This window comes from Streptomyces sp. NBC_00344 (assembly GCF_036088315.1).
Classification (GTDB): Bacteria; Actinomycetota; Actinomycetes; order Streptomycetales; family Streptomycetaceae; genus Streptomyces.
In genome coordinates this window covers 5,575,001-5,632,671 of record NZ_CP107996.1, presented here as the reverse complement: position 1 = coordinate 5,632,671, position 57,671 = coordinate 5,575,001, and the positions used below count along the sequence as shown (strand labels likewise).

At 69.8% G+C, this 57,671-nt stretch carries 49 protein-coding genes, 2 rRNA genes and 2 pseudogenes (1 of these 53 cut by a window edge); 9 read left to right on the top strand and 44 right to left on the bottom strand.

All coding sequences use genetic code 11. The annotated features are described in order from the left end of the window. From OHS16_RS25460 to OHS16_RS25445, 4 genes and pseudogenes are all read right to left on the bottom strand, one after another. Positions 1-477 carry the 5' portion of an NtaA/DmoA family FMN-dependent monooxygenase gene (locus tag OHS16_RS25460; protein ID WP_328539571.1) on the bottom strand. It extends 831 nt beyond the left edge of the window, so 477 of the gene's 1,308 nt are visible here — the first part of the coding sequence; the start codon lies at positions 475-477; its stop codon lies beyond the left edge, outside the window. Beyond that, positions 474-1,487: an LLM class flavin-dependent oxidoreductase gene (locus tag OHS16_RS25455; protein WP_328539570.1), complete on the bottom strand. Its 1,014-nt coding sequence runs from the start codon at positions 1,485-1,487 to the stop codon at positions 474-476. Before OHS16_RS25455 ends, OHS16_RS25460 begins: the two co-directional genes overlap by 4 nt. A gap of 125 nt (positions 1,488-1,612) precedes the next feature. Next, positions 1,613-2,478, bottom strand: a pseudogene (locus tag OHS16_RS25450) (FAD/NAD(P)-binding protein); the annotation flags it as partial. A 504-nt stretch (positions 2,479-2,982) separates the two neighbouring features. After that, positions 2,983-4,143 (bottom strand): DUF5685 family protein, encoded by a 1,161-nt coding sequence (locus OHS16_RS25445; RefSeq protein ID WP_328539569.1) that lies wholly within the window; start codon positions 4,141-4,143, stop codon positions 2,983-2,985. A 297-nt stretch (positions 4,144-4,440) separates the two neighbouring features. Here OHS16_RS25445 and OHS16_RS25440 point away from each other — a divergent pair, with 297 nt between their 5' ends. Then, a complete protein-coding gene (locus tag OHS16_RS25440; RefSeq protein ID WP_328539568.1) occupies positions 4,441-4,890 on the top strand; it encodes a cell division protein SepF in 450 nt (149 codons plus the stop codon). Between the two features lie 27 nt (positions 4,891-4,917). Here the strand turns inward: OHS16_RS25440 and OHS16_RS25435 are convergent, their stop codons facing one another. Together OHS16_RS25435 and OHS16_RS25430 are read right to left on the bottom strand one after the other, a co-directional pair. Continuing rightward, positions 4,918-6,108 carry an acyl-CoA dehydrogenase family protein gene (locus OHS16_RS25435; RefSeq protein ID WP_328539567.1) on the bottom strand — a complete coding sequence of 397 codons (1,191 nt, stop codon included), beginning with the start codon at positions 6,106-6,108 and terminating at the stop codon, positions 4,918-4,920. A 71-nt stretch (positions 6,109-6,179) separates the two neighbouring features. Then, a complete protein-coding gene (locus tag OHS16_RS25430) occupies positions 6,180-7,856 on the bottom strand; it encodes an MFS transporter (protein WP_328539566.1) in 1,677 nt (558 codons plus the stop codon). Between the two features lie 434 nt (positions 7,857-8,290). On the opposite strand from OHS16_RS25430, the gene OHS16_RS25425 reads away from it, so the two are divergent. Next, positions 8,291-9,331, top strand: a complete 1,041-nt coding sequence (locus tag OHS16_RS25425; protein ID WP_328539565.1) for a phosphatase PAP2 family protein — start codon at positions 8,291-8,293, stop codon at positions 9,329-9,331. A 166-nt stretch (positions 9,332-9,497) separates the two neighbouring features. Here the strand turns inward: OHS16_RS25425 and OHS16_RS25420 are convergent, their stop codons facing one another. From OHS16_RS25420 to OHS16_RS25400, 5 genes are all read right to left on the bottom strand, one after another. After that, positions 9,498-9,713, bottom strand: a complete 216-nt coding sequence (locus tag OHS16_RS25420; protein ID WP_328539564.1) for an I78 family peptidase inhibitor — start codon at positions 9,711-9,713, stop codon at positions 9,498-9,500. A 446-nt stretch (positions 9,714-10,159) separates the two neighbouring features. Beyond that, a complete protein-coding gene (locus tag OHS16_RS25415) occupies positions 10,160-11,119 on the bottom strand; it encodes a helix-turn-helix transcriptional regulator (protein ID WP_328539563.1) in 960 nt (319 codons plus the stop codon). A 61-nt stretch (positions 11,120-11,180) separates the two neighbouring features. Beyond that, positions 11,181-11,996 (bottom strand): transferase, encoded by an 816-nt coding sequence (locus tag OHS16_RS25410; RefSeq protein WP_328539562.1) that lies wholly within the window; start codon positions 11,994-11,996, stop codon positions 11,181-11,183. After that, positions 11,993-13,276: a glycosyltransferase family 4 protein gene (locus tag OHS16_RS25405; protein WP_328539561.1), complete on the bottom strand. Its 1,284-nt coding sequence runs from the start codon at positions 13,274-13,276 to the stop codon at positions 11,993-11,995. Before OHS16_RS25405 ends, OHS16_RS25410 begins: the two co-directional genes overlap by 4 nt. An 84-nt stretch (positions 13,277-13,360) precedes the next feature. Next, a complete protein-coding gene (locus OHS16_RS25400; protein WP_328539560.1) occupies positions 13,361-13,939 on the bottom strand; it encodes a LysM peptidoglycan-binding domain-containing protein in 579 nt (192 codons plus the stop codon). A gap of 238 nt (positions 13,940-14,177) precedes the next feature. Between OHS16_RS25400 and OHS16_RS25395 the strand changes: the two genes are divergently transcribed. Both OHS16_RS25395 and OHS16_RS25390 read left to right on the top strand, forming a co-directional pair. Beyond that, a complete protein-coding gene (locus tag OHS16_RS25395) occupies positions 14,178-14,972 on the top strand; it encodes a hypothetical protein (protein ID WP_328539559.1) in 795 nt (264 codons plus the stop codon). Between the two features lie 172 nt (positions 14,973-15,144). Further along, positions 15,145-15,459 carry a hypothetical protein gene (locus OHS16_RS25390; RefSeq protein WP_328539558.1) on the top strand — a complete coding sequence of 105 codons (315 nt, stop codon included), beginning with the start codon at positions 15,145-15,147 and terminating at the stop codon, positions 15,457-15,459. Between the two features lies 1 nt (position 15,460). Here OHS16_RS25390 and der read toward each other — a convergent pair whose 3' ends face one another. From der to aroH, 5 genes are all read right to left on the bottom strand, one after another. After that, positions 15,461-16,909, bottom strand: coding sequence for a ribosome biogenesis GTPase Der (der, locus tag OHS16_RS25385; RefSeq protein WP_328539557.1), 1,449 nt, complete (start codon positions 16,907-16,909; stop codon positions 15,461-15,463). Positions 16,910-16,972: 63 nt separating this feature from the next. Further along, on the bottom strand, positions 16,973-17,680 hold the full coding sequence (locus tag OHS16_RS25380; protein WP_328539556.1) for a lysophospholipid acyltransferase family protein: 708 nt from the start codon (positions 17,678-17,680) through the stop codon (positions 16,973-16,975). After that, positions 17,638-18,354 (bottom strand): (d)CMP kinase, encoded by a 717-nt coding sequence (gene cmk / locus OHS16_RS25375; RefSeq protein WP_328539555.1) that lies wholly within the window; start codon positions 18,352-18,354, stop codon positions 17,638-17,640. Before cmk ends, OHS16_RS25380 begins: the two co-directional genes overlap by 43 nt. A 122-nt stretch (positions 18,355-18,476) precedes the next feature. Further along, positions 18,477-19,562: a prephenate dehydrogenase gene (locus tag OHS16_RS25370; protein WP_328539554.1), complete on the bottom strand. Its 1,086-nt coding sequence runs from the start codon at positions 19,560-19,562 to the stop codon at positions 18,477-18,479. Next, positions 19,559-19,921, bottom strand: coding sequence for a chorismate mutase (gene aroH, locus OHS16_RS25365; RefSeq protein WP_328539553.1), 363 nt, complete (start codon positions 19,919-19,921; stop codon positions 19,559-19,561). Before aroH ends, OHS16_RS25370 begins: the two co-directional genes overlap by 4 nt. 145 nt (positions 19,922-20,066) lie before the next feature. Here aroH and OHS16_RS25360 point away from each other — a divergent pair, with 145 nt between their 5' ends. Then, positions 20,067-20,795: a nucleotidyltransferase domain-containing protein gene (locus OHS16_RS25360; RefSeq protein ID WP_328539552.1), complete on the top strand. Its 729-nt coding sequence runs from the start codon at positions 20,067-20,069 to the stop codon at positions 20,793-20,795. On the opposite strand, the gene OHS16_RS25355 is transcribed toward OHS16_RS25360, so the two are convergent. From OHS16_RS25355 to OHS16_RS25290, 14 genes are all read right to left on the bottom strand, one after another. Beyond that, positions 20,742-21,509, bottom strand: a complete 768-nt coding sequence (locus tag OHS16_RS25355; protein WP_328539551.1) for a nucleotidyltransferase domain-containing protein — start codon at positions 21,507-21,509, stop codon at positions 20,742-20,744. The two genes, OHS16_RS25360 and OHS16_RS25355, sit on opposite strands and share 54 nt — an antisense overlap. A 3-nt stretch (positions 21,510-21,512) precedes the next feature. Continuing rightward, positions 21,513-22,535 carry an ADP-ribosylglycohydrolase family protein gene (locus tag OHS16_RS25350; RefSeq protein ID WP_328540982.1) on the bottom strand — a complete coding sequence of 341 codons (1,023 nt, stop codon included), beginning with the start codon at positions 22,533-22,535 and terminating at the stop codon, positions 21,513-21,515. A gap of 5 nt (positions 22,536-22,540) precedes the next feature. Continuing rightward, positions 22,541-23,275, bottom strand: a complete 735-nt coding sequence (locus tag OHS16_RS25345) for an NUDIX hydrolase (RefSeq protein ID WP_328539550.1) — start codon at positions 23,273-23,275, stop codon at positions 22,541-22,543. Then, positions 23,272-24,351 carry an AAA family ATPase gene (locus OHS16_RS25340; protein ID WP_328539549.1) on the bottom strand — a complete coding sequence of 360 codons (1,080 nt, stop codon included), beginning with the start codon at positions 24,349-24,351 and terminating at the stop codon, positions 23,272-23,274. The genes OHS16_RS25345 and OHS16_RS25340 overlap by 4 nt, the downstream gene beginning before the upstream one ends. Continuing rightward, positions 24,348-24,998 (bottom strand): nicotinamide riboside transporter PnuC, encoded by a 651-nt coding sequence (pnuC, locus tag OHS16_RS25335; protein WP_328539548.1) that lies wholly within the window; start codon positions 24,996-24,998, stop codon positions 24,348-24,350. The genes OHS16_RS25340 and pnuC overlap by 4 nt, the downstream gene beginning before the upstream one ends. A gap of 130 nt (positions 24,999-25,128) precedes the next feature. Further along, the gene (locus tag OHS16_RS25330) at positions 25,129-26,250 is read right to left on the bottom strand and encodes a pseudouridine synthase (protein ID WP_328539547.1); all 1,122 of its coding nucleotides are present in this window, start codon (positions 26,248-26,250) and stop codon (positions 25,129-25,131) included. Beyond that, complete coding sequence (gene scpB, locus OHS16_RS25325) at positions 26,250-26,825, bottom strand: SMC-Scp complex subunit ScpB (protein ID WP_443042792.1); 576 nt, start codon at positions 26,823-26,825, stop codon at positions 26,250-26,252. The genes OHS16_RS25330 and scpB overlap by 1 nt, the downstream gene beginning before the upstream one ends. 32 nt (positions 26,826-26,857) lie before the next feature. Beyond that, entirely contained in the window at positions 26,858-28,093 is a 1,236-nt protein-coding gene (locus OHS16_RS25320; protein WP_328539546.1) for a segregation and condensation protein A, read from the bottom strand. 54 nt (positions 28,094-28,147) lie between these two features. After that, entirely contained in the window at positions 28,148-28,696 is a 549-nt protein-coding gene (locus OHS16_RS25315) for a hypothetical protein (RefSeq protein WP_328540980.1), read from the bottom strand. Then, positions 28,693-29,811 (bottom strand): ParA family protein, encoded by a 1,119-nt coding sequence (locus OHS16_RS25310; protein WP_328539545.1) that lies wholly within the window; start codon positions 29,809-29,811, stop codon positions 28,693-28,695. Before OHS16_RS25310 ends, OHS16_RS25315 begins: the two co-directional genes overlap by 4 nt. 370 nt (positions 29,812-30,181) lie before the next feature. Next, on the bottom strand, positions 30,182-31,297 hold the full coding sequence (gene ald, locus OHS16_RS25305; RefSeq protein WP_328540979.1) for an alanine dehydrogenase: 1,116 nt from the start codon (positions 31,295-31,297) through the stop codon (positions 30,182-30,184). A 144-nt stretch (positions 31,298-31,441) separates the two neighbouring features. After that, positions 31,442-33,484 carry a tetratricopeptide repeat protein gene (locus OHS16_RS25300; protein WP_443042695.1) on the bottom strand — a complete coding sequence of 681 codons (2,043 nt, stop codon included), beginning with the start codon at positions 33,482-33,484 and terminating at the stop codon, positions 31,442-31,444. 157 nt (positions 33,485-33,641) lie between these two features. After that, positions 33,642-34,268 (bottom strand): NUDIX hydrolase, encoded by a 627-nt coding sequence (locus tag OHS16_RS25295; RefSeq protein ID WP_328539544.1) that lies wholly within the window; start codon positions 34,266-34,268, stop codon positions 33,642-33,644. An 85-nt stretch (positions 34,269-34,353) separates the two neighbouring features. After that, entirely contained in the window at positions 34,354-36,003 is a 1,650-nt protein-coding gene (locus OHS16_RS25290; RefSeq protein ID WP_328539543.1) for a CTP synthase, read from the bottom strand. Positions 36,004-36,411: 408 nt separating this feature from the next. On the opposite strand from OHS16_RS25290, the gene OHS16_RS25285 reads away from it, so the two are divergent. Beyond that, complete coding sequence (locus OHS16_RS25285) at positions 36,412-38,214, top strand: glycoside hydrolase family 15 protein (protein WP_328539542.1); 1,803 nt, start codon at positions 36,412-36,414, stop codon at positions 38,212-38,214. A gap of 52 nt (positions 38,215-38,266) precedes the next feature. Next, positions 38,267-39,856, top strand: a complete 1,590-nt coding sequence (locus tag OHS16_RS25280) for a PucR family transcriptional regulator (protein WP_328539541.1) — start codon at positions 38,267-38,269, stop codon at positions 39,854-39,856. A 46-nt stretch (positions 39,857-39,902) separates the two neighbouring features. Here OHS16_RS25280 and OHS16_RS25275 read toward each other — a convergent pair whose 3' ends face one another. The 6 genes from OHS16_RS25275 to OHS16_RS25250 form a co-directional block, all read right to left on the bottom strand. After that, entirely contained in the window at positions 39,903-41,021 is a 1,119-nt protein-coding gene (locus tag OHS16_RS25275; RefSeq protein WP_328539540.1) for a glycosyltransferase family 4 protein, read from the bottom strand. 164 nt (positions 41,022-41,185) lie between these two features. Next, positions 41,186-41,950, bottom strand: a complete 765-nt coding sequence (locus OHS16_RS25270; RefSeq protein ID WP_328539539.1) for a hypothetical protein — start codon at positions 41,948-41,950, stop codon at positions 41,186-41,188. 55 nt (positions 41,951-42,005) lie between these two features. After that, complete coding sequence (gene recN, locus OHS16_RS25265; protein ID WP_328539538.1) at positions 42,006-43,742, bottom strand: DNA repair protein RecN; 1,737 nt, start codon at positions 43,740-43,742, stop codon at positions 42,006-42,008. A gap of 143 nt (positions 43,743-43,885) precedes the next feature. Further along, entirely contained in the window at positions 43,886-44,815 is a 930-nt protein-coding gene (locus OHS16_RS25260) for an NAD kinase (protein ID WP_328539537.1), read from the bottom strand. Next, on the bottom strand, positions 44,812-45,627 hold the full coding sequence (locus OHS16_RS25255; protein ID WP_328539536.1) for a TlyA family RNA methyltransferase: 816 nt from the start codon (positions 45,625-45,627) through the stop codon (positions 44,812-44,814). The genes OHS16_RS25260 and OHS16_RS25255 overlap by 4 nt, the downstream gene beginning before the upstream one ends. Positions 45,628-45,634: 7 nt before the next feature. Continuing rightward, complete coding sequence (locus OHS16_RS25250; protein WP_328539535.1) at positions 45,635-45,928, bottom strand: hypothetical protein; 294 nt, start codon at positions 45,926-45,928, stop codon at positions 45,635-45,637. Positions 45,929-45,970: 42 nt separating this feature from the next. Between OHS16_RS25250 and OHS16_RS25245 the strand changes: the two genes are divergently transcribed. Next, complete coding sequence (locus OHS16_RS25245; protein WP_328539534.1) at positions 45,971-46,318, top strand: SCP2 sterol-binding domain-containing protein; 348 nt, start codon at positions 45,971-45,973, stop codon at positions 46,316-46,318. Here the strand turns inward: OHS16_RS25245 and OHS16_RS25240 are convergent. From OHS16_RS25240 to OHS16_RS25225, 4 genes are all read right to left on the bottom strand, one after another. After that, positions 46,302-47,120, bottom strand: a complete 819-nt coding sequence (locus OHS16_RS25240; RefSeq protein WP_328539533.1) for an ABC transporter ATP-binding protein — start codon at positions 47,118-47,120, stop codon at positions 46,302-46,304. The genes OHS16_RS25245 and OHS16_RS25240 overlap by 17 nt on opposite strands. A gap of 20 nt (positions 47,121-47,140) precedes the next feature. Next, a complete protein-coding gene (locus OHS16_RS25235) occupies positions 47,141-48,169 on the bottom strand; it encodes a FecCD family ABC transporter permease (protein ID WP_328540977.1) in 1,029 nt (342 codons plus the stop codon). A gap of 5 nt (positions 48,170-48,174) precedes the next feature. Then, positions 48,175-49,218 carry a FecCD family ABC transporter permease gene (locus OHS16_RS25230; RefSeq protein WP_443042791.1) on the bottom strand — a complete coding sequence of 348 codons (1,044 nt, stop codon included), beginning with the start codon at positions 49,216-49,218 and terminating at the stop codon, positions 48,175-48,177. A gap of 66 nt (positions 49,219-49,284) precedes the next feature. Then, complete coding sequence (locus OHS16_RS25225) at positions 49,285-50,313, bottom strand: HAD-IIA family hydrolase (RefSeq protein WP_328539532.1); 1,029 nt, start codon at positions 50,311-50,313, stop codon at positions 49,285-49,287. Positions 50,314-50,380: 67 nt separating this feature from the next. On the opposite strand from OHS16_RS25225, the gene OHS16_RS25220 reads away from it, so the two are divergent. After that, positions 50,381-51,733: a DUF1015 domain-containing protein gene (locus OHS16_RS25220; protein ID WP_328539531.1), complete on the top strand. Its 1,353-nt coding sequence runs from the start codon at positions 50,381-50,383 to the stop codon at positions 51,731-51,733. A gap of 94 nt (positions 51,734-51,827) precedes the next feature. Here OHS16_RS25220 and OHS16_RS25215 read toward each other — a convergent pair whose 3' ends face one another. The 4 genes and pseudogenes from OHS16_RS25215 to OHS16_RS25200 all read right to left on the bottom strand — a co-directional run bounded on the left by OHS16_RS25215 (position 51,828) and on the right by OHS16_RS25200 (position 57,534). Beyond that, positions 51,828-52,637 carry a hypothetical protein gene (locus tag OHS16_RS25215; protein WP_328540975.1) on the bottom strand — a complete coding sequence of 270 codons (810 nt, stop codon included), beginning with the start codon at positions 52,635-52,637 and terminating at the stop codon, positions 51,828-51,830. Between the two features lie 354 nt (positions 52,638-52,991). Further along, positions 52,992-53,588 (bottom strand): annotated as a pseudogene (locus OHS16_RS32170) (tetratricopeptide repeat protein); the annotation flags it as partial. Between the two features lie 587 nt (positions 53,589-54,175). After that, positions 54,176-54,292, bottom strand: a 5S ribosomal RNA gene (gene rrf, locus OHS16_RS25205). A gap of 118 nt (positions 54,293-54,410) precedes the next feature. Continuing rightward, positions 54,411-57,534: ribosomal RNA gene (locus OHS16_RS25200) — 23S ribosomal RNA — on the bottom strand. Between the last annotated feature and the right edge of the window lie 137 nt (positions 57,535-57,671).

Sequence of the window (57,671 nt, the reverse complement as noted above, 5' to 3'; positions counted from 1 at the left end):
GAACTCGGCGGCACGGGTGTAGCGCTCGGCCCGGTCGAGGTAGCCGCCGCGCCGGAAGTTCTCCCCGGTGAAGGCGTCGGAAGAGGTGACGACGTTCCAGGCGGCCCGGCCGTCGCTGAGATGGTCGAGCGTGGCCAGCCTGCGCGCCAGTTCGTAGGGCTCGTTGAAGGTGGCGTTCACCGTGGCGGCCAGGCCCAGCCAGTCGGTCACCCCCGCCAGCGCGTTGAGCAGGGTGATCGACTCGGGCCTGCCGACCACGTCCAGTTCGTGGATCCGCCCCTGGTACTCACGCAGTCGCAGCCCCTCGGCGAGGAAGAAGAAGTCGAACCTGCCCCGTTCGGCGGTACGCGCGAGGTGCTCGAAGGACGCGAAGTCGATCTGGCTCCCGGAGCGCGGGTCGGTCCAGACCGTGGTGTTGTTGACACCGGGGAAGTGAGCGGCCAGATGGATCTGTTTCTTCTTCTTCACTTCGGTCACGGCCGTCCCCCTGTGAGTGCGGTGCTGCGTGCGTACTGGTTGACGGGCCTGGCGAGTCCCAGATGCTCGCGGAGTGTGGCGCCCGGGTAGAACCGCCGCAGCAGGCAGCGGTGCTGGAGCAGCGGAACGGTGCCGTCGACGATCAGGGCGAGATCGCGCTCCACGTCGTCGGGCCGCAGATGGAAGCCGTCGACCGCCCCGTCCGCGTACCACTCGCCGAGCAGACCCGCGAGGTCCACCGCGTCCGCGGTGGTGTGCAGCTCCACAGCCAGCGAGACCAGTACCCGCAGCCGGCCCGCGTCCCGGCCCAGCGCACGTGCCCGGTCCCTGATCTCCTGTCCGGCGGCGCGGGCGGTGAGCGGATCGCCGGAGGTGACCAGGGCGACGTCCGCGTGCCCGGCCGCCGCCGCGCGGGCAGCGGGGTCCGTGGCGTCGATCACCGTGACGGGATGGCCCTGCGGAGGCCTGGGGACGATGGCCGGGCCTCGGACGGAGAACGTACGCCCCTCGAAGTCGGTGTAGTGCAGCTTGTCGCGGTCGATGAAGCGTCCGGTCGGGATGTCGCGGATCTCCGCGTGGTCCTCCCAGCTGTCCCACAGCTTCGCTGCCACATCGGCGACCTCGCCCGCCTCGTGCCACAGTTCGTGGCCGGGCGCCGCCCTGCGGCGGCCGAAGAGCGCGGCCTCCGCGTCGGTTTCCGACACACCGACACTCCAGCCCGCCCGGCCCCGGCTCACCCAGTCCAGGGTGGCCACGGCGCCGGAGACGTGGAAGGGCTCGGTGTGAGTGGTCGTCACCGTCGGTACCAGGCCGATCCGCTGAGTGCTCGGCGCGACGCGGGAGAGCACGGCGAGCGCGTCGAGTCCCGGCCCCGTGAAGGAGTCGCCGAGGGTGACGAAATCGAGAGTGCCGCGTTCCGCCAGTCGGGCGAGCGCGACGTAGTGGCCGGCCTCGTAGTGCGGCGGGCCGCCGATCTCGGCGGAGAGATGCAGGGGACGGGTGGCTGGCATGGCCGGAGTCCTTTCACAGGACCGTGACGAGGAGAGCACGGATGAGGAGGGCAGAGGTCGGGAGAGCGCCGGTGCATCGGGCTCCGGCCGGGCCGAAGACGCGGCGGCGTGCGCGCGGCCCGCTCCGGCGGGCGCGGCAGCGCGTCGGCCTCGGCAGGCCCGAAGAAGCGTGGCAGCGGCGGGAGTTCGCCCTGCCAGTCGTACCCGATCTTGGAGTGGTGGGGGACACCGCGCCGGGACCGACGTGCAGCAGCGGTTCCCGGCCGGATGGCTGGTATGCGCCGGATGGGCCGTAACGGCCGCCACGGCCCTTCGTCAGCAGCACCATCAGATCGACGAAGGCCAGTCCGAAGCCCCGGACTATGACCGGTTCACCCGCCCGGAGCGGGGACAGATCGGCGTCCGCGGTGAATTCCGGCGGCAGACGCACCAGCCCGTGACGCTTGGCGAAACCGGTCAACTCCGGCTGCTCCCAGCCTGGTTCGGCGTCGAGATGGCCGATGGTCAGTACGACCGCATCGGCCACCAGCGGTTCGCCGCGCCCTTCGAGGAACACCTGCTGGTGGCCGTCCGCCGAACCGCTGATGCGCAGTGCCCGCGTCCGGTGCTCCCGCACGGTGGCGCCCGGCGGCAGCGCCGCCACCGCCTCCCGGCAGACCGAGCCCAGATACGCTCCCAGGGCCGGTCTGCTGGGAAAGGACCGCGGGTCCGCTCCGGCCCACTCGGCGAAAGCCGGGCCGGGCCGCACCGGACCGTCCAGCGGCGCCGCGGACTCGTCGGTGAACATCGTGACGTCCTCCGCCATGGAGTTCATCCACAGCAGCGGGGACTGCTCCTGACGCCAGATGCGGCCGCCGCCCGGAGGGAACGGGTCCACCAGGTGGACGTCCAACGGCCGGTCCCCGTACAGCGAAGGGGCGTTGGCCACCAGCCGTTCCAGGAAACCGGTGCCCCGCGGACCGGCGCCGACGACCACCACGGTGGCGTTCACCGGGCGCTCGGCACTGCGTGGACCGCTGCGCGCCCGGCGGGCACTGCGGTTGGTCTCGGGCGGGTACTCGGCTGAGAGGACATGGGAAGGCTCCGTGGATGCACAGATCGAACACGGTGTTGCCTTCACGGGAGTACAGCGCGGACTCAGCCCCTCAGCACGGTCCGCTTCCGAGACTACGGCGCCCGTTCCGCGGAATGTCAAACGTGTCCACACTGTGGGCGTTGTGGACGGCGGCAGTTGACGGGGTAACGGATGCCTGTTCCACTTGCGCCATGCATCCGCAGCAGTGGCTGGTCACACGCTCCCACATCGACTTCGGTCGAGTGTGGTCCTCATCCTGTTGAGCTGACCCGCCGCGCGTTCTCGACACGCGTCCTCCCGGTGCCTTCCGGCGCCCGCGCTTCTCGCGCTTCCGCGCCTTCACCCGTACAGCACCACACCCCTCCCCTCATGGCCCGTTCCATCCGGTTCATCCTGTCCAGTGCAGCTTCACGTCACCTGTCAGCAGCCGTCGCAGGGGCAGCAGCAGTCGCAGTCGCATCCCCCGCAGTCGCACCCACCGCAGTCGGAACAGTCGCACCCGTCGCAGTTGGTGCAGCAGCCCTCGCGCTTCCTGCGTGACCAGGGGCCCTCGAACTCGGAGGAACAGCAGAGCTGGCAGGTGCAGCAGAGTCCGGTGGCGACCGCGCAGCCGGCGAGGAACCCACGCTTCGCGGGCCGGCCGTGGTCGTCGGACCGGCCCCGTTCGTCATGCCCCGGCGGCACCGGGTCGACGCCCGGGAGCGGCCCCGGGGCACCGTGCGCGCAGCTCGCGCCGAAGGCCCGCTCCACCGAGCGCTCGAGTTCATGGGCGAGCAGCACATGCACCAGCCTGCGGTCATTGAACTCGGCATCCCGCAGCGCCAGTCGGATGCCGTGCAGCGCGTCGTCGCACAGCCGGCGCGCCTCGGTGCCGGGTGTGCCGGTGGCTGTCAGGGGGTTCCAGGCCCCTGCCGCGGCGTCGGCTTCCTGGTCCTCCACCGCGTCCAGCAGATGCGCGAGCCTGCCGAAGAGCCGGCCCGCCTCGGTGAGCGGTGCCACGTTCCGCGGCCGGCCGGCGAGGACGGCGGTGTGCGCGAACGCCGCGGCCGTCGCGGTCTCGGTGGGCTCGGTGACGGCGAGCAGCGGTGTACCCGGACCGGCCAGCGCCTCGATTCCCGCCTGCCGGTCCACGGACTCGACCAGGAGCGCGGTGTCGAACCCCAGTTCGGCGCCGGTGCGTGCACCGGCCCGGTCCCAGCGCGCGGCGATCCTGCGGGCCGCTGCCGCCACCGGCCTGCGGGCGAGCAGGCCGTCCCGGTCGGCGACATGGTCACGCATCTTTGCCGAGGCGAGCACCAGGGAGACTGCGGCGGCGAGACGTGCTCCCTCCCCACGGGCCACCGGCGCGGTGCGCATCGCGCGCAGCGGGCAGGGACCGGCAGTGCGTCTGAGGTCCGGGGAGTGCGGGGCCTGAGCGTCCGTCAGGACCGAGACGATCAGGCCGTCGTAGTTGGTGACGACGCGGGCGAACTGGCCGTGCTCGGTGCGCAGCGCCAGGCAGAGGCCGCAGAGATGGGCCATCCAGTCCATCCTCAGCCCGTCGGAGAGCCGGTGCGTACAGGGCCTGATGATTCCGAACACGGCGCTCCCCCGAGCCTCGTCCAGCGATGCCCGGCCGATGGGGCGACCGGGTGCCACGCATCGTATCGAGGGCCCTTTCACCCGGACGACCCCTCCCTCACCCATACGGCCCGAGAAATCTTATTTTCATCCTGTCAGCAGTCGTCCGTAGGAAGATTCCTGACGAATCGCCACAAGTTCTGCACCAGTAGCGTCACGAATCCCCTACGCGCCGACTATCCACTTGGCGCACGATCCGCTTCATGGACGACCATAGGGAGGCGGAACGCAGACGAACCGCGGCGAAAGGAGGCGTCCATGGGATCGGTACGCAAGGCGAGTGCCTGGCTGGGACTTGTCGAGGACAACGACGACGACCGCTACTACGACGACGAGTACGCGGAGGGGGCGGGGGCGCCTGCCCCCTCCGAGGCATGGGTGACCGACCCGCGGGTCCGCGTGGCGGCCGAGGCGGCGCAGGAACAGAGCCGCCGGATCGCCACGATCACACCCGACAGCTTCCGGGACGCCCGCGGCATCGGTGAGATGTTCCGCGACGGGGTCCCGGTGATCGTGAACCTCACCGCCATGGAGCCGGCCGACGCCAAGCGGGTGGTGGACTTCGCCGCCGGGCTGATCTTCGGCCTGCGCGGTTCCATCGACCGCGTGGCGACCCGGGTCTTTCTGCTGACCCCCTCCGACACTCAGATCGTCAGCGGCGAGGCCGCCGGCCGCCCGAACGAGGGCGGCTTCTTCAACCAGAGCTGAGCAGGGCGCTCGCCGGTCGGCCCCGGCCTACCGGAACGCATCGAGACCGGTGAGCGCCTTGCCCAGCACCAGCTGGTGCATCTCGACCGTGCCCTCATAGGTGAGCACGGACTCCAGGTTGGTGGCGTGCCGCATCACCGGGTACTCCAGCGAGATCCCGTTCGCGCCGAGGATCGTGCGGGACGTACGGCAGATCTCGATCGCCTCCCGTACGTTGTTCAGCTTCCCGAAGCTGACCTGCTCGGGCCTGAGCCTTCCCGCATCGAGCCGGCGCCCGAGATGGTGCGCGAGCAGGATGCCCTTGTGGAGTTCCACCGCCATGTCGGCGAGCTTGGCCTGGGTGAGCTGGAAGCCGCCGATCGGCCTGCCGAACTGTTCACGCGTCTTCGAGTACTCGACGGCGGCCTCGAAGCTGGAGCGCGCGGCACCCATCGCTCCCCAGACGATCCCGTAGCGGGCATGGCTCAGACAGCTGAGGGGGCCCTTGAGCCCGGTGACATCGGGCAGTACCGCATCGCCGGGCAGCCGCACCTCGTCGAGGATCAGCTCACTGGTCACCGAGGCGCGCAACGACCACTTGTGCTTGATCTCCGGGGCCGAGAAGCCCGGGGTGTCGGTGGGCACGACGAAACCGCGGATGCCGTCGTCGGTCTGTGCCCAGACAACGGCGACACCCGACACCGAGCCATTGGTGATCCACATCTTGCGACCGTTGAGCACCCAGTCGTCACCGCTGCGCTTGGCATGCGTCCGCATGCCCGCGGGGTCGGAACCGTGGTCGGGCTCGGTGAGACCGAAGCAGCCGATGATCTCGCCTGCCGCCATACCGGGCAGCCACCGCTGCTTCTGCTCCTCGGAACCGAAGCGGTGGATCGCGTACATCGCGAGGGATCCCTGTACGGAGACCAGTGAGCGGATACCGGAGTCGGCGGCCTCGAGCTCCAGGCAGGCGAGCCCGTACTGGACCGAGCTGGCGCCCGCGCAGCCGTAGCCCTGGAGTGACATGCCGAGGGCGCCGAGCGCGCCCAGTTCCCTGGCGAGCTCACGGATGCCCGGCAGCTCGCCCTTCTCGTACCACTCGGCGATGTGCGGCAGGACGCGGTCAGCCGCCCAGGAGCGGACGGTGCCGCGGATCGCGAGATCGTCGTCACCGAGGAGGTCGTCCAGACCGAGGGGATCGGCGGGATCGAAGGACGGCAGCTTCGAGGATGAGGACATGAGGGGGGCCTCCGGCGGCTCGCACGGATAAAACTAGCAGTGTTAGTTACGCGTGCCGGAGACGTTACGGCTCAGCGTCGCGCGCGTCCAGACCCGGCCGCCTCGGCGGGCTCTCGCCGCATCAGGGGGGGTACCGGCTGCGCCTGTGCCTGGTGCGGAACGCTCGCCTTGACCGGCTCTTCGCCGGCCGGCTCCGCGGAGGAGGCGCCGCAGTCCATCACACGCGGCAGCCGCAGCGCGGCCAGCGCGCCGAGCAGCAGCAGCCCCGCGCTGACCAGAAGCGTCACATGCAGCCCGTGCACAAACGCCCCGCGGGCCGCGTCGCGCAACGCCTCCCCGGCGGGACCGCCGAGACGGGCGGCCACCTGATACGCCTCGCCCAGCGAGTTCGACGCCTTGCCGCTCGCCGATGCGGGAACACCCGGCACCGAGGCGAGGGCCGGCCCGTAGGCCGCGTTCATGACGCTGCCGAGCAGGGCGATACCCATGCCGGCACCGAGCTGGTAGGAGGTTTCACCTATCGCCGCCGCTCCGCCCGCCCGGTCGGCCGGTGCGTCGCTGAGCATGGACTCGTACGCCCCGAAGAGGGTGGCCTGCAGGCCGAAACCGAGCAGCACGAAGGCGACGGTGAGCAGCAAGGGGCTGTCCTGGTCACCCATCCTCACCAGGCAGAGCACGGCGGCCGCGGTGAGTGCGAAACCATGACTGACCATCCGGCGCGGGCCGATCCGGCGCAGGGTGCAGGACCCGGTGACACCGGCGGTTATGGCGGCGAAGGTGAGCGGAAGCAGCCGCAGGCCGGTCGCGAGCGGGCTGAGATTCAGCACCAGTTGGAGATACTGGACCGCGATCAGCTCCAGGCCGACCAGTGCCAGCATCGCCAGGACGATGCAGCCGACAGCCGTGGTGAAAGTGGGCCTGGAGAACATCCGCATGTCGATGAGCGGATTGGCCCGGCTCTGCTGCCGTCGCACGAACAGCACCAGCAGCAGAACACCCGCCAGCAGAGGGACCAGCGTCCCTGGACCGAGCAGGGCCCCCCCACCGCCGATCCGCTTCACACCGAACACCACACCGAGGACCCCGGCCGCCGCCATCAGCGCTCCGAGGACGTCCCACGGGCCTTCGGCGCCGCCCTTCGACTCGGGCAGCAGCCAGCGGGCCAGCGGCAGCAGCAGGGCCACCAGCGGAACGTTGATCAGGAAGACCGAACCCCACCAGAAGTTCTCGACCAGGAACCCGCCGAGCACGGGCCCGATGGCGGCGCCGACGGCGGCCACCGCCGTCCAGACACCTATGGCCACCGCTCGCTCACGGCGGTCGGGAAAGACCGCCCGGAGTATCGACAGGGTGGCAGGCATGATCATCGCTCCGCCGATGCCGAGCAGCGCACGGGCGCCGATCAGTATCTCCGGGCCCGCCGCGAAGGCGGCGGCGGCCGACGCGAGACCGAAGAGTGCGTAACCGATGAGCAGGATGCGGCGGCGCCCCACCCGGTCGCCCAGGGTGCCGAAGAGGATCAGCAGCGAGGCGCAGACCAGTGGGTAGGCATCGACGATCCAGAGCAGCTGGACGGCTCCGGGGCGCAGATCCTCGGTGACCGCGGGAACAGCCACATGCAGCACGGTCGCGTCCAGCGCGACCAGCAGGAGACTGACGCAGAGGACGACGAGGACGACCCAGCGGTTGGCACCGCCGGCGACAACGGCGCGTGAGCGCCGGCCGGTCATGGACGTCGTCCCTGGCATGCACGTACCTCCCACTGTGGTTCTCGCGCTCGGCAGGCCCGCGGTGGACGGCTGCGTCCACCTGGCCCGGCGTCGACGGGCGAGTGACTCGCCAGACTACGCGAGACCTCGCCCGTGTCATGTGGCCCATCTCTCATCCACGGAGAACGAGGCCGTGCCGCACGCGGGTGCGGGGGGCGCATGTCGATCTTGAAAGGCCCGGCCGGCGACGCGAACGACAGGGGAAATCCGGATTGAATCCCCGGAAAAACTCTTTGCCGGATGCCTGATAAAAATGACGTAAGAAGCCGCCCCACATAAGATGACCGCCCTCGGCGGCTATTCGATATTGCGTCGGAATAAGTCGCTCCGTGAGACATAGTCCACATCACATCGTCATCACAAAGAGACCGAATCGGCCGGGCTCGACACTCACTCGCTGTAACGTCGATTGGGTGCGTATCGACCGAATCTTTGCCCGCCTGGACCGGGAGCCGGAGCCACCGCAGCTGGAGATCCCGCGGATGAGCCGGCACCGGGTGGCCCTGCTCGGTGCAACGCTGGCGTTCTATCTCGCCATCGTTGTGGCCGTGCTGACCACGTCCTGGCTCGTGGAGCTGGACTGGAAGGTCATGCTGTTCCGGCCTTACCAGCAGTGGCCGCAGCTGCATGCTTTCCTCGACTACTTCGTGGTCCTCGGCCAGCGCGGACCCACCGCGGTCATGGTCATGGCCTGGCTCGGCTGGCGTTCATGGCGTCAGCACACGCTGCGCCCGCTGCTCGCCCTGGGCGCCGCACTGCTGCTGCTGAACATCACGGTGGGCGCGGTCAAACTCGGCCTCGGCCGCCTCGGACCGCACTACGCCACCCAGATCGGTTCCGCCGAGCTCTTCGCCGGCGGCGATATATTTCCTTCAGGACACACCGCCAATGCTGTGGTGACCTGGGGAATCCTGGCCTATCTGGCGACCACGCCGACGGCCAGGCGCTGGCTGTCGGTCGGCTCCTCCGCGCTGGCTCTCGGTGTCGGGGCGACCACCGTCTACCTCGGTACGCACTGGCTGAGTGACGTGCTGCTCGGCTGGGCCGCCGGGCTGCTGATCCTGCTGGGCCTGCCCTGGTGCGAGCCGCTGATCGGTCGTACCGAAACCGCCGTCTTCGCCCTGCGGGACCGGCTTCGCGGCCGTGGCCGCGGGACCACCACTCCCCCGGTGCCCGTCCCGGTCGGTGTCCGGTCCGCGCTGTTCCCGCCGGGAGACTCCCGCTCCGGGGGCGCCGACGAGCAGAGCCCGGCCCTCGAGCCGGTGGGTGCCGGCGGGCGCGCGACGGGCATCAGGTCCGTTTCGCATCACACGACGCCCCAGCCGCAGCGACCGCACCCGCCGCGCTCGGAGCGCACACCGAGCACCCCCGTGGTCAGCCGTCGCCCACCGCACGCCGACCGCTCCCCGAGAGGCAGCAGTCAGGCCCGGCCGGTACCCGGCGGCTCCTCCTAGGCCGGCCGGCGCACGTCCCCGGCCGCTGATCCGAGCGGGGAGGGCCGCACAAAGGCGCCGGGTGGGCACGCACAGCCCGGCCGCGACGCCAGAAGGCCCTGGCCACGGAAACTTCCGGGCCAGGGCCTTCTTCCTTCACCGCGCCGTCTTACTTCACCGCACCGTGTCAGCCCAGCCAGCAGCGGGTGACCGTGCCGTCCTTGACTTCGAAATTCAGCCGGCCCTGAAGAAACTCCATGGTGATGACCGCGCCCGGTGGCAGCGACCTGACCGTGGACCAGCCGCGCTCGCGGGCCAGTTCCTCGGCGCGGGCGCCGGTGAGTCCCAGGTAGGCGTCGGGGTCGTCGTCGGGCTGTTCGGGAATGGCCGGAATGGATGACATGGCACCCACCGTAGGCTCCCCGGGCGGGGAGAGGAAGGCCGGCCCGGAAGCCCGTCGCGGCATGCGCGGATCTGCCGCTCGTCACGCTTCTGTCACAGGACCACTACACTGTTCGGCCTCATCATTTTCACCCGATGGGGTGTTCCGTACAAGAAGAACCGCAATGGACCGCACGGTGAACAACCCGTGCGGCGACCCCGCCCAATTCCTTCTCCGAAACCCACGGAGGCAAGGCGTGAATTACGCGTCGAATAACGCCCCTGCGGAACAGCGGAGCAGTGGGCGACACCACGCGAATTCACGGGTTCCCTACACAATCCGCACCGCCCGCATGCTGGACACCATAGCGTTCCTGCGTATCCCCCCGTGCACCCGCCGTGTCCGGCCGGCCATCGCCGAGTCCGCAGCCGGGCACAGGTACGGGCCCCGATCCGGGGCCCGGCGGCTCAGCGCAGCGCCCGGGACAGCCGGTCCCTGGCCGCCCGGATGTGATCGGCGAGCGCCTGCGGTTCGATCACCTCGAATTCCAGTCCGATGAGCATCACGTGCACCACCATCGCGTCGAGGCTCGCCGCCCCGGTGCGCAGAAGACAGCTCTCCCCGTCGACCGCTTCGAGCACTCCGGCCGAAGGCGACACCCGCGCCGCCGCCTCCTCCATGGGCACCAGCAGACGGACCACGGCATGCGCCGCGTACACCCTGGTGGAGACCCCGCTGGACACATAGGCGGCCAGGTCGTCGGCCGGCGGCGGACGGGGGGTGAAGCGCGGGCCGTACGGCAGGACAGGCGTGATCCGGTCGGCCCGGAAGGTGCGCCAGTCGTCGCGCGCGATGTCCCGGGCGACCAGATACCAGCGGTGTTCGGTGCACACCAGCCGGTGCGGCTCGACCGTGCGGCGGCTGGCCGATCCGTCGTGGGCGCGATAGTCGAAGCGCAGCTGCCGGGTGTCCCGGCAGACGTTGGCGAGTTCGGTGAGAACCTCGGGTTCGACCGTGGAGGTGCCCGCGCCGCGCAGCATGGGCACGGTGAAAGCGTTCAGAGCCCCGATACGGCGGCGGAGCCGGCTCGGCAGCACCTGTTCGAGCTTGGCGAGGGCGCGCACCGAGCTCTCACCGATGCCTTCGACACCGTTTCCCGCGGCGGTTCGCAGGCCCACGGCGACCGCGACGGCCTCGTCGTCGTCGAGCAGCAGCGGCGGCAGCTCGGCCCCCGCTCCCAGCCGGTAACCGCCGCCGGTGCCGGGGCTCGCGTTGACGGGATAGCCGAGCTCGCGCAGCCGGTCGACGTCGCGTCGCACCGTGCGCGCGGTGACCCCGAGCCGGTCGGCGAGGTCGGAGCCGGACCACTCGCGATGTGCCTGCAGCAGCGAGAGCAGCCGCAGAAGTCTTGCCGAGGTGTCCACCATGCCGCCGAGTCTGCCAGCCCTTGCGGACAGTATGGGTCCGCAAGGACCGGCGGAGTCCCTGTCAGCTCTCCTGCGGATCGAGCCGCAGGCTGAGGTCGTTGTCGACGGTGTAGTAGGGCGCCGCTCTGACCGCCGGTTCGGCGCCGGCGCCGAAGTGCGAGGCCGGATAGACGAAGACGCTCTTGCGGTCGGCCATGTCGTCCAGGATTCTGCTGATTCGGATCTCCGCGCCGTCCGCGCCGTCGGGCAGCAGCCACAGGTCCCAGAGCTGTGATCCGTCGAGCCCGCCACCGGCCAGCGGGCCGTACGGCAGGAGGCAGCGGAAGGTGCCGCCCCCCTCGTCCGTCGCGGGCTCCCGGTGCAGCCGCCCCGGGGTGCCGCGCAGCCGGGCCTCGACCACCGCACCCGGCCCGATCCGGGGTCCGTACAGCTGTCCCCGCACGGTGAGCGCGGCGTCCTCGACCGTGAGCGCGCCCGCTTCGGCGTGCGGCGACCGCGACCAGCAGCGGAGTGCGAGTTTTCCGTCGGCGGTCCGGTACGGGACCCGTGCCACGACCGTTCCGGCCACGGGCCGCGGCGCCCGGTCGACGAGCGCCCGCAGATCCCGCAGGCCGGGTTCCAGGCGCCGCAGGCCGGAATCACCGCAGTCGGCGAACGCGTCCCAGCGGCCCTCGCGCAGCTCGGCGCCGGCGCTCAGTACGGAACGCAGCCGTCCCCCGTCCACCGCGGTGAAGTCGAGCGTGACCCGGTCACCGGTGCCGCGCCGCTTCAGTACCAGTGCGGTGGCTTCGGCTCCGGTGAGCTCGAAGGTGAGGGCGCCGGCGGCGTCGGCCGTGCAGTCGGCGCACAGTTGCGGTTCCCCGCCTGCCGTGCTCATGCAGCCCTCCCCGTGCGTACCGCGCCGGCGATCCGGCTGCCCAGCGCATAGGACGTACCGAGGAGCGTGCCACCGGCGCGTCCGAGACCGTCCCGCAGGACTGAGTGCCGTCGTGCGCCCCCACGCCCTGCGGCCAGTTCGGTGAAAAGGGCTTCATGACGCGCGGCTATCAGGGCGGGGTCGAAGCGGGCCGCGTTCCTTCGCGCCGCCTGTCCCATACTGCGCCGCAGTTCGTCGTTCTCGACGAGTCCGAGGAGTGCGGCGGCGACCGCCCCGGCGTCACCGACCGGCACAAGCCGGCCGTCGACACCGTCCCTGATGATCTCGCGGGGCCCGTGCGGGCAGTCGGTGGAGACAACGGTCAGTCCTGAACGCATCGCCTCCACGAGGGACATACCGAAGGACTCCAGGCGTGAAGTGACCGCGGCGATCGACCCCTTCACCCACTCGGGCTCCATGGGATTGGCCGGGCCCATCAGCAACACGTTGTTGTAGAGGCCGAGTTCGTTGATGAGGGCGCGCAGTGCGCCCTTCTCGTCGCCGCTGGCGTCGCCGCTGCCGTAGATGCGCAGCCGCCAGTCCGGGCGTACCGCCACCACCTGCGCGAAGGCGCGTAAAAGCAGGTCGAACCGCTTGGTCTCGGTGAGCCGTCCTGCGGCGATGACCCACTTGGCAGTGGAGTCGGATGCCGGGAGCCTGGGCTCGGGAACGCTGTTGGGAATGGCCTCGATACGCACCCCGGGGAGCCGCAGGCGGCTGCGGTACGCCTCCGCGTCCGCCTCGGAAACCGTGGTGACCGCGTCCAGCAGCCCGTACCGGTGGCCGATCTCACGGCGCAGCCGGCCGCTGTGACTGTCCAGTGTCAGATGTTCCTGGCCGATCCTCAGCGGGCCGCGCCGCACCTGGCGGGCGATGTGCACATTGAGCCCGGGCCGGGTGCCGATGACGACGTCGGCTTCCGGATCCTTCAGATACCGGGCGATCCGGGTGTCGGTGAGGCGGCTGTACTGCCGGTGCCGGTTGTCGCCGCGGGGGAAGACCCCCGCGGGCATGGCGTGTTCCGGATGGCCGCCGTCGTAGTCCTGGCTGTTCTTCCGCAGATCCACCAGGTGACGCATCCGTACGCCGACGGGCGCGCCCAGCGTCGGCCGGTCCAGATGACGGAAGACCGACACGATCTCGACGTCGTGCTGCTGGGCGAGGGTCTCGGCCAGGGTGAATGTGGTCCGGATCGTGCCGCCTATGCCATAGGCGTTGTGAAGTATGAATGAAATCTTCATGTCGCCGTCGCATCCCCCGTGCTTCTTATGTGACTGCTGTGAGTGACTGTACCCGGGGTGACCTCTGCGGCGGAGCTTGGGCGGTCACCGTCGCGCGGTGTGCCCCGAACCCCGCACGACGAGCCGGGTGCCGATGGCGATCCGGTCCGGATCGGGCCCGATCGCATCGGAGTTGGCCTCGTAGAGCGCTTGCCAGCCGCCCTTGACGTGATGCCTGCGGGCGATCGAGCTGAGGGTCTCGCCCGCGACGACGCGGTGCGTCCTGCTGCTGAAGCGGTACTGCCTGGAACACGCGGGCCAGGCGTGCCAGCCCTGGTCGTCGCGCACCTTCTCGGCCACGGCGATCTGCTCCCTGCGGGTGGCCAGGTCGGCGCGCGGGGCGTAGGCGAGGCCGCCGTACGCCCTCCAGGTGGACTGCCGGAACTGCAGCCCGCCGTAGAAGGAATTGCCGGTGTTGGCATCCCAGCGGCCGCCGCTCTCGCACTCGGCGATGCACGCCCAGGCTCCTTGCCCTCTGTCGCAGCTGCGGCCGGTGACGGCGGCGGGGACGGCGGAGCCGTTGACGGTTTCGGGGGGCGGCTGTGATGCCGCCCGGGCGCCGGAGGGCGCCAGGGAGATCAGCAGGGCCATCAGGGCCGCGGTCCTGATACGGGGAGTCGGCATCGGGCCACGCTAGGCAGGGTCGTACCACCCGATGATCACGCCGCGCGGTGGACGGATGGAACGCCACCCGGTCGGACGCGCCCGAGCCGTGGCCTGTCGGCGCGCCTGCCGCATGACAGACCGGCGGCTGGTATCCGATTCCGTTCGCCGATACGCGTGACTCCGGCCCCCGGTATCCCGTTGTTCTCTCGATAGCCGGGAACTGCCCGGCGCACGAACCGAGTTCGAGGAGCCACCCGTGCCGCGCATGCTCGACGTCAGCCAGGACGTACGTGCCGAGATCGGCGACGAAGAAGCTGACCTGCTGCTCGCCGGCGACAACGCCCCTGGCAGCTACGACTGCACCTCCTGCCGGACCCCCGGCGACTCCGAGCAGGAACGCACCAGCACCGTGCTCTTCGTCGGTGACGAAACCGCCGTGCTCGCCTTCGCCCACGCCACCTGCATCCCCTCGCAGGTCGTCAGGGTGTCCGAGACACAGCTCCAGGGCGCCGTACGGAACATCACCGCGGACGGAGCGGCCGGTACCGCTCAGGTGCCCCCGATCGCCGCCGGTCCCGAGCAGGCGGTGCTGGGCATCACCAGCGGCCTGGTGCTGATCGAGGGCGAACTCCGTCCCGCGCTCGTCGTCGAACCGACCGCGCCCGTCGTCCGGCCGGGTTCCACGGGGACCACCGACGAGTTCCTCCTGCTCCTCTCCGAGCAGGGCTTCCGGCGGATCGGCGACCTGAACCAGGTGCCCGGAGCGCTGCCCGGCTGGTCCGTTCTGCTCGCCATGGGCCAGCTGCACGCCATCCTGCAGCCCGGTACGGGCGGCGGCAGCCCCATCTCCTGGTGGCAGGCACACCAGCCGCTTCATGTCACCGATGACTGGCGGGCTGCGGCGAACAAGTCGCACACCGTTCTCGTCTACGCGGCGCCGGTGGGATCGATCGGCCAGCAGGGCCGCGAGGACCTGCTCCGGGACGCCCTGGACCGGGCCGCGATGCAGGGTGCGCTGGTCGCTGCGGCCCTGCCGCTCGCCGGCACCTGATCACTTCTGTGCCGATACCCCCCTGCCATATGCGGTTTCGGGGGTTATCGGCATGTTCGCGTAGAAGAAACCATTACCCTCCTTACCGCATCCCCCGAGCGGTCCGGTCGTTTGCACCTATGTGCACCCTTACGAGCCGAGCCGCCAGCAGTATCCGAATCCGATCCCCGGCATGCGTCTGTCGCAGGACCCGACCAGCAGCCGATCCGCCACGCCGATCTACGACGCGCTCTGCTCCGAATACCGCAGATCCTTCCGGACGCTGCCCGGCGACCGGAGCAACGAGGAGAACAACGGATTCACGCCCTTCGGTATCGGCCCGCACGGCAGCGGCCTGCACGGCACCGGCCCGCAGAGCGGTCAGCACGGCAGTGGTCAGCACAGCAGCGGCCACCGGCCGCCGGAGAACCTCGGGTTCTGGCAGCGGCAGCCCACCGGGAACCATGTCCCGGCAGCGCTGCCGCCCGGCCCCCGCAGGGGCACCTGAGTTACTTCTTGCGTCCGCGCTTCTCGCGCACCCGCACCGAGATGTGGATCGGTGTGCCGTCGAAGCCGAACTCCTCACGCAGCCGGCGCTCGATGAAGCGCCGGTATCCGGCCTCCAGGAAGCCCGAAGCGAAGAGCACGAACCGGGGCGGCATCGTCCCGGCCTGGGTCCCGAAGAGGATGCGCGGCTGCTTGCCACCCCGGACCGGGTGCGGGTGCGAGGCGACGATCTCACCGAGGAAGGCGTTGAGCCTTCCGGTCGGGACCCGGGTCTCCCAGCCCGCGATGGCGGTCTGGATCGCCGGGACCAGCTTCTCCATGTGGCGTCCGGTGAGCGCGGAGACGTTGACCCGCGGCGCCCAGGCGACCTGGCCCAGCTCGGTCTCGATCTCGCGCTCGAGGTAGTACCTGCGCTCCTCGTCGAGGTTGTCCCACTTGTTGAACGCCAGGACCATGGCCCGGCCGGCCTCGACGGCCATGGTGACGATGCGCTGGTCCTGCACACTGATGGACTCCGTCGCGTCGATCAGGACGACGGCGACCTCGGCCTTCTCCACGGCGGCGGCGGTACGCAGCGACGCGTAGTAGTCGGCACCCTCCTGGAGGTGCACACGACGGCGGATACCCGCGGTGTCGATGAACTTCCAGACGATGCCGCCCAGCTTGATCAGCTCGTCGACCGGGTCGCGGGTGGTGCCCGCCATCTCGTTGACGACGACCCGGTCCTCGTTCGCGACCTTGTTCAGCAGCGATGACTTGCCGACGTTCGGCCGGCCGATGAGCGCGATCCTGCGCGGGCCCCCGACCGTGCTCCCGAAGGTCTGGGCGGGCGCCTCGGGCAGCGCCTCGAGTACCGCGTCCAGCATGTCGCCGGTGCCGCGCCCGTGCAGCGAGGAGACAGGGTGCGGCTCGCCGAGACCCAGCGACCAGAGGGCGGTGGCGTCCGCCTCGCCGCTCTGGCCGTCGACCTTGTTGGCGCAGAGCACGACGGGCTTGCCCGCCCGGCGCAGCAGCTTGACGACGGCCTCGTCGGTGTCTGTGGCACCGACCGTCGAGTCCACGACGAAGACCACCGCGTCGGAGGCCTCGATCGCGTACTCGGCCTGGGCGGCGACCGAGGCGTCGAGGCCCAGCACGTCCTGCTCCCAGCCGCCGGTGTCGACGACCTTGAACCGCCGTCCGGCCCACTCCGCCTCATAGGTGACCCGGTCGCGGGTGACACCCGGCTTGTCCTGCACCACAGCCTCGCGACGGCCGATGATGCGGTTCACCAGTGTCGACTTGCCGACATTCGGGCGGCCGACGACGGCGAGGACGGGCAGGGGGCCGTGCGAGGCCTCTTCGATGGCGCCCTCGACGTCTTCGACGTCGAAGCCCTCTTCCGCGGCGAGCTCCATGAACTCCGCGTACTCGGCATCGCCAAGTGCTCCGTGGTCGTGCTGGTCGTTCATGAAGTCCGTTCCTCGTTCATCATCGATGGACCACGGTTGCGCGGTCCACTACTCAAGTCTCGCTCAGCGCCCGGTGAGGCGCTTCGCCCTTTCCAGATGGGCGGTCAGCCGTTCCTGGATACGTACGGTGGCGTCGTCCAGCGCCTTGCGGGTACGCCGTCCGCTGCCGTCACCCGCGTCGAAGGCGTCTCCGAAGACGACATCGATGCGGCTGCGCAGCGGTGGCAGGGCAGCCCGCGCCGCGGGTGCCATGCGGCCCAGCCGCCCGCCGCTGGACTCGGTGCTCCCCAGCACCGCGACGGGCACGATCGGTGCTCCGCCGCGCACCGCGAAGTACGCGAGCCCCGCCCGGAGCGAGGCAAAATCGCCCTCACCCCTGGTGCCCTCGGGGAATATCCCGAGTACGCCACCGGCGGCCAGCACGCCGAGCGCGTCGGTGACCGCTGACCTGTCGGCGATGGCACGGTCCACCTTCACCTGTCCGATTCCTCGCAGGAACGGGTCGAGCGGGCCGGTGAACGCCTCCTTCTTGATCAGGAAGTGCACCGGCCGGGGCGCGGTTCCCATCACCATGGGCCCGTCGATGTTGTGCGAGTGGTTGACGGCCAGGATGACCGGACCGCTCGCCGGGACCCGCCAGGCACCGAGCACGCGGGGCTTCCAGAGGCCGTACATCAGCCCGATGCCGATGCGCCGGCCGACCGCGGCACCCCGCAGCGTGGGTGCGGTCACTTGGCGGCCTGCTTCTCCTCGACGAGGGTGACGACGCACTCGATGACCTGCTGGAGGGTCAGTTCCGTGGTGTCCACCTCGACCGCGTCGTCCGCCTTGGCGAGCGGGGAGGTCTTCCGGCTGGAGTCGGCCGCGTCCCTCTTGACCAGCGCGTCCCTGGTGGCGGCCACATCGGTGGCCTCCTTGCCCTTGAGCTCACCGCTGCGGCGGGCCGCACGGGCTTCGGGTGAGGCGGTGAGAAAGATCTTCAGGTCGGCGTCCGGCAGGACGGTGGTACCTATGTCCCGCCCCTCGACCACGATGCCACGGTCCGCGGCGGCGGCGATGCTGCGCTGCAGCTCGGTGATCCTGGCCCGTACCTCGGGGACAGCGCTGACCGCACTGACCTTGGAGGTGACCTCCTGGGTGCGGATGGGCCCGGATGCGTCGACACCGTCGACGGTGATGGTCGGGGCGGACGGGTCGGTGCCCGAATCGATGGCGGGCTTGCCGGACGCCGTAGCGACGGCCTCCGCGTCCTGCACATCGATCCCGTTGCTGATCATCCACCAGGTGATCGCCCGGTACTGGGCGCCGGTGTCCAGGTAGCTCAGGCCGAGCTTGGCTGCCACCGCCTTCGACGTGCTGGACTTGCCCGTGCCGGAGGGGCCGTCGATGGCGACAATCACTGCGGCCGGGGCGGTCCGGGCGGCGGTTTCCACGGTGACGGACACCTTCCTGCTTCACGGGGCTGTATGGGCGGGACGCCGATGCGCCCCGCTCAAGGTTACCGGCCGGGCCGACCACCCGGTTACGCCGTCCGGCGCAGCCCTCCGCCACCACCGCTCCGCCCCCGTCACTGCCGCAGCGACCAGCCCCGCTCCCGCAGCGAAGCCGCGAGCACCGGAGCCGTGCTCGGCTCGACCATCAGCTGGACCAGGCCGGCCTGCTGACCTGTCGCGTGCTCGATGCGCACGTCCTCGATGTTGACCCCGGCCCGTCCGGCGTCCGCGAAGATCCGGGCCAGTTCACCCGGCCGGTCGCCGATCAGGACGGCCACGACCTCGTACACGGCCGGCGCCGCACCGTGCTTGCCGGGCACTCGCACCCGGCCCGCGTTGCCGCGCCTGAGTACGTCCTCGATGCCGCCCGCGCCGGTGCGCCGCTTCTCCTCGTCGGACGACTGCAGCGCTCGGAGCGACCGGACCGTCTCGTCCAGGTCGTCGGCGATCCCGGCCAGTACGTCCGCGACGGGCCCCGGATTCGCCGAGAGGATCTCGATCCACATCCGCGGGTCCGACGCGGCGATCCTGGTGACGTCCCTGATGCCCTGGCCGCACAGCCGTACGGCGGTCTCGTCCGCCTCCTCGAGGCGGGCGGCGACCATGGACGAGATCAGCTGCGGAGTGTGCGAGACCAGCGCCACAGCCCGGTCGTGCGCGTCTGCGTCCATCACCACCGGCACGGCCCGGCAGAGCGCCACCAGCTCGAGGGCCAGGTTGAGCGCCTCGGTCTCGGTTTCCCGGGTCGGAGTGAGGACCCAGGGCCGGCCCTCGAAGAGATCAGCGGTGGCGGCAAGCGGACCTGAGCGCTCCTTGCCCGCCATCGGGTGCGTGCCGATGTACGGCGCGAGGTCGCAGCCCATGGCCTCCAGTTCGCGCCGCGGACCGCCCTTGACACTGGCGACATCGAGGTAGGCCCGGGCGATCCCGCGCCCCATGGCGTCGGCGAGCGCGCTCGCGACATGGGCCGGCGGCACGGCGACGACTGCCAGGTCGGCCCGTCCTTCGAGCGGTTCGTCGGTGCCCGCCCCGAGCGCGGCCGCGGTCCTGGCCTGGCCCGCGTCGTGGTCGACGAGATGGACCGCGACCCCCCGTCCGGCTAGGGCGAGCGCGGCGGAGGTCCCCACCAGACCGGTTCCGATGACGACTGCGGTTCTCACTGGGCGATGTCCTTGCGCAGGGCCCCGGCCGCGCCGAGGTAGACATGGGTGATCGAGGACTTGGGCCGCTCGCTCTCGATGTGCGCGAGGATCCTGACGACCCGCGGCATGGCCCCGGCGATGTCGAGCTCCTGGGCACAGATCAGCGGGACGTCGACGATGCCGAGCTTGCGGGCCGCGGCTGCGGGAAAGGCACTGTGCAGGTCGGGGGTGGCGGTGAACCAGATGCTGATCAGGTCGTCCGACGTGAGTTCGTTGCGCTCGAGGATGTCCGTGAGCAGTGCACAGACCTGCTCCTCCAGATGTCCCGCCTCGTCCCGCTCCAGCTGGACCGCGCCCCGGACCGCTCGTACCGCCACTTCGTGCTCCTTGATCTGTGCTGCTCGCTCCGCGCTGCTCCGTTCAGAGTAGTCAGCGGAACGGACCCGTGGCCTCCGCGACCGCCCTGCGGGACGGCACGGCACCGGAGCGGCCCACCGGCCGCTCTCGCGTAGCCTCTGGCGCATGCGGCTCACCCCTGAAGCGCTGGTACGCGACCACACCGTCTACTCCTGTGTGATGGGGTCGCGTGCGTTCGGTCTCGCCACCGGCTCCAGTGACACCGACCGCCGGGGGGTCTTCCTCGCGCCGACCCCGCTGTACTGGAGCTTCGAGAAGCCGCCGGCGCATGTGGAAGGACCGGCGGACGAGCAGTTCTCCTGGGAGCTGGAGCGATTCTGCGAGCTGGCCCTGCGGGCCAATCCCAACATTCTGGAATGTCTGCACTCCCCGTTGGTGGAGCGCATCGACGCGACGGGCCACGAGCTGCTGTCGCTGCGCGAGGCGTTTCTCTCCCGGGACGTCCACCGCACGTTCACGCGCTACGCGATGGGCCAGCGCAAGAAGCTGTCGGCCGACGTGCGGCAGCACGGTGTGCCGCGCTGGAAGCACGCGATGCATCTGCTGCGTCTCATGGCCTGCTGTCGCGATCTGCTGAGGACCGGCCGGCTGGTGATCGACGCCGGTGACGAGCGGGAGCGGCTGCTCGCCGTGAAACGGGGCGAGGTGCCGTGGCCGGAGATCGAGCGGCGGATGGCGCGCCTCGGCGAGGAGTGCGACGAGGCGGCCGTCCACACCATGCTCCCGCCGGAACCCGACCGTGCGCGGGTGGAGGACTTCCTTTTCCGGGTCCGCCGGAGATCAGCGGTGCAGCCGGGTCCGTACGACGAAGTCGTGGAGCGCATCGTGGGCTGAGGCCGCGCCGGGCAGCCGGGATGCGCCTTCCGCCTCGTCCAGCACCGCGTGCAGTGCCTCGACGTCCGCCCGCACCCGGTCGCGGCCGGGGCCGCCTGCGGGGCCGTGCTCCGCCTCGGCCTTGGCCGCGATGAGTTCAGGAAGATAGGCCGGCGCGTCCACGGTTTCCAGCAGGGCGGGCAGAGCGGCCTGCACCTCACCGCTGCGCATCAGATGGATGCCGGTGAGCAGCACCCGGAAGGTGTAGAGCAGCGGCTTCAGCTCTCCGGTCCTGAGGAACAGCCGCCACTGGGTACCGGCGAACCCCCGGTAGTGGTGGGCGTGGTGACGGGTGAGTACGCCGGGGGCCAGCGCGACGAGTTCCGTGTGCGCCTGCGTGGTGTGCACCACCAGCGGTGAGAGCAGCTGCTCCAGCACATAGCCGTTGCGGCGCAGCATCAGCCGGACGAATTTCCGCAGATCGTGGGTGACCAGATCCATCTCCAGACCGTCCAGGTCCCACATCCGCGACCTGGTCTCGTCGGGCTCGCGCAGACCCACCAGGGCTTCCACCGGCAGCAGATGGACGCCCCTGATGTCGACATCGGAGTCCCGGGAGGGAAATCCGTAGAGGTGCGCGCCGGAGACCGTCGCGAAGAGCAGCGGATCGGGCTGTTCGGAGACCACTGAGGCCAGATCGTGGCTGCCTGTTCCGATGGCGAACGGTGCTGTCATGGCTCAAGCGTCCCAGAGTGTGCCGAACGCCAGCAGTTCGCTCCGGTACTCGATGCGTCCGGCCCATTCGGCCGGCCAGGCTCCGGGCCCCAGATGAGCCCCGGCGAACGCGCCGGCCAGGCAGGCGATGGAGTCCGAGTCGCCGCGGGTGCAGGCCGCCCGGCGCAGCGCGGTGACCGGCTCCTCGGGGAAGAGCAGGAAGCACAGCAGCGCGGTGGCCAGGGCCTCTTCCGCGATCCAGCCGTCCCCCGTGGCCAGACACGGGTCCGTCTCGGGGGAGGGCGCACGCAGTGCGTCCACCAGCCGGTCCAGGACAGCAAGGCAGTCGTCCCAGCCGCGAGCCGTGAAGTCCTCCGGGGTCGCGTCCTGCGAGTACGTCCAGAGGTCCCCCAGCCACCCCGCGTGGTACCGGGTGCGGTTCTCGATGGCGTACGACCGCAGCCGCCCCACCAGTCCGGTCGGCTCCGTTCCCTGTGCCAGCAGGAACACCGCCCTGGCCGTCAGATCACTGGCGGCCAGCGCCGTGGGGTGGCCATGGGTGAGGGCGGACTGGAGCTGCGCCGCTCCCGCGCGCTGATCCTCGCTCAGGCCGGGCACCAGCCCGACGGGGGCGACCCGCATATTGGCGCCGCACCCCTTGGAGCCGAGCCGGCTCGCCTGCTGCCAGGGCCGGTCGCTGTCCAGCAGTTCGCAGGCGGTCAGGCAGGTGTTTCCCGGCGCGCGGTTGTTCTCCGGGGAGTGGTACCAGCGCACGAACTCATCACGCACCGGCTGGGTCATGCGGGCGGCGTCCAGCGGCCCCCGCTCCGTCGCGGTCCGCAGACCCCGGCTCAGGGCAAGCGTCATCTGGGTGTCGTCCGTGACGATGGCGGGCCGGGGCAGGCCCATCTCCCGCCACGGACCGCACGTGGCGAGGATCGAGGGGACGTCGTTGAACTCGGTCGGGAAGCCGAGCGCGTCCCCGAGTGCGAGGCCGGTCAGCGCACCCGTCGCGGCCTGCCGCCGGTGCGCGGCGGGGCGGCTCATGGTGTTCATTCGGATCGTCCTTCCGGGCGGAGCAGAGGGGGATGCAGCGCGGTGGCGGGGCCCGCGCGGTAGAGGGCGGCCGGTTTCCCCCGGCCGCCGGTCAGCCGCGCGGCGCCCGGCACCGGCTCGACGAAGCCCGGGGTGGCGAGGACCTTGCGGCGGAAGTTGGGGCGGTCGAGCGCGGTGCTCCAGACCGTCTCGTAGACCTGCTGAAGCTCGCCGAGGGTGAACTGGGGCGGGCAGAAGGAGGTGGCGAGACAGCTGTACTCGATCTTGGCGCAGATCCGCTCGTAGGCGTCGGTCAGGATCCGGGTGTGGTCGAAGGCGAGTTCCCGCTCGGTGTCGACGGGTATCCACTGCGCGTGGGCCGCGTCGCCGCCACCCTGCGGTTCCGGCAGATCGGGGACCAGTGCGGTCCAGGCGACCGAGACGACCCGCATCCTCGGGTCGCGGTCCGGATCGCTGTAGGTGCGCAGCTGCTCCAGGTGGAGCCCGGCCGCGGTGGTATCGGAAATCCCGGTCTCCTCGGCGAGTTCACGCCTGGCCGCGTCCTCGGCGGACTCCCTCGGCAGGATGAATCCGCCCGGCAGCGCCCAGGCGCCGCGGTGGGGATCCTCGCCGCGCCGGATCAGCAGGACGTGCAGGGCCCCGTTCCTGACGGTGAAGACCGCGAGGTCGACGGTTACGGCGAACGGCTCGAAGGCGTACGGGTCGTACTCCCCCTCCGTCCGGCCGTTCACCGGCGCTCCGGCAACGGGTCCGCGAGGTCCCAGCCCCGGGCCAGCAGCGCGTCCACCGCGGCGACAGCGGTGCTGAGCCGCTGCGCGTGCGGGCCGCCGAGCATGACGAACCGCCTTCCTGTGCGCTGGAGTTCGGCCCGAAACCGTTCCGTCATCCAGGGCCGCAGATGTTCGCCGTCGCGCAGTCCGTCGTCCTCGAAGTCCACACCCTGGTGATCGGTGAGCAGCCAGAGGTGCCGGCGCCCCCGGGCGGCGATGGCGGCGACCCGGTCGTCACGGCCGCCCAGATAGCGCTCGTACCAGACGGTGGTGGCGAAGGCATCGGTGTCGCAGACCAGCAGGGGCGAACCGGTCCGGGCGGCGGCTTCCTCGGCCTCCGTCTGCCGCCGCGCGATCAGCGGGAAGTCGTCGGCCCGGAAGGAGACGTCCCGCCAGGTGGCGTCGGGCCGCACGGCACGCAGCCGGGCCAGCTTCCGCTCGCTGAACTCCCTTCCGTACTCCGGCACACAGCGGGTCCTGGCCCAGACCCCGCCACGTGCGGCGTAGTGCGCGGCGAGTGCCCTGGCCAGCGTGGTGGTGCCGGTGGACTCAGCGCCCAGCACCACCACCCGGCGGGCGAGTCCGGCACGTACCGGCGGTTCGAGGAAGTCCCAGCGGCCGGCGGGGTCCTGGCGCACCGCGGTTCCGGACACCGGGAAGGCCGTCCGGCCCGGATCCACCGGCACATGTGCGGCACCGAACCGGCGGGCCAGCTCGTCGCCGTATGTCTCGGAGGTGAACACGGCGTCCACCGGGGCGGGCACCGCACCGCGGAAGACAGCCATGTGTGCGTCCCATATGCCGGGGTCGCCGATGTCCATGGGGATGTCGTCGACTGCGCCCACCACCCTTGCGCCCGGGTGCACTTCACGCATCCAGGCCACCCGGTCCCCGAGGGGCACCGACTCGACGGACGCGGCGCAGACAAGCACGGTCAGCCGCTCGCAGCGGTCCAGTGCCGTCCTGACGAGATGGTGGTGGCCCGCGTGCGGCGGATAGAACTTGCCCAGCACCAGGCCATGGCCGTATCTGCTCATACCGTCACCCCGGCAGTACGCCCTTGCCGCCGTGCCGCGTCGCGCTGCCAGTCACGCAGTCCGACGGCGCAGAGGGCGAGAAACCCTGCGTAGAGCAGCGAGGTCAGATAGAGGTCCTTGCAGGCGTACAGCGGGATGTAGACCAGGTCCGCGGCGATCCACAGCCACCAGGACTCGATGAGTTTCCTGCACTGCCCATACGTCGCCGTCAGCGACAGCGCGGTCGTCACCGCGTCCCAGAAGGGAACGCTGGAGTCGGTGGCCCGGTCCAGGAGGGACCACAGCGCAAGAGTCCCCACCGCCCCCGCCGCGAGCAGCCGGGTCCACTCGGTACGGCCGGTACGCCGCACCGGCAGCCCGGAGCCTGGTCCACCCCCGTGGGTCCAGGCCCACCAGCCGTACCCGGCGAGGGCGATGAAGACGAACTGCAGACCTGCATCGGCGTACAGGCCGGCCTGGAGGAACAGCACGACGAAGAAGATGTTGTTGGTGATGCCGATCGGCCAGTTGGCGATGTGCTGACGGGCGACGAGCAGCACACAGAGCGCGCCGCTGCCGAAGCCGAGCACCTCGGTCCAGCTCACCGGGGTGCCCAGAACGGTCACCAGCGGTTGCTGCAGCGGTTCGAGTACATCCGCGAGACTCACGCCCGCCCCCTTAATGGTCACTATGACTATAAAGGATCGGACGGGTGACCACAAGCAAAAAACCGGCCCCCGCGCTGCGCGGGGGCCGGTCTCGGGCTGTGCGGTGAGGCCAGGGGCCTCAGGTGATGGCTTAGAGGCCGACTTCCTTCATCAGCATGCCGACCTCGGTGTTGGTGAGACGGCGTAGCCAGCCGGATTTCTGGTCACCCAGCGGAATCGGGCCGAAGCTGACCCGCACCAGCTTCTCGACCGGGAATCCGGCCTCGGCGAGCATCCGGCGGACGATGTGCTTCCGGCCCTCGTGGAGGGTCACCTCGACCAGGTAGTTCTTGCCGGTGTTCTCGACGACCCGGAAGTGGTCGGCGCGGGCGTAGCCGTCCTCCAGCTCGATGCCGTCCTTGAGCCGCTTGCCCAGATCACGCGGGAGCGGACCCTGGATCGCGGCGAGATAGGTCTTCTTGACCCCGTACCGCGGGTGGGTCAGCCGATGGGCCAGCTCACCGTGGTTGGTGAGGAGGATGATGCCCTCCGTCTCCGTGTCGAGACGGCCCACATGGAACAGCCGGGTCTCCCGGTTGTTGACGTAGTCGCCGAGATTCTGGCGGCCGTCCGGGTCCTCCATCGAGGAGACGACGCCGGCCGGCTTGTTCAGCGCGAAGAAGAGATACGACTGGGTAGCGACCGTCAGGCCGTCCACCTTGATCTCGTCCTTGGGCAGGACCCGCCGGCCCTGCTCCATGACGATCTCGCCGTTGATCTCCACCCTGGCCTGGTCGATGAGCTCCTCACAGGCACGCCGCGAGCCCATGCCGGCCCTGGCCAGCACCTTCTGCAGGCGCTCACCTTCCTCCTCGGCGCCGGGGAAGGTCTTGGGGGTCTTCACCTGCGGCTTGTTGTGCCGCTCCCGGTTGCGCTCCTCGATCTTGGCGTCGAGCTCACGCGGCCTGGAGGTCTCCCGCTGGCCGTGCGGGCCGCGGCGCGGGGGGGTGCCGCCCTTCGGGGTCTTGGGGCCGCCCTTCGCCCCTCCGCGGGCGGAAGCGCCACGGCTGCCGCCGCCGGACTTGCGGCCCTGCTCATCGGACGAAGCGGTGCCGACGTCGTAACGGCGCTCCTCGGGACGGGGCTTGCGCGGACGCTCCTCCTGCTTGTCTCCGCGCGCACCGCCGGACCTGGGACGGGGGGACTGTGACTTCCCGCCCGCACCCCGGTTGTCCCGGTTGCCGCTTCCGCTGTTCCTGCCGTTGCTTCGCATCAAAGTTCCGTCTTGTCGTCTGCGTCGGTGTCCGGACCGTCCGGTGCATCCGGATCGAACGACGGCACACCTTCTTGTGTCTCGGCCTCGATCGCATCCGCCTCCGGAAGGAAGGGCGCGAGCTCCGGGAGCTCGTCCAGGCCTCGTAGGCCCATCCGCTCCAGAAAGTAGTTCGTCGTCCCGTACAGGATCGCACCTGTTTCGGGTTCCGCGCCCGCCTCATCGATCAGACCGCGCTGCAGGAGGGTCCGCATGACCCCGTCGCAGTTCACTCCGCGGACCGCGGAGACGCGGGAACGGCTCACCGGCTGACGGTACGCGACCACCGCGAGCGTCTCCAGCGCCGCCTGCGTCAGCCGGGCCTGCTGCCCGTCCAGGACGAACGCCTCGACCGCTTCCGCGTACTCGGGACGGGTGTAGAACCGCCAGCCGCCGGCGACGAGCCGCAGGTCGAAACCGCGCCCCTGAACGGTGTACTCGTCGGACAGGGCACGCAGTGCCACCGAGATCTCCCGAGGGGGCCGGTCGAGCACCTTGGCCAGGTGTTCTTCGGTGGCCGGCTCGTCGACGACCATCAGGACCGCCTCGAGCGCGGGCTTGAGATCACTCACGCCTTTTCCTCCACCACATGATCGAGCCGGTCGAATTCGTCGGTGACGGCCGGTGTCGGACCGTCGCCACCGGTCCAGCGCACCAGCAGCTCCCCGAGGGCCTCCTCCTGGTCCAGGACGACCGCCTTCTCCCGGTAGAGCTCCAGCAGGGCCAGGAAACGGGCCACCACCGTGAGGGTGTCCTCGGCGTCCTCGGTGAGCGTGCGGAAGCTCACGTCGCCGCCCTGCCGCAGGCGTGCCATCACGATCTCGGCCTGCTCCTGTACGGAGACCAGCGGCGCATGGATGTGATCCACATAGATCTGCGGCCTCGCTCTGGGCTGCATCGCCTTCACCGCGAGTTTCGCGAAGCCCTCGGCGCCGATCCGGATGACCACTTCGGGCAGCAGCGCCGCATGGTGCGGTTCCAGGCCGACGGTCCGGGGGTACCGCCTGCCCTCGGCCTCCAGCCGGTCGCTGAAGATCTCGGCGATCTGCTTGTAGGCGCGGTACTGGAGCAGCCGCGCGAAGAGCAGGTCACGCGCTTCGAGCAGGGCGAGGTCCGCCTCGTCCTCGATCTCGGCCGCGGGCAGCAGCCGCGCGGCCTTGAGGTCGAGAAGGGTGGCGGCCACCACCAGGAATTCGGTGGCCTGGTCAAGATCCCAGTCGGCGCCCATGGACCGGATGTGCGCCATGAACTCGACAGTGACCTTCGACAGCGCGATCTCGGTGACGTCCAGCCTGTGTTTGGAGATCAGCTGGAGCAGCAGGTCGAAGGGCCCTTCGAAATTGACCAGCCGCACCCTGAACCTGCCGTCGTGCGGCTCGTCGGCGGTTTCGGGGGCGTCGCTGCCGCGTGGCGGAAGCCCCGTGGGGGGCTCGGACACGTCGGGGTTACCAGTGACAGGCCCGAACACATCGGGGCTATCGGTGACAGGCCCGGACACATCGGGACCGCCCGTGGCGGCCTCGGGCACCGGGGGGCCGGGCACGGCATCGCCGGGGTGCTCGGCGGTCAGGAGCCGGGCGGGCGCGGCCTCCGGGACCGCACCGGCTTCGACGGCGTTCGCATCGTCAGGGACCGCACCGGCCGGAGCGGTGTCCACCGCGGGCGGCGTATCCCCCTCCGGCGCCTCCGGCTCGGGCGGAGAACCGGCGGCGGACTCCGGTGCCGCTGCCTCCGCGGGAACGACGGCTCCCGGGCCGCGCCCCAGGGTCCGGCGGCGGGGCTGGGCGGATTCGTCGGTGGGCATCGGGGTCCAGAGTACGGAAGTACGGGCGCGGGAAGGCTACCGGCGCGCAGCCGCTCAGCGCCCGCGCAGCCTCCGGACAAGAATGCTGGCGTCGCCGCGTGATTCCAGGTCCGCCAGGACCACGGCGACCGCTTCCCTGACGATCCGGCCGCGGTCCACGGCGAGTCCGTGCTCCCCGCGGAGCACCAGACGGGCGTGCTCGAGGTCCATCAGTTCCTCGGCCGAGACATAGACCGTGATCTTCTCGTCGTGGCGTTCACGTCCGGTGGGGCGGCGGTTGGCGCCCCGGCCTCCGCCACGGCGGCGCTGCTGGGCCACCGGCGCAGCAGCGGAAGGGGCGGTGCGCCCGTCGGCGGGCCTGCGGGCGTTCCCCGCCGCCTCCGCCTCGCCGTTCCTGGCGCGGGACTCCTGGTTCTCCGCCCCCGCGGTGGAGTGTTCCGCCGCGGGGGGTTCGGTGCGCTCGGACGCCGAGCCGGCCGGATCGCTCTCACCCGCGGGCGCGGGCACCCGGGGCTCGCCGTTCACCGGCCGCCTCGGTGACGACGACTGCAGCGCCATCCCCCCGGTGGTACGGAACAGTTCGTCGGCCCCCGGCAGACTCACTCGGCGTGACACCGGGCGAGCACCTCCCTGGCGAGCTGGCGATAAGCGGCCGCACCGACCGAGTTGGAGGCATACGTGGTGATGGGTTCGCCGGCGACGGTGGTCTCGGGGAACCGTACGGTCCGTCCGATGACGGTGTGGTAGACGTGGTCGTCGAAGGCCTCGACGACCCGTGCGAGCACCTCACGGCTGTGCACCGTGCGGGAGTCGTACATCGTGGCGAGGATGCCGTCGAGCTCCAGCTCCGGGTTGAGCCGCTCCTGGACCTTCTCGATGGTCTCGGTCAGCAGCGCCACCCCACGGAGCGCGAAGAACTCGCACTCCAGCGGCACGATCACCTTGTGTGCGGCGGTCAGCGCGTTCACGGTCAGCAGGCCCAGCGACGGCTGGCAGTCGATCACGATGTAGTCGTAGTCCTGCATCAGCGGCTTGAGCGCCCGCTGCAGCGTGGACTCCCGGGCCACTTCGCTGACCAGTTGCACTTCCGCTGCCGAGAGGTCGATGTTGCTGGGCAGCAGATCCATGTTGGGCACTGCGGTCTTCAGCAGGACCTCGTCCGCCGCCATGCCCCGCTCCATGAGCAGGTTGTAGACGGTGAGGTCGAGCTCCATCGGATTCACGCCGAGCCCCACGGACAGCGCGCCCTGCGGGTCGAAGTCGACCAGCAGAACCCGTCGTCCGTACTCGGCGAGTGCGGCACCCAGGTTGATGGTCGACGTGGTCTTGCCCACGCCGCCCTTCTGGTTGCACATCGCGATGATCTTGGCGGGACCGTGGTCGGTCAGCGGTCCCGGGATGGGGAAGTACGGCAGCGGCCGTCCGGTCGGGCCGATCCGCTCGCGGCGCTGGCGTGCAGCGTCCGGGGCGAGCGTGGCCGCGTACTCCGGGTCGGGCTCGTACTCGGCGTCCGGGTCGTAGAAATGACCCTCGGGTACCTCGTTGTAGACGGCGAGATGGGTGGTCTTATCACCACTCCGGTCGCCGGCCCTGGCGTTCACGTGTAGGCCGTCCATACTCTGGTGGGCTGTCGTCCTGTGCTGTGGGGTTCCGGAGGTGCGGACGGCGACGGAGCCGACAGTCTCGCGCCCCGCAGGGCCATGGCTCCGAGCAGGCACTCCTGGTTGACCACCCCCGGGAGTAAATGTCGACTCATTCACAAGTCGTCTTACCTCCTTGGACGTGACCAGGAAACTTTATCGATAGGTCAGCGTGGCACCATGCCGACGATGGGCGACTCTATGGCGTGTCACCACTCCGCAGCAACACAATCCGCCGGACCCGACCCGATGTGTCGGCAACCGAACACCCCGCTGTCAAGGGCGCACCGGGACCACTCGGGACGTTTCGCGGGTGTACGAAACGGCTAAAGGGCTACGTTCGCCGCGAGTTGAACGAGGGGAACAAAGAGGACGCAAGCAGCTCCGGCCGGACCTTCACGGGCAAGGTCCGGCCGGTTGCGCAAGATTGACGGCGAGTGTTGACGCGTCAGCCGAGCAGGGTGCTCAGTTCGGTGTACGGGAGGTTGTGTGCCTCGGCCACAGACCCGTAAACAACCTGCCCGTCATGGGTGTTGAGGCCCAGAGCGAGCGCGGAGTCGCGGCGCAGCGCCTCGACCCAGCCGCGGTTCGCGAGCTCCAGGATGTACGGAAGCGTGGCGTTCGTCAGCGCGTAGGTGGACGTGCTCGGCACCGCACCCGGCATGTTGGCCACGCAGTAGAACACCGAGTTGTGGACCTGGAAGGTCGGCTCGGCGTGCGTGGTCGGGTGGGAGTCCTCGAAGCAGCCGCCCTGATCAATCGCAATGTCGACAAGTACACTTCCGGGCTTCATCCGGGCGACCAGCGCGTTGGTGACGAGCTTCGGAGCCTTCGCACCGGGGATGAGTACGGCGCCGATGACGAGGTCCGCGCCGATGACCGCCTTCTCCAGTTCGTAGGCGTTGGAGACGATGGTCCGCACCTTGGTGCCGAAGATCCTGTCCGCCTCGCGGAGCTTGTTGATGTCCCTGTCGAGCAGGGTCACATGGAAGCCCATGCCGACGGCGATCTGAGTGGCGTTCCAGCCGGAGACCCCGCCGCCGATGACCACCGCTTCGCCGGCGGCCGTACCCGGCACCCCGCCGGGCAGCACACCGCGGCCGCCCACCGAGCGCATCAGATGGTAGGCGCCCACCTGCGGGGCGAGCCGGCCGGCCACCTCCGACATCGGGGCGAGCAGGGGCAGCTGGCGGGCCGCGGTCTCGACCGTCTCGTACGCGATGGCGGTGGTGCCGGAGCTCAGCAGGGCGTCCGTGCAGTCGCGGGAGGCCGCGAGGTGCAGGTACGTGAAGAGCGTCTGGTCCTTGCGGAGCCGGTGGTACTCCTCGGCGATGGGCTCCTTGACCTTCAGCAGCAGGTCGGCGGTGGCCCAGACCTCGTCCGCCGTGGGCAGGATCTGCGCCCCGGCCGCCACGTACTCCACGTCCGTGATCGCGGAGCCGACTCCGGCGTTCTGCTCGATGGCGACCTGGTGTCCGTGGCGCACCAGCTCGTTCACACCGGCCGGGGTGATGGCCACCCGGAACTCGTTGTTCTTGACTTCGCGGGGGATGCCGACCTTCACGTCGATCACGGTCCTTGACTCAGGTGGATAACTCGGGCAATGCCATACATACCCGAGCATGCACAGCACAGCTGGATGCACCACGGATACACGCGACGGAACCAGTCTAATGAAGGGCTTCCTGCTGTCTAGCCTTTCAAAGCATCAATCTTCCGCAGATGTGCCACGGATTTCGTAGGTAGATTTGGAATCTGCCAGCAATCTGCCTGCTGAACCCCTGTGCAGCTGGGCCGCCGCCGAGTCCCCCAGCCGGTCCAGGGTGTCGGCCAGCCGCAGGTACAGCGCGGCCTGAAGCCGCACGTCATCGGCTCGGCGCGCCCACTCGACGGCCTCGGTGCAGGTGCGCAGGGACTCCTCCGGGTGACCCGCGTACTCCTGCACCCTGGCCAGCTCGCTCAGTGCCCGCGCCTGGCCGGAGAGGTCACCGAGACGGCGGTATCCGGCCACCGCCGCCCGCCAGCTGCGCAGTGCGTCGCCGTAGCGCCCGGCATAGCTGTGGACGGTCCCGAGCCGCCCGTACAGCCGGGACTCCTCGCTCCGCTCCCCGCGCGCCTGGCGGTGCGCCAGGGCCCTGCCGTACCAGTCGGCCGCCCGGTCCCAGTCCCTCAGCTCCTGGTAGGCGCCGCCCACGGATTCCGTGGCCCGCCCGGTCGCGTACGGATCATGGGCGGACCGGCCTGCGTCCAGTGCGGCCTTGTAGCGGGCCAGCGCCTCCCGGGTACGGCCGCACTCCGCGTCCAGATCTGCCAGGTTGAGCAGCGCGGCGGCCCGTTCACGGTGCAGCCCGCGCCGTTCAGCCACACCGAGGACGAGTTGATGGAGCCCGTAGAGGACCGGCGCTGCGGCGTCCGTGCCCCGGTGTGCGGCCAGCGCCCGCACCAGCGCGGCGACCAGCCGCCTGGCCAGGGTGTCGAGCTCGCCGTCCGCGACGGCGAGCCTGGCGGACGCGAGCAGCGCGGGCAGCCGCAGCCGCAGCCATTCGGCAGCCGCCGGAGCGCTGGTGAAGCGCAGCGAACGGGGCAGTCCGGCGAGCTTCTTGCGGATCACCGAATCGTCCGGTTCGGTGATCGCCCAGCACGACTGCAGCAGCCGTACGGTCCGCTCGAGCATGCGGGCACGGGCCAGTTGCACCTCGGCCGGGCGGTCCTGCGTCTCCATCAGCTCGGTCAGCAGGGGCACCAGACAGCCGGGAACCTCGAACTGCGGGCCGTCCGTTCCGCGCAGCAGCCCGAGCGTGGTGAACTCCTCCAGGGTGGTCCGGGCCGCGGATACCGAGCAGCCGGCCAGCGCCGAAGCCGTGTGCGCGTCGACAAGACCGGCCGGTGCGAGCGCCAGCAGTCGCAGTAGCCGGGCGGCGGACTGCGGCAGCGAGCGGTACACGAAACGGAAGGCGCGGGCCAGCGGCCTGGAAGCCGCCTTGGGCTCCTCCGCCTCGTCGGGCAGGCTCCACAGCTGCTTGGTCACGTCGGCGACCGACAGCTTGGGCCTGGTGGCCAGCCAGCCGCCCACCAGGACGAGTGCGGCGGGTTGTCCGCCGCACTCCTCGGCCAGTGTCTCCGCCGTCCGGGGGTCGACGGTGATCCGCACCGCACCTGCGGCCTGCTTGAGCAACTCGACGGCCGAGCCGGTGTCCAGGCCTCCGAGCGTGCAGGGCCGGACGTCGGGGATACCGGTCAGCGGTCCGGTCGACGTGGCCACCACGAGGGAGGCGGACGCGTCGGGCAGCAACGGCTCGACCTGGCCGGCGTCAGCCGCGTCGTCGAGGAGCAGCAGGGCCCGGCGTCCGCCGATGGCCCCGCGCACCAGCTCGGTGAGCTCGTCCTCCCCGGCCCCTGCGGGCGCCGGTACCCCGAGGAGCCCGAGCAGTTCACGAGCGGTGTCGGCCGCCGGCACCCGGTCACCGCCGGGCCCGGTGAGTCTGGCCCGCAGTACACCGTCGGGGTAGTCGCCGGCCAGTTGCGCGGCGAGCTCCCGGGCGAGGGCGCTGCGACCCGAGCCCGGGCGGCCCGCGATCAGCAGCACCCGGGGCCGTGCGCCCTTGCGCCCGGCCAGCGTGTCCAGACCCGCGCGTTCGATGTCGGCCCGCAGCGCCTTCAATTCACGTCGCCTGCCGACGAACTGACCGGTTGCCGGCACGGCGTTCGAGGTAGCGACCCGGTCGGCCGAATCCACTGCCTGATCCGTCACGGGCCTCGCTCCGTCCGCCTGCGCACCAGCCCGCCGGGGGTCCGGACGGGACAGTGCCGAGCGTAGTTCAGGCAGCGGGACGGATCGGGCGGACCGCAACGGCGGAATCCGCCAACCGGTTCAACGGATCATCCGATTGACGGACCGAGTGCTCCGGCTACGCCTCGAACGGACGGGCCGGCCAGGGCGCGTCCGCCGGGCGGAGCGCATCGAGCCCGTCGCCGTTCAGTGCGGCGGTGAGTGCCAGGACACCGACGACCAGACAGGTGTTGTGCAGATCCCCCGCAAGCACACCGCGTACCAGCTCCGCCGGATCCACCCGTGCGAGTTCCATGTCGGCCTCCTCCTCGGAGACCTCGAACCGCTCACCCTCGACCTCGGAGACATCACGGGCGAGGAAGATCCGTACGGCTTCGTCGCAGCCTCCCGGCGTGGTGTAGACGTCGGTCAGCACCCGCCAGTCCTCGGCCTTGACGTGCGCCTCCTCGTAGAGCTCGCGCTGCGCGGCGTGCAACGGGTTCTCTCCGGGGATGTCGAGCAGACCGGCCGGGATCTCCCAGAGCTTGTGGCGTACCGGGTGCCGGTACTGACGCAGGACGAGGACCCGGCCCTGCTCATCGAGCGCGAGGACGGCCACCGAGCCGGGATGGACCTGGTAGTCGCGGTGGACGACCATGCCGTCGGGCATGACCACATCGTCGGTGCGGACGCTTGTCTTGTTGCCGGTGAAGGGAGTCCTGGTCGCCGTGACCTGCCACTCGGCGGGGGTGTCCTTGATGCCCATGAAAGCGTCCTCTCCAGAACGTGAACCGGGGCAGGAGCCTCAAGAGACCCCGCCCCGGTCAACCGTATCGCTGTACAGCAGCCCGCTACTCGCCCGTCTTGCGCTCCACAGCGGCCTTCACCAGGCCCGCGAAGAGCGGGTGCGGCCGGGTGGGCCGGGAACGCAGTTCCGGGTGGGCCTGGGTGGCGACCAGGTAGGGGTGCACCTCGCGCGGGTACTCGACGTACTCGACGAGCTTGTTGTCCGGGGACGTGCCCGAGAAGACCAGACCGGCCTTCTTCTCCAGCTCGGCGCGGTAGGCGTTGTTGACCTCGTAGCGGTGGCGGTGGCGCTCCTCCACGTACGGCTCGTCGGCGTAGGCCTCCCGTACGACCGAGCCCTCGGCGAGCTTCGCCGGGTAGAGGCCGAGCCGCATGGTGCCGCCCAGGTCGCCCGCGCCCTCGACGTACGCCAGCTGCTCCTCCATGGTGGAGATCACCGGATGCGCGGTGGTCGCGTCGAACTCGGTGGAGTTGGCGTCCGGGATACCGGCGACGTTCCGGGCGGCCTCGACGACGATGCACTGCAGGCCCAGGCAGAGGCCGAGCAGCGGAATCCGGTTCTCGCGGGAGTACTGGATCGCCCCGACCTTGCCGGTGACCCCGCGCTCGCCGAACCCGCCGGGGATGCAGATGGCGTCCACGTCACCGAGCTGCTTCGCGGCGCCGGCCGGTGTCTTGCAGTCGTCGGACGCGACCCACTTGACCTTGACGCGGGCCTTGTTCGCGAAGCCGCCCGCACGGATGGCCTCGGTGACCGAGAGATAGGCGTCGGGCAGATCGATGTACTTGCCGACCAGGGCGACGGTGACCTCGTGATCGGGGTTGTGCACCCGGTCCAGCAGGTCGTCCCAGGTGGTCCAGTCGACATCACGGAAGGGCAGGTCGAGCTTGCGTACCACGTAGGCGTCCAGGCCCTCGGTGTGCAGGACCTTCGGAATGTCGTAGATCGACTTGGCGTCCACACAGGCCACCACGGCGTCCTCGTCGACGTCGCACATCAGCGAGATCTTGCGCTTGATGGCGGTCGGGACATCGCGGTCGGCGCGCAGCACGATGGCGTCCGGCTGGATGCCGATGTTGCGCAGCGCGGCCACCGAGTGCTGGGTGGGCTTGGTCTTCAGCTCGCCGGACGGGCCGATGTAGGGCAGCAGTGAGATGTGCACCACGAAGACGTTGTCGCGCCCGACCTCGTGGCGGACCTGGCGGACGGTCTCCAGGAAGGGCAGCGACTCGATGTCCCCGACGGTGCCGCCGACCTCGGTGATGACCACGTCGACGTCGTCGGTGGCCATCCGGCGGATGCGGTGCTTGATCTCGTTGGTGATGTGCGGGATGACCTGCACGGTGTCGCCGAGGTACTCGCCGCGGCGCTCCTTGGCGATGACCGTCGAGTAGACCTGGCCTGTAGTGACATTGGCGGAGCCGTCCAAGTCAACGTCGAGGAAGCGCTCGTAGTGTCCGATGTCCAGATCGGTCTCGGCACCGTCGTTGGTGACGAAGACCTCACCGTGCTGGAAGGGGTTCATCGTGCCGGGGTCGACGTTCAGATACGGGTCGAGCTTCTGCATGGTGACCCGCAGGCCGCGCGCCTTGAGGAGTGCACCGAGGCTGGAGGCAGTCAGACCCTTGCCGAGGGAGGAGGCGACACCCCCGGTGACGAAAATGTGCTTGGTCGTCGTGGATTTGGGCTGCATGGCCAAGAGGGGGCTCCCGTGGTCGCGATCTGAGGTGCGTGCCGGCACGAGGCCCCGGAAAACTCCGGGGGTGCCGTCGCTGCGGTTCGGGGGTGTGATGACCACCGGTCCACGGGCCACCAGGGTATCAGCGCCGGCGGGACCCTGCCTCCGACCGCATTCAGCATCACGTTCACCGTGAGGTTACAACTCACTCACCTGACGCTCACTCGTTCGGCGCAGTCAGGTTGCCGAACCCGTCATGCGGATCACTAGGGTGCGTCGTATCCTGCTCGGACACTCGCTGCCGAGACGGCCGGAAACCGGCACCACCCCGCCCGTTCCCCGGAACAAGCGCTCGTCAACGATCCCTTGACTGCAACGCAAGCGCCCCAAGGGGCGACGTGGCCGTTCGACTGGAGATTGCACGTGGCCGGGCGCATCGAGGATTACGCACTCATCGGAGACATGCAGACCGCTGCCCTGGTCTGCCGGGACGGCACGGCCGATTGGCTGTGCCTGCCCCGCTTCGACTCACACGCCGTTTTTGCCGGACTGCTGGGAACGGAGGAAAACGGCTTCTGGCGCCTGGGACCGGCCCATGCCGCTTCGGCATGCCCACCCGACGCCGACCGGCGCCGCTACCGCGGGGACTCCCTGATTCTCGAATCGGAGTGGGACACGCCACGCGGCACCGTCCGTGTGACGGATTTCATGCCGCCCCGGGACGGCGCACCGCAGCTGATCCGGATCGTCGAGGGTGTCACCGGGCGCGTCCCGATGCGCTCCGCGCTCCGGATGCGGTTCAGCTACGGGCGGGTGACCCCGTGGGTCCACAAGATCGACGGCCGTACCGTCGCGGTCGCCGGCCCGGACTCGGTCTGGCTCGACACCTCGGCCGAGACCTTCGGCGAGGACCTCACGACCTACTCCGACTTCACCGTCGGCCCCGGCGAACGGGTCGCCTTCACGATCAGCTGGGAGCCCTCTCACAAGGAGCCGCCGGCCCTGCCCGAGCCGGAGAACGCGCTGGTGGCGACGGAGGACTTCTGGCGTGAATGGGTCGAGCAGTGCACGTATCACGGCCCTTACCGCGAGGCCGTGGTCCGCTCACTGATCACGCTCAAGGCGCTCACCTACGCGCCGACGGGCGGGATCGTGGCAGCGCCGACGACCTCGCTGCCGGAGGACATCGGAGGCTCCCGCAACTGGGACTACCGCTACACCTGGCTCCGTGACGCCGCGATCACCCTTTCCTCGCTGCTCCGCACCGGCTACCGCGAGGAGGCCCGGGCGTGGCGCGAGTGGCTGCTGCGGGCTGTCGCGGGCGATCCGGAGAACCTCCAGATCATGTACGGGATCGCCGGGGAGCGGGAACTGGGCGAGGCGGAACTCGACTGGCTGCCCGGCTACGAGAACTCGGCGCCGGTCCGGGTCGGCAACGGCGCCGCCGGCCAGCTTCAGCTGGATGTCTACGGTGAGGTGACCGAGGCCCTGCACCTCGCCCATATGACGGGGCTGGCCCGCAGCGACTACGCCTCGCTTCTCCAGCTGAAACTGATCCGCTATCTGGAGGACCACTGGAACCAGCCCGACGAGGGCATCTGGGAGGTGCGCGGCCCCCGCCGCCACTTCGTGCACTCCAAGGTGATGGCCTGGGTCGCCGTCGACCGGACCATCAAGCTCATCGAGTCCGGGGACGCGGACGGCCCGCTCGAGCGCTGGCGGGAACTGCGCGACGAGATCCACCGCGATGTCTGCGAAAAGGGCTACGACAAGGAGCGCAACACCTTCACCCAGTCCTACGGGTCGCAGGAACTCGACGCGTCCTTGCTGCTCATCCCGCAGATGGGCTTCCTGCCGCCGGACGACAAACGGGTGATCGGCACCGTCGAGGCCATCCAGCGCGAACTGTCCACGACCGACGGATTCGTACTGCGCTACCCGACGACCGGCGGAGCAGCGGGGGTCGACGGCCTGGAGGGCGACGAGGGCGCGTTCCTGGCCTGCTCCTTCTGGCTCGCCGACGACCTGGCGATGATCGGGCGGGTCGACGAGGCGCGGAAGCTCTTCGAGAAGCTGCTCTCGCTCCGCAACGACCTGGGTCTGCTCGCCGAGGAGTGGGACCCGCGGCTCCAGCGCCAGGTCGGCAATTTCCCCCAGGCGTTCAGCCATGTGCCGCTGATCGACACGGCGCTGCGGCTGACTGCATCGGGGGCGTACGGCGGCTGACCTGCGGCCGGACGCTTCCGGGCGGCGTCCGGCCCCCTGTAGCGTCCGGCCCATGGAGAACCAGGGCGGGATCACGGTACGGCGGGCGCTCGAGCTGCCGGGGCTGCGCGGCGGCCTGCCCGAGGTGGTCACCGGCGCCGACCGGCTGAACCGCACGGTGCGCTGGGTGCACGCGGGTGAGGCGCCCAACATCGCGTCGCTGCTCAAGGGGGGCGAGCTGCTGCTCACCACCGGGCTCGCGCTCGGCACCCGGCCGGCCGAGCAGCGGGCGTTCGTGCGGCAGCTCGCCGAGCGGGGCATCGCCGCTCTCGTGGTGGAACTCGGTCCGCGCTTCAGCAGACTGCCCACCACTCTGGTGGAGGCAGCCCGCTCGGCCGGGCTGCCGCTGGTCCAGCTGCACCGCGAAGTGCCCTTCGTCTCGGTGACGGAAGAGGTCCACACCGAGATCGTCAACGGGCACCTGGCGCTCCTGCAGCAGGCCGAGGAGGTTCACCGGCGGTGCACCTCGGCCCTGCTCAACGGTGGCGGGGTGCCCCAGGTGCTCTCCGTGCTCGCGGACTTCACCGCCAACCCGGTCTTTCTCGAGACCCCGGACGGACAGCTCCTGTACGCCGCGGGCCCCGACGAACCACTCCAGGTGTGGGAGGGGCTGCGCGGGCACCGGCCGGCCGGTGCCGTCCTGGTGGAGGTACCCGGTGGTGGTTCGGGCCCCGGTGCGGTCCGGGCCAGGCTGGCGCTGCTGCCGGTGTCGGCGCCGCTCGCACCGGTCCACCGGATGGCCGCCGAACGGGCGGCCGGTCTTCTCGCGGTGGTCCTGATGCAGGCGCGTCAGGAGGAGGAACTGGCCGCACGTGGCCGGGGTGACTTCCTGACCGATCTGGCCGAGGGCCGGATCTCGGCCGATGACGCTCCGGCGCAGGCCCGGGTACTGGGCTTCAGGCCGGGCAGCGGTCCGCTGCTGCCCGTGGTGATGCGGCTGGCGGCCGAGCTGTCACCCTCCGGCAACTGGGCCGTGCTGGCCCGCGCCGTCCTCGAGGAACTGAGCGCGGTCGGGGTGCCGGTCCTGTTGGGTGTACGGCCCGTGGAGGGGCGCGTGCCACTCCTCCTCGGACTCCGTACGGAATCGGAACGTGCCGCGGTGGCCGACCGGGTCGCCGTCGCGCTGCGGGCGGGGGTGGAAAGGGCCGGGCTGGAGCGTGCCGGCGCTCATCCGCCGGTCGTGGTGGTCGGGGTCCCGGGCGGCTGGGCGGCGGCGTCAGCCGGGCTGCGGCACGCGGCGGAGGCGGCGACCGCGGCGCAGGGGCTTCCCGAGCGCCCCTGGTACGACGCCCGTCGTCTCGACATCGATCTGCTGCTGTGGCGGCTGCGGGACCAGCCCGACCTGGCGGCTTTCGTGGACCGGGCGATCGGCCCACTGCGCGAGCACGACCGCACGTCGCGGCCCGCGCTGCTGCCCACCCTGCAGACGTATCTGGCGCATGCGGGCCGCAAGGCGGAAACGGCACGCGAGCTGCACCTCAACCGCCAGACGCTCTACAACCGGCTGGCGCGGATCGCCGAACTGCTGGGCACCGATCTGGACGACCCGCAGACCGTGCTGGCCCTGAGTCTGGCGCTGCGCGCACGCAGGCACACGACCTGATGGCCCCGCCCGGCATGGACGGAGGCCGGGCGCGCCGTACGACGTCTCAGCGTGACCGGTCCCGCTGGGTCAACTCGTCGTAGACGCTGAGGACCTGCGCCACCGTCTCGTCCTCGGTCGGCCAGCTCGCGGCCTGCGCGCGCCCGGCATCGGCGAGCATCAGCCGGCGTGCCGGGTCGGCGAGCAGACCGGTCACTCCGGCTGCCAGTGCCACGGGGTCCCCGTACGGCACGAGTTCGGCCGCTGTGCCCACCAGTTCGGGCATTCCGCCGACGGCAGTGGCGACCAGCGGCACGCCGAGCCGGAGGGCTTCCTGCGCCGGCAGGGAACGTGCCTCCCAGCGGCTGGGAATGACAGCGGCATCAGCGGCGGCGAGGAGTTCCGTGATGTCGTCCCGGCTGCCGATGAGCTGTACGGCAAGCGCTTCCGCCTCGATGCGGCGCTGCAGGGCCGGCCGCTCCCGGCCCTCGCCCGCGATGACGAGCAACGGCACCGGATCGAGGTGCTGCCAGAGCCGGGCCGCGTCCAGCAGTGTGCCGTAGCCACTGTGCGGTGTCAGACTTCCCACCGCGACGAGCAACGGCCTTCCTACAGCGCCCAGTTCGGCCCGGATTTTGCCATCGGTACCGCTCCGCACCACCCGCGGCGCGGCGACCGCCACCGGCGCGAGCCGCGCGTCGCGCGCCCCCCGGCTGCGGGCCCTGTCGACCAGATCCGTCGATGTACCGAGCACCACTGCCGCCGCAGTCGCCACTCTCCGCTCCACCAGCCGGACCAGATGGCGGCGCGCGCCCTCCGCCGGGGTACGGGTGTGCCAGGTGACGACGAGCGGCAGCCGCTGCCCACTGAGCGCCAGCGCGGTGCGCACGGCGGCGTTCAGCCCGTGCGCATGCACGACGTCCGCGCCCGCGCAGGCGGCGCGGAGTGCGGCGACGGCCGCCGGATCGGTGCGCCGCGGCACGGGCAGGAAGCGGGCGCCCGCACCGCTGTAGCCGTGGGCGCTTTCCAGTTCGGCGGGGGCGCACACGGTGACGTGCACGCCCCTCTCGACGAGCCCTCCGGCGATCGAACGGACATGTGCGCTGCTGCCCGCGCTGCCCCCGCCGAGTACCTGGACGGCGCGCAGAGGCGATCGGCCGTACGTCGGGAACGGGGTGCTGCTCACTGGCCGGAGCTCCTGAGTCGGCGGCGGACGGGGGCGTTGCGCCCCAGGATGCCAGTCCGCACGTGCGTTCCGGCATTGCCCTGGGGCGGGGGCACGGCGCGATCGGGTCGGCGCCGAGGGGTATCACTCACATGGGTGAGCGGATGGCGGGGCGAGCCCGTGGCTCAACCCGCGGCCGCCCGGCTCACCTTGTCACCGTACGCCGCGGCGGTGACCAGTGCCGCCGCGTGGGCTGCGAGTCCGGCCCGGCCGTTGCCCACGACGATCGCCACGCCGAGAGCCGCGCCCAGCGCATGCGCGCCGGCGTCCCCGATCATCGTCTGTTCCCCCAGGTCGTCGATGACGACGGCAGCCGCCGCCCCCAGCGGCACAGCGGCAGCCACCCCTGCGGGGCCACGCCTCAGCAGACCGGGGGCGGCGAGTCCGAGCACGCCGATGGTGGCTCGTCCCGGGCGCACATCCACCAGGTTGACGAGGTGGGCGGTGCCGGCCACCACGATCCCGGCGAGGAGCCGGTCGACCGGGCGCTCCTTGAGCAGGGTGCCCGCGGCGAGAGCTGCTGCTCCGATACCGAACAGCTTCACCGCGCCACTGGTGACCTCGCCCTCACGCAGCGCGGAAAGGTGCGCCCCGAACCCCCGGCGCGTGTCGCCCGCCCCCGCGATGTCGTCGTACCCCCCGCACACACCCGCGGCCAGTACGGCGAGCGCGGCGGCCTGGCGGGTGCGCGGGGGGAGCACGGCGGCCCCGAGCAGGGTGCCGGCGGTGGCCGCCGGACCGGCGAAGAGATCGACGGTACGGCCGGCGTAATTCTTGCGCTGCCAGGGCGAGGAACCACCCGGCGGGCGACGGCGCAGTACGCCGGCGACGGTGCGGGTCGTGCCGAGGGCGGCGAGAAATGCGGCTGTCCTGACGCCGTGTCTGCTCATCCCGCCACCCTAGGGGGCGTCCGCCGGGGCTCCTGCGCCGGGGAGAGCGCCCTTCTCACCCGTCCGCCCGCGCTGTCGCCAGCAGTTCCTCGGCATGTGCACGGGCCGTCTCCGAATCCTCCTGGCCCGCGAGCATCCGGGACAGCTCGCGCACCCGGTCCTCACCTTCGAGGACCGTGACACCGCTGCTCGTCACCGATCCGTCGTTGGTCTTCTCCACCAGGAGCTGCCGGTCGGCGAAGGCGGCGACCTGCGGAAGATGCGTGACGACGACGACCTGGGCGGTCCTGGCCAGCCTGGCCAGCCGGCGGCCGACCTCCACGGCCGCCTTGCCGCCCACCCCGGCGTCCACCTCGTCGAAGAGATACGTGGGTACGGGATCCGATCCGGCGAAGACGACCTCGACGGCGAGCATGACGCGCGAGAGTTCACCTCCCGAAGCGCCCTTGGAGATCGGCCGGGCCGCGGCCCCCGGATGGGGTGCCAGCAGGAGTTCCACCTCGTCGGCGCCGAGCGGGCCGTAGGCGACGAGCCGGCCGCCGACCTCGACGCCCTCCGGGTCCTCGGTCTGCCGGATGTCGATCGAGACCCGGGCGTGCGGCATGGCGAGCGAGGCCAGCTCATCGGTGACCGCACCGGCGAACCGGTCCGCGGCCTCGGTGCGGGCGTCGGTGAGCGCCTGTGCCAGACCTGCGAGTTCGGCCCGCAGCGCGTCCCGCTCCTCCGTCAGTTCGCCGATCCGGTCGTCGTCGCCCTCCAGCTCGGTGAGTCGCGCTGCGCTCTTTTCGGTCCAGGCGAGCACCGCGGCGATGTCCGCGCCGTACTTGCGGGTGAGCTGGGTCAGCGCGGCCCGCCGCTCCTCGACCGCGGAGAGCCGGAGCGGGTCGGCGTCGAGGTTGTCGGCGTATCCAGCGAGCTCACCCGAGACGTCGGCGAGCAGGATGCCGATCTCGCCGATGCGTTCGGCGAGCGCGGCGAGCGCGGGATCATGGGACCGCACCGTGTCCAGCGCCCGGCCGGCTCCGGCGACGAGCGTGGTCGCGTCGACGCTCTCCGGGTCCTCCGGATTGCCGGCCAGCGCGGTGTGCGCGAGCGAGGCGGAGGAGGCCAGGGCCTCGGCGTGTCCCAGCCGTTCGGCCTCTGCGGCGAGTTCGGTGTCCTCGCCGGGCAGCGGCTCGACAGCCGCGACCTCCTCGAGTCCGAAGCGCAGCAGGTCTGCCTCCTGGGCCCGCTCGCGGGCCCGGGTGGTGAGCTCGTCCAATTCCACGACAACGGCGCGCAGCCGCCGGTAGGCGGCGGAGTACTTGGCGTGCGGTACGGCCACCGCGTCCCCGGCGTACCTGTCCAGGGCCTGCCGCTGTCTGGCGGGACGCAGCAGCCCCTGCTGATCGGTCTGCCCGTGGACGGCGACGAGCTCGTCGGCGAGTTCCGCCAGGAGTCCGACCGGCACCGAACGTCCGCCGAGGTGCGCCCGTGAACGGCCTTCGGCGGAGACCGTCCGGCTGATGAGCAAGGCGCCGTCGTCCAGCTCGGCGCCGGCCTCCTCGGCCCGTAGCGTGGCGGCCGCGCCCGCGGGCATCCTGATCCGCCCCTCGACGACCGCCGACTTGGCGCCGAGCCGCACCAGGGCGGGGTCGGCGCGCCCGCCCAGCAGCAGCCCCAAGCTGGTCACGACCATGGTCTTGCCCGCGCCGGTCTCACCGGTCACCGCGGTGAAACCGGGTGACAGCTCCACCACCGCGTCGTCGATGACTCCGAGCGACCGTATCCGCATCTCCTCCAACACGGACACGACCTTACGAGGTCCGGGGCCCGGTGCGCGACGGACCCCGAACCGTCACGCTCCGCAACCGGGATCTCCGCACACCTGCGCAGCCGGAAAATCCACCGCGAGCGGCCGGTGGCGCAAGGCAAGCGGCACTGCTGGAACCGGGCCTAGTTCGGTGCCCCGCGCCATCCGGCCACCGGGAGTGCGAACTTGGCCACCAGCCGGTCGGTGAAGGACGCGTGATGCAGCCGGGCCAGCCGTACCGGCACCGCACCGCGCCGCACCTCCACCCGGGCACCGGCCGGCAACTCGACCGAACGGCGCCCGTCGCACCACAGCACCCCGTGCGGAGTGTGCGGCTGCACCTCGACGGCGAGCACCGATGTCGGTGAGGTCACCAGAGGCTTGGCGAACAGTGCGTGTGCTCCGATGGGGACCATCAGCAGCGCCTCCACCTCGGGCCACACCACGGGGCCGCCCGCCGAGAAGGCGTACGCGGTGGACCCCGTCGGAGTGGCGCAGACGACGCCGTCGCAGCCGAAACCGGTGACCGGACGCCCGTCGATCTCGAGCACGACCTCCAGCATCCGCTCGGGTTCGGTCTTCTGGACGGCGGCCTCGTTGAGCGCCCAGTCCCGGTGCACGATGCTGCCGTTGTTGTGGACGATGACATCGACGGTCATGCGTTCCTCGACCTGGTACGAGCGGGAGACCACCCGGTCCACGACCTTGTCCAGGTCATCCCGCTCGGCTTCGGCGAGGAAGCCGACCCTCCCGAGGTTGACACCGAGCATCGGCACTCCGGACGCCCGGGCGAACTCCGCGCCGCGCAGCAGGGTTCCGTCCCCGCCGAGCACCACCAGCAGTTCGCAGCCGTCGAGGCAGGCGGGTGTCGCCTCCGGGGCCAGTTCGACCGCGGAGGGCAAGGGCAGATCCACCGCCTCGGCCTCCAGCACCCGTACGCCGATACCGGACTTCAGCAGCCCGTCCACCACGCGTTCCGCACTCCGGATCGCGGCCGGCCGTCCGGTGTGCGCCAACAGGAAAACGGTGCGTTCCGCGCCCGGTTCCGCTGAAACTGGTGCTGTGTCTGTCACTGAGGCCCCTCCGCCACTGCACGGTCCACGTCCGCCGGATCGAGCGCGGGCGCATCTGCCCGCAGCCACAGAAAGTACTCGACATTTCCCGAAGGGCCGGGGAGCGGGCTCGCCGTGACCCCGCGGACGCCGAGACCGAGGGCCGCGGCCTGCCCGGCCACGGTCCTCACCGTCTCCGCCCGGAGCTCCGGGCTGCGGACAACCCCGCCGCTGCCGAGCCTGTCCTTGCCGATCTCGAACTGGGGTTTGACCATCAGCACCAGGTCGGCGTCCGGCCCGGTGCACCGGGCCAGAGCGGGCAGCACCAGTCCCAGCGCGATGAACGAAAGGTCTCCGACGACCAGGTCGACCGCCGTTCCGCCGATCCCTTCGAGCGTCAGTTCACGTACGTTCGTACGGTCCTTCACGGTGACCCGGTCGTCGCTCTGCAGCGACCAGGCGAGCTGCCCGTAACCGACGTCCACCGCGACGACCTGTGCGGCACCCGACCGCAGCAGTACGTCGGTGAAGCCACCGGTCGAGGCGCCGGCGTCCAGTGCCCGCCGTCCCTCGACCCGCAGCCCGAGCGGTGTGAAGGCCGCGAAGGCTCCCGCGAGCTTGTGCCCCCCGCGCGAGACGTAGTCGGGGTCGCTGTCGTCCTTGCGCACGACCACGGCCGCGCTGGTCTCGACCTGGGTGGCCGCCTTCGTCGCGGTGGCGCCGCCGACGGTCACCCGCCCCGCGGCGATCAGCTGGCTCGCGTGCTCCCGCGAGCGGGCGAGGCTCCTGCGGACCAGCTCGGCGTCGAGGCGGCGGCGTGCCACTCCTGCCACGTTCGGTTCAGCTCCTGCTGTTGTACGGATGGGGGCCGGGGGCCGGGGCCGGCGGCCCCGGGGGCGTGTCGAGCGCGTCCAGCGCCTCACGCAGCCCCCGGTGTACATCCTCGTACACCTCGATGTGCCCGTCGGCGGCGAGGTGGTCGGCGTCGCCCAGCCGTTCGAGCACCAGGTCGATCCCGTCGTCACCGGTGGGGGTACGCGTCAGGCCCAGGGGGGCGGGCGCGGCCGGGTCGTGCACCGCACCGGTGGCCGGCCCGGGCTGCGGGCCGGAGGGCTCCGGCGTCGAGTCGCTCATGCCCAGACGCTACCGCGAAGGGCTGCGGTACCGTCGATCACGATGGCGACGACAGAAGAGTGCCGCAGTGCCCTCGACAGGCTCTCGGACAACATGGCACAGGCGAACAGCGAGGTGCGCAGCGCGGCGGCACTCGACCGTTCGCTGAGCTGCCGCATCACCGATCTCGATATCACGTTCACCGGACGTCTGGTGGACGGCCGGATCCAGGTGCTGGACACGCTGCCGGGCCCGCCACAGGACAAGGCGGAGATCCGGCTCGCCATGAAGGGCGACGATCTGCTGGCCCTGGTGGCGGGAGAGCTGAACTTCGCCAAGGCCTGGGCCTCGGGCCGGGTGAGTCTGGAAGCGGGATTCCGCGATCTGCTGCGCCTCAGGACACTTCTGTAGCCCCGGCGGTACGCACCCGGGCCTTCCGCGCCGCGGGGATCACCAGCGGTGTACCCGTCTGGGGGTCGTCGATGATCTGGCAGCTCATGCCGAAGACCCGTTCCACGAGTTCGGCGGTGACCACCTGTCCGGGCGGGCCCTCGGCGACGATACGGCCGTCGTGCATCGCGATGAGATGGGTGGCGTAGCGAGCGGCGTGGTTCAGGTCGTGCAGTACGGCCACCAGGGTGCGCCCCTGGGTCTCGTGCAGTTCCGCACAGAGATCCAGCACGTCGATCTGGTGCTGGATGTCGAGGAAGGTCGTCGGTTCGTCGAGCAGCAGCAGGGGTGTCTGCTGGGCCAGCGCCATGGCGATCCAGACACGCTGGCGCTGTCCGCCGGAGAGTTCGTCGACAAAGCGATCAGCCAGCTCACCGACCCGGGTGGCGGCCATCGACTCCTGGACGACCTGTTCGTCCTGCGGTGACCACTGGCGCAGCAGACCCTGGTGCGGGTACCGGCCGCGTGCCACCAGATCGGCGACCGTGATCCCGTCCGGCGCGATCGAGGACTGCGGAAGCAGCCCCAGGGTCCTGGCGACCTTCTTGGCCGGCATGGATCCGATCGTGTGTCCGTCGAGGAGCACCCGCCCCTGCGAGGGCTTCAGCATGCGGGAGAGGGCACGCAGCAGAGTCGACTTGCCGCAGGCATTGGGGCCGACGATGACGGTGAAGGAATGATCGGGGATCTCCACCGAGAGGTTCTCCGCGATGATCCGCTGCTCATAGCCGAGGGTGACCGATTCGGCGGTGAGTCGCTGCATGGCCGTGCTCCTGGAAGTCATCAGATCCGTCCTGCCTTGCGTTCGGAGACCAGCAGCCACAGCAGGTAGCAGCCACCGATCACGCCGGTCACCACTCCCACCGGCAACTGCCGGTCGCCGAAGGCCCGCTGGGCGATCCAGTCGGCGACGAGCAGCAGGGTGGCCCCCATGAACGCCGAGGGGAGGAGGTTGGCGCCCGGCGAACGGGTGAGCCTGCGGGCCAGCTGGGGCGCGCTCAACGCCACGAAGGCGATCGGCCCTGCGGCGGCGGTGGCCACCGCGGTGAGCAGCACCGCGGCGAGCACCAGCAGCAGCCGGGTCCGCTCGACCCGCACTCCCAGGGCGTGGGCCGCGTCGTCTCCCATGTCCAGCATTCGCAGATTGCGGCCGTATCCGAGAACCACCGGTACCAGGACCACGCAGGTCACCAGCAGTGGCCGGAACTGGCCCCAGTCGCGTCCGTCGAGCGAACCTGTCATCCAGACCACGGCGCGGGTGGCGTCGACAAGATCGGCCTTGGTGAGGAGATAGCTGTTGCACGCGGTGAGCATCGCGGCCGCGCCGATACCCACCAGCACCAGCCGGTAGCCGTGCACCCCGCGCTTCCACGCGAGGGTGTACACCGCGACACCGGTCACCAGACCTCCCACGACGGCGCCGCCGGCCACGGCGGTGGCTCCTCCGTGGAAGAGCACGATCACCGTCAGCGCCCCGACACTCGCTCCCTGCCCGAAGCCGATCACGTCCGGACTGCCCAGCGGATTGCGGGAGATGGACTGGAAGACCGCGCCCCCGATACCGAGCGCCGCTCCGACGAACAGCCCCACAAGGGCTCTCGGCAGCCGCAGGTCGTTGACGATGAACTCCTGCCCGGCGGTGCCTCCGCCGAAGAGGGTGCGGACCACATCGCCGGGCGCGATCGGATAGTCACCGCTCCCGATGAGGACGACACCGCTCGCCAGCGCGACCACCGCCAGCAGCAGCGCGACGACCACGGCCCTGATGTCCACCCGCAGGGAGAGCCCGCCGGGGGTGCGTATCGCATGCATCACTTTCACAGCTGGGCCATCCTCCGGCGGCGTACGAGAAAGATGAAGACGGGCCCTCCGATGAGCGCGGTCACAATGCCCACCTGGAGTTCGGCGGGGCGGGCCACGACCCGGCCCACCACATCGGCGCCGAGCAGCAGGACCGGTGAGAGCACCGCGGCGTACGGCAGGGTCCAGCGCATATCAGGACCGGTGAAGGCCCGGACGATGTGCGGCACCATCAGCCCGATGAAGACGATCGGGCCGCACGCCGCGGTCGCGGCCCCGCAGAGCAGCGTGACGGCGATCATCGCCAGCACCCGGGTACGGGTCAGATGGGCGCCCAGGGCCCTCGCGGTGTCGTCGCCCATCGCCATCGCGTTCAGCGGCCTGCCGATCAGCATCGACACGGCGAGCCCCACCGCGATGAACGGCCACACCTGGGAGACGGTGGCCCCGGTGGCCGAGGCCAGCGAACCGACGGTCCAGAAGCGCAGTTTGTCCAGCGCGGCCGAGTCCAGCAGCTGTACGGCGTTGACATACCCGAACATCGCGAAGGTGACCGCCGTGCCCGCGAGCGCGAGCCGCACCGGATTCGCGCTGCGTCCACCGCTGAGCGCGTAGACGACCACCGAGACCACGGCGGCCCCGGCGAACGCGAACCACACGTAGGCGGTGAGCGATGTGATCCCGAGGAAGCTGATGGCGGAGACCACCGCAGCGGACGCCCCCGCGTTGACGCCGAGAACGCCGGGCTCGGCCAGCGGGTTGCGGGTGAGCGCCTGCATCACCGCTCCGGCGACCCCCAGCGCTGCTCCTACGAGCAGGCCGAGCACCGTGCGCGGCAGCCGCACCTCACGGATGAGAACATCGTCCGCGCTGCCCGAGCCGTGCGCCAGCCCGTGCCACACCTCGCTCAGCGGCACCGCCTTGGCGCCGATCGCGATGCTCGCGACGGCGACGAGCAGCAGCACCGCAAGGGCCAGCAGCAGCCCGGCGGCGCGCGGCAGCGAACGCTTGAGGGGCGCGGGGGCAGGATCCGCGCTCTGTCGGGGAGGACTGTCGACCAACACCCGGTTAGGTTAGCCTACCCTGGCAGACCGAACCCCGGTGGGCCTCGATGGCTTCGGAGTGCCTCAGAGGTCCAGCCGGGAAAGTGCCTTCCCGGCGTCCCGTTCGCAGGTACCGTCCCCCGCGTCCGTCCAGGCCGCGGCACAGAGGGCGCGCAGCCCGTCCAGTGGCTGACCGTCGCCCTCCAGGGCCAGCTCTCCCTCCCGGACGAACGCGGTCCAGCCGCCGCACCCGAATCCGCCGTCCCTGTCGGTCACTTCGGGCTGCCCCGTCAGCAGTCCGCGCAGATCCGCGTCCACATAGACCGGCCGGTGTTCGGGTTTCGCGGCGAGCAGCTGCGCCCCGTCCGTCACGCCGGTCAGCACCAGCAGCGAGTCCACACCTCCGTTGAAGGCACCCTCGATGTCGGTGTCAAGACGGTCCCCGACCACCAGCGGCCGCTCGGCCCCGGTCCGCAGCACGGTCTCCCTGTGCATCGGAGGCAGTGGTTTCCCTGCCACCTGCGGCTCGGCGCCGGTGGCGATCCGTACGACCTCCACGGCAGCCCCGTTACCGGGCGCGATCCCCCGGGCGCTGGGGATGGTCAGGTCGGTGTTGGAGGCGAACCACGGCACCCCGCTGTTGATCGCGTACGCGGCCTCGGCGAACCGCGCCCAGGCCAGCTCGGGTCCGCCGTAGCCCTGCGCCACGGCCGCGGGGTCGTCGTCGGCGGAATCCACCGGCTCGAGGCCACGCTCGCGCAGTGCGGCCTTCAGCCCCTCCCCGCCGATGACCAGCACCCTCGCGCCGCGCGGAACCTGATCGGCGATCAGCCGGGAGACCGCCTGCGCCGATGTGATGACGTCGGTGCCGTCCGCGGGAACTCCGAGCTCGGTCAGGTGGCGTGCCACGGCTTCCGGTGTCCGCAGCGCGTTGTTGGTGACATAGGCGAGGTGCATCCCGCCGTCCCGTGCCGTGCCGAGCGAGGCGACGGCGTGAGCGATCGCCTCACCTCCCGCGTACACCACGCCGTCCAGGTCGAGCAGAGCGGTGTCGTACGCCTCGTTCAGCGCCGTCGTACTGCTGTCGGGCCTGGTTCTGCTCTGCCGGCTCATCGCACTCCTCACCATGGGTTCCTCCCCCGATCATCCCGCATACCCGAGCCCCACTTACCATGCACCAATGAGCACAAGTGGTCAGCATGCGGACACCGGATTGCAGCTGCTCCCTTTCCGCGGGCTGCGCTACGTCCCCGAGCAGGTGGGCAGCCTCGCGGCCGTCACCTCTCCGCCGTACGACGTGGTGGTGAGGCCCGACGGGCTCCAGCACCTGGAATCGGCCGACCCGCACAACATCGTGCGGTTGATCCTGCCGCAGGCCGGTACCGCTGCCGCCCGGCATGAGCAGTCCGCGGCCACGCTGTCCCGCTGGCTCGCGGAGGGCGTTCTCGCCCACGATCCCGAACCCGCCCTGTATGTCTACGAGCAGCGCAGGGGCACGCTGCTTCAGCGCGGTCTGATCGGCGCACTGAAGCTGTCCCGCCCCGAGGACGGCGTGGTCCTCCCGCATGAGGACGTGATGCCGGACATCGTCGAGGACCGGGCGGCGCTGATGCGGGCGACTGCCGCCAACTTCGAGCCGCTGCTGCTGACCTACCGCGGCGACGGCGGTCCGGCCCCGGTGGATGCCGCAGCAGGCACGGTGGACGCGGCTTCGGCCGGCGCCGGCATGCCGGGGGCGGTTGGGGACGGCGGGGCCGCGGCCGTCATCGAGCGTGCCGTCTCACGTCCGCCGCTGCTCGCGACGACCACCGAGGACGGTTTCAGGCACCGCCTCTGGTCGCTCACCGATGCCGGGGAGATCGCCGAGGCCCAGTCCGACCTCGCCCGTCACCAGGCGCTGATCGCCGACGGGCACCACCGCTGGGCGACCTATCTCCGGCTGCACACCGAGCACCCCGGACCGGGCCCCTGGAGCCACGGCCTGGTGCTGCTCGTCGACACGGTGCGTCATCCGCTCGAGGTGCGGGCGATCCACCGGCTGCTGCACCGGCTCCCGGTGGCCGACGCGCTCGCCGCGGTGGAAGGCCTCTTCCGCGTCCGTACGATCGAGGGTCTCGCGCCTGCCCTGGCCGCCCTGGCCGCTGCCGGGGCCGACGGAAACGCCTTTCTGCTGGCGGGAGACGGGCGGTTCCATCTCATCGACCGGCCGGACGAGGGTCTGCTGGCGCGTACCGTCCCCACCAGCCGGCCGCCGGCCTGGCGCACCCTGGACGCGACGGTGCTCCATCACGCACTGCTCGACGAGGTCTGGCGGATCCCGGACACCCCTGACCACATCATGTACATCCATACCGCTGATGCGGCCGTCGAGCAGGCGGAACGCAGGGGAGCCACAGCCGTTCTGATGCATCCGGTACGTGAGGAGGTCGTGCTGGACCTCGCCAGGCTGGGGGTGACCATGCCCCGCAAGTCGACCTCGTTCGGGCCGAAACCGGCCACCGGACTGGTGCTGCGCAGCCTCGGCAACGACTGAACCGATATGCGAAGAGGGTGGCAGCCCCGGAGTGAATTCCGGGGCTGCCACCCTCTTCGCGTTGTCACCCTCGTCCGGTCACCCGGACGCGGTTTCAGTGCCGGTCGTCGCCCTGGTCGTCGGCGTCGCCGTCCGCGTCAGGGACCTCGTGCTGCCCGTGCGGCTCCTGCGGCTCGTGGTGAGCGGAGTCGTCGTGCGGCTCGTCGCCGGACTCGTCGATCGACTCGTGCTCGACATCGACGAACTCCACGCCTTCCAACTCAGCGAGCCGGTCGGAGGCATCGGTCGAACCGTCCTTGTCGGACTCGATGGTCTTGGCGAACCACTCGCGGGCCTCGTCCTGACGCCCGGCCGCCAGCAGCGCGTCGGCGTAGGCATATCGCAGCCGAGCGGTCCACGGCTGTACGGAGTTCGACGCCAGCTCCGGGCTCTGCAGCGTGACGATGGCCGCGTCGATCTGCCCCATGTCACGCCGTGCACCGGCCGCGACCAGACGCATCTCGACCTGGCCGGCCTTGTCGAGCTTCTGCACCTCGGGCTCGCCTGCCATGGCCATGGCGCGCTCGGGGCGTCCCAGTCCACGCTCGCAGTCGGCCATCACGGGCCACAGGTCGACGGTGCCGGTCATCCGGCGCGTCGCACGGAACTCTGCGAGGGCTTCCGTGTACTTCTGCGTGGCGTACGCGGCGAAGCCCGCAGCCTCGCGCACGGCGGCCACTCGCGAGGCCAGACGCAGTGCGATACGCGAGTACTCGTACGCCTCGTCCGGGTCCTCGTCGATCAGCCGGGCCACCATCACCAGGTTCTTGGCGACGTCCTCGGCGAGGGTCTTCGGCAGGCTCATCAGCTCCTGCCGCACATCCTTGTCGATCTCCTGACCAGTGACGTCGTCCGGGATCGGCAGCCGCTTGACGGGCTCACGCTCACGGTCGCGGTCGTCCCGCTGGAAGCCACCGCCGCGCTCGTCACGCTGCCCACCGCGATAGCCGCCGGCGCGGTCGTCACGCTGTCCACCGCGGTAACCACCGCGGTCGTCACGCTGCCCACCGCGGTAACCGCCGCCACCACTGCTGGGCCGACCACCGCGGTCGTCGTCCCGGCGCGGGCTGCTCGGGCGGTCGTCACGGCGGAAGCCGCCGCGGTCGTCTTCACGGCGCGGCGTGCTCGGACGGTCGTCACGGCGGAAGCCGCCGCGGTCGTCTTCACGGCGCGGCGTGCTCGGACGGTCGTCACGACCACCACGGAAGCCGCCGCCCCCGGCGCTGCTGGGGCGTCCGCCACGGTCGTCGCGGCGGGGGCCGCCTGAACGGTCGTCACGGCGCTCGAAGCCGCCACCGCTGGGACGTCCACCACGGTCGTCGCGTCGATCGTCTCGGCGGGGGCCGCCTGAACGGTCGTCACGGCGGAAGGGCGGACGGTCGTCGCGCCGGGCGAACCCGCCGCCGCTGGGACGTCCACCACGGTCGTCATCACGGCGCGGAGTGCTCGGACGGTCGTCACGACCACCACGGAACCCGCCGCCACGGCTGTCACCACGGCTGTCATCGCGACGGAAACCACCGCGGTCACTGCCACGGTCGTCACGCTGCCCACCGCGGTAACCGCCGCCACCACTGCTGCTGGGCCGGCCGCCACGGTCATCACGGCGGAAGCCACCGCGGTCGTCTTCACGACGCGGCGTGCTCGGACGATCGTCACGACCACCACGGAAGCCGCCGCCCCCGGCGCTGCTGGGGCGTCCGCCACGGTCGTCGCGTCGATCGTCTCGGCGGGGGCCGCCTGAACGGTCGTCACGGCGCTCGAAGCCGCCACCGCTGGGACGTCCACCACGGTCGTCGCGCCGGTCGTCTCGGCGGGGGCCGCCTGAACGGTCGTCACGGCGGAAGGGCGGACGGTCGTCGCGCCGGGCGAACCCGCCGCCGCTGGGACGTCCACCGCGGTCGTCATCACGGCGCGGAGTGCTCGGACGGTCGTCACGACCACCACGGAACCCGCCGCCACGGCTGTCACCACGGCTGTCATCGCGACGGAAACCACCGCGGTCACTGCCACGGTCGTCACGCTGCCCACCGCGGTAACCGCCGCCACCACTGCTGCTGGGCCGGCCGCCACGGTCATCACGGCGGAAGCCACCGCGGTCGTCTTCACGACGCGGCGTGCTCGGACGATCGTCACGGCGGAAGCCACCACGGTCGTTGTCCCGGCGCGGAGTACTCGGACGGTCGTCACGACCACCGCGGAACCCGCCCTGGTCACCGCCGTCCCGGCGACGCGGCTCGCGCTCCGGACGGTCGTCGGGGGAGTTGGTGGACATCGGTGTGACTCCTGTCTTCGGGTACCGCAGTCATTCTCACGCAGCCGGACGTCCGACGCGCTTCGGGAAATAAAAAAAGGACCTTTGGTCCCAGCATGAACGCTGGGACCAAAGGTCCTTCAAAGATTGTTCGGCGGTGTCCTACTCTCCCACAGGGTCCCCCCTGCAGTACCATCGGCGCTGAAAGGCTTAGCTTCCGGGTTCGGAATGTAACCGGGCGTTTCCCTAACGCTATGACCACCGAAACCCTATTTGGGCTCTAGCGAACAAGCACACTCTTCAATTAAGAATTAAGCAGTGAAACTTTGTTCCGCAGGCACGACTGTTCGTGGTCTGGGAACTACACAGTGGACGCGAGCAACTGAGGACAAGCCCTCGGCCTATTAGTACCAGTCAGCTCCACCCGTTACCGGGCTTCCACATCTGGCCTATCAACCCAGTCGTCTACTGGGAGCCTTAACCTCTCAAGGAGGTGGGAATACTCATCTCGAAGCAGGCTTCCCGCTTAGATGCTTTCAGCGGTTATCCTTTCCGAACGTAGCCAACCAGCCATGCCCTTGGCAGGACAACTGGCACACCAGAGGTTCGTCCGTCCCGGTCCTCTCGTACTAGGGACAGCCCTTCTCAATATTCCTACGCGCACAGAGGATAGGGACCGAACTGTCTCACGACGTTCTAAACCCAGCTCGCGTACCGCTTTAATGGGCGAACAGCCCAACCCTTGGGACCGACTCCAGCCCCAGGATGCGACGAGCCGACATCGAGGTGCCAAACCATCCCGTCGATATGGACTCTTGGGGAAGATCAGCCTGTTATCCCCGGGGTACCTTTTATCCGTTGAGCGACGGCGCTTCCACAAGCCACCGCCGGATCACTAGTCCCGACTTTCGTCCCTGCTCGACCCGTCGGTCTCACAGTCAAGCTCCCTTGTGCACTTACACTCAACACCTGATTGCCAACCAGGCTGAGGGAACCTTTGGGCGCCTCCGTTACTCTTTAGGAGGCAACCGCCCCAGTTAAACTACCCATCAGACACTGTCCCTGATCCGGATCACGGACCGAGGTTAGACATCCAGCACGACCAGAGTGGTATTTCAACGGCGACTCCACAACCACTGGCGTGGCCGCTTCAAAGTCTCCCACCTATCCTACACAAGCCGAACCGAACACCAATATCAAACTGTAGTAAAGGTCCCGGGGTCTTTCCGTCCTTCTGCGCGAAACGAGCATCTTTACTCGTAGTGCAATTTCACCGGGCCTATGGTTGAGACAGTCGAGAAGTCGTTACGCCATTCGTGCAGGTCGGAACTTACCCGACAAGGAATTTCGCTACCTTAGGATGGTTATAGTTACCACCGCCGTTTACTGGCGCTTAAGTTCTCAGCTTCGCACGCCCGAAAGCGCACTAACCGGTCCCCTTAACGTTCCAGCACCGGGCAGGCGTCAGTCCGTATACATCGCCTTACGGCTTCGCACGGACCTGTGTTTTTAGTAAACAGTCGCTTCTCGCTGGTCTCTGCGGCCACCCCCAGCTCATGGAGTAAATCCAATCACCAGTGATGGCCCCCTTCTCCCGAAGTTACGGGGGCATTTTGCCGAGTTCCTTAACCATAGTTCACCCGAACGCCTCGGTATTCTCTACCTGACCACCTGAGTCGGTTTAGGGTACGGGCCGCCATGAAACTCGCTAGAGGCTTTTCTCGACAGCATAGGATCATCCACTTCACCACAATCGGCTCGGCATCAGGTCTCAGCCTTAATGTGTGACGGATTTGCCTATCACACGGCCTACACCCTTACCCCGGGACAACCACCGCCCGGGCTGGACTACCTTCCTGCGTCACCCCATCGCTTACCTACTACCACCTTGGTTCAGCGGCTCCACCACTCCCCTCAACTCCGAAGAGATCAGGGCGGCTTCACGGCCTTAGCATTAATGGGCTCAGTATTGGGCGTTTCAAAGCGGGTACCGGAATATCAACCGGTTGTCCATCGACTACGCCTGTCGGCCTCGCCTTAGGTCCCGACTTACCCTGGGCAGATCAGCTTGACCCAGGAACCCTTAGTCAATCGGCGCACACGTTTCTCACGTGTGTATCGCTACTCATGCCTGCATTCTCACTCGTGAACCGTCCACCACTGCCTTCCGGCGCGGCTTCACCCGGCACACGACGCTCCCCTACCCATCCATACAGGCGTTGGCCCTATGTGTATGAATGACACGACTTCGGCGGTACGCTTGAGCCCCGCTACATTGTCGGCGCGGAATCACTTGACCAGTGAGCTATTACGCACTCTTTCAAGGGTGGCTGCTTCTAAGCCAACCTCCTGGTTGTCTCTGCGACTCCACATCCTTTCCCACTTAGCGTACGCTTAGGGGCCTTAGTCGATGCTCTGGGCTGTTTCCCTCTCGACCATGGAGCTTATCCCCCACAGTCTCACTGCCGTGCTCTCACTTACCGGCATTCGGAGTTTGGCTAAGGTCAGTAACCCGGTAGGGCCCATCGCCTATCCAGTGCTCTACCTCCGGCAAGAAACACACGACGCTGCACCTAAATGCATTTCGGGGAGAACCAGCTATCACGGAGTTTGATTGGCCTTTCACCCCTAACCACAGGTCATCCCCCAGGTTTTCAACCCTGGTGGGTTCGGTCCTCCACGACCTCTTACAGCCGCTTCAACCTGCCCATGGCTAGATCACTCCGCTTCGGGTCTAGAGCGTGCAACTCAAACGCCCTATTAGGACTCGCTTTCGCTACGGCTTCCCCACACGGGTTAACCTCGCTACACACCGCTAACTCGCAGGCTCATTCTTCAAAAGGCACGCAGTCACGACTGACAGCACAAGTGCTGCCAGCGACGCTCCCACGGCTTGTAGGCACACGGTTTCAGGTACTATTTCACTCCGCTCCCGCGGTACTTTTCACCATTCCCTCACGGTACTATCCGCTATCGGTCACCAGGGAATATTTAGGCTTAGCGGGTGGTCCCGCCAGATTCACACGGGATTTCTCGGGCCCCGTGCTACTTGGGAGTCACACAAGCAAGCCGTTGATGTTTCAGCTACGGGGGTCTTACCCTCTACGCCGGACCTTTCGCATGTCCTTCGCCTACACCAACGGTTTCTGACTTGCCCAACAGCCGGCAGACTGTTGAAGTGCAATCCCACAACCCCGCATGCGCAACCCCTGCCGGGTATCACACACATACGGTTTGGCCTCATCCGGTTTCGCTCGCCACTACTCCCGGAATCACGGTTGTTTTCTCTTCCTGAGGGTACTGAGATGTTTCACTTCCCCTCGTTCCCTCCACACTGCCTATGTGTTCAGCAGCGGGTGACAGCCCATGACGACTGCCGGGTTTCCCCATTCGGAAACCCCCGGATCAAAGCCTGGTTGACGGCTCCCCGGGGACTATCGTGGCCTCCCACGTCCTTCATCGGTTCCTGGTGCCAAGGCATCCACCGTGCGCCCTTAAAAACTTGGCCACAGATGCTCGCGTCCACTGTGCAGTTCTCAAACAACGACCAGCCACCCATCACCCCACCCATACAGGCGAGTTCACTGGGGCCGGCAACCGAAGACACAGGCATAGCCCGTACCTTCAGATACCCAACAGCGTGCC

What these genes read in the sequence shown, in the direction of transcription:
- OHS16_RS25455 (WP_328539570.1), bottom strand. Translation starts at nt 1,487, where the DNA reads ATGCCAGCCACCCGTCCCCTGCATCTCTCCGCCGAGATCGGCGGCCCG.
- OHS16_RS25220 (WP_328539531.1), top strand. Translation starts at nt 50,381, where the DNA reads ATGAGCACAAGTGGTCAGCATGCGGACACCGGATTGCAGCTGCTCCCT.
- OHS16_RS25295 (WP_328539544.1), bottom strand. Translation starts at nt 34,268, where the DNA reads ATGGGCATCAAGGACACCCCCGCCGAGTGGCAGGTCACGGCGACCAGG.
- OHS16_RS25340 (WP_328539549.1), bottom strand. Translation starts at nt 24,351, where the DNA reads ATGAGCAGATACGGCCATGGCCTGGTGCTGGGCAAGTTCTATCCGCCG.
- der (WP_328539557.1), bottom strand. Translation starts at nt 16,909, where the DNA reads ATGAACGACCAGCACGACCACGGAGCACTTGGCGATGCCGAGTACGCG.
- OHS16_RS25390 (WP_328539558.1), top strand. Translation starts at nt 15,145, where the DNA reads ATGCGTCTGTCGCAGGACCCGACCAGCAGCCGATCCGCCACGCCGATC.
- OHS16_RS25405 (WP_328539561.1), bottom strand. Translation starts at nt 13,276, where the DNA reads ATGAAGATTTCATTCATACTTCACAACGCCTATGGCATAGGCGGCACG.
- OHS16_RS25280 (WP_328539541.1), top strand. Translation starts at nt 38,267, where the DNA reads ATGGAGAACCAGGGCGGGATCACGGTACGGCGGGCGCTCGAGCTGCCG.
- OHS16_RS25235 (WP_328540977.1), bottom strand. Translation starts at nt 48,169, where the DNA reads ATGCATGCGATACGCACCCCCGGCGGGCTCTCCCTGCGGGTGGACATC.
- OHS16_RS25240 (WP_328539533.1), bottom strand. Translation starts at nt 47,120, where the DNA reads ATGCAGCGACTCACCGCCGAATCGGTCACCCTCGGCTATGAGCAGCGG.
- OHS16_RS25430 (WP_328539566.1), bottom strand. Translation starts at nt 7,856, where the DNA reads ATGCCAGGGACGACGTCCATGACCGGCCGGCGCTCACGCGCCGTTGTC.
- OHS16_RS25415 (WP_328539563.1), bottom strand. Translation starts at nt 11,119, where the DNA reads ATGGTGGACACCTCGGCAAGACTTCTGCGGCTGCTCTCGCTGCTGCAG.
- OHS16_RS25245 (WP_328539534.1), top strand. Translation starts at nt 45,971, where the DNA reads ATGGCGACGACAGAAGAGTGCCGCAGTGCCCTCGACAGGCTCTCGGAC.
- OHS16_RS25330 (WP_328539547.1), bottom strand. Translation starts at nt 26,250, where the DNA reads ATGCGAAGCAACGGCAGGAACAGCGGAAGCGGCAACCGGGACAACCGG.
- OHS16_RS25290 (WP_328539543.1), bottom strand. Translation starts at nt 36,003, where the DNA reads ATGCAGCCCAAATCCACGACGACCAAGCACATTTTCGTCACCGGGGGT.
- OHS16_RS25410 (WP_328539562.1), bottom strand. Translation starts at nt 11,996, where the DNA reads ATGAGCACGGCAGGCGGGGAACCGCAACTGTGCGCCGACTGCACGGCC.
- OHS16_RS25250 (WP_328539535.1), bottom strand. Translation starts at nt 45,928, where the DNA reads ATGAGCGACTCGACGCCGGAGCCCTCCGGCCCGCAGCCCGGGCCGGCC.
- OHS16_RS25360 (WP_328539552.1), top strand. Translation starts at nt 20,067, where the DNA reads ATGCGGCTCACCCCTGAAGCGCTGGTACGCGACCACACCGTCTACTCC.
- OHS16_RS25355 (WP_328539551.1), bottom strand. Translation starts at nt 21,509, where the DNA reads ATGACAGCACCGTTCGCCATCGGAACAGGCAGCCACGATCTGGCCTCA.
- OHS16_RS25350 (WP_328540982.1), bottom strand. Translation starts at nt 22,535, where the DNA reads ATGAGCCGCCCCGCCGCGCACCGGCGGCAGGCCGCGACGGGTGCGCTG.
- OHS16_RS25400 (WP_328539560.1), bottom strand. Translation starts at nt 13,939, where the DNA reads ATGCCGACTCCCCGTATCAGGACCGCGGCCCTGATGGCCCTGCTGATC.
- OHS16_RS25440 (WP_328539568.1), top strand. Translation starts at nt 4,441, where the DNA reads ATGGGATCGGTACGCAAGGCGAGTGCCTGGCTGGGACTTGTCGAGGAC.
- scpB (WP_443042792.1), bottom strand. Translation starts at nt 26,825, where the DNA reads ATGGTCGTCGACGAGCCGGCCACCGAAGAACACCTGGCCAAGGTGCTC.
- OHS16_RS25435 (WP_328539567.1), bottom strand. Translation starts at nt 6,108, where the DNA reads ATGTCCTCATCCTCGAAGCTGCCGTCCTTCGATCCCGCCGATCCCCTC.
- OHS16_RS25320 (WP_328539546.1), bottom strand. Translation starts at nt 28,093, where the DNA reads ATGCCCACCGACGAATCCGCCCAGCCCCGCCGCCGGACCCTGGGGCGC.
- OHS16_RS25420 (WP_328539564.1), bottom strand. Translation starts at nt 9,713, where the DNA reads ATGTCATCCATTCCGGCCATTCCCGAACAGCCCGACGACGACCCCGAC.
- OHS16_RS25270 (WP_328539539.1), bottom strand. Translation starts at nt 41,950, where the DNA reads ATGAGCAGACACGGCGTCAGGACAGCCGCATTTCTCGCCGCCCTCGGC.
- OHS16_RS25225 (WP_328539532.1), bottom strand. Translation starts at nt 50,313, where the DNA reads ATGAGCCGGCAGAGCAGAACCAGGCCCGACAGCAGTACGACGGCGCTG.